Raw genomic sequence first — 57,671 nt, 5'->3', positions numbered from 1 at the left:
ATTGTAAAGCTATATACATCTCTTGAAATTTACGACTGAAGGTCTGCTCAAGAGATAATAGTGCATTTCTAGCAAGTTGCTGAGTGATAGTACTTGCTCCTTCAACCTTAGCCATATGTTTCAAGTCTACCCAGATAGCCCTTAGTATTCCCTTAATATCAAGACCAAAATGTTCATAAAATCTTTCATCTTCTATTGCTACTATAGCATGTTGAAGATCTTTAGGGATTTTAGAAATTGGAACATAGCTTCTATTTTCTTTATATAATTTGGTTAAAACTTTTCCGTTAGAAGCATAAATTACGGTACTTTCACTAGTCTTCCATTGACCATAGTTGGATATGTCAGGGCTTTTTTTGATAATCCAAGTAATTCCTCCAATTCCTGCTCCCATTACTATAGCCATAGCTAATATAACTAATATTATAGATAATTGTTTAATTTTTTGTTTCTTAGTAGACAACTTTCCCCCCCCTTTTTTTAATTGGCAAATATATATAGTATGTTATATAAACATTAATATATCTTTCTCTAAATATTATAACATAAAATATGATATATATATAGTAAATCCCCTTACTTAATAGTTATCATACGGAATTAATGGATTATTTTTACATCGATTGATATTATATTTGTCTTATGATATAATATTAAGAAGATGTGTTCAATAAATCAGAACTCTTTCTATAAAACTAGGAAAGAGTTTTTTAATGAAATTAAATTTACATACTTGATAAATATAATATTACTAAAGAATATTAAGTTTTAATATATAGATAAGTTATAGGGGGAAGGAATATGGAAATTTCAGAACAAATGAAGATAATCAAAAGAGGAATTGATGAAATAATTGGTGAAGAAGAGTTAAAAGAGAAATTAGAGAAATCAGCTAAAGAGAATAAAGCGTTAAAAATAAAGTTAGGATTAGATCCCACAGCTCCAGATATTCATTTAGGACATACTGTAGTGTTACAGAAATTAAAACAATTTCAAGATTTAGGACATGAAATATATTTGTTAATTGGTGATTTTACTGGGAGAATAGGTGATCCAACAGGTAAATCAAAGGCTAGAACCCAACTAACAGAAAAAGAAGTAAAAGAGAATGCTAAGACATATGAGGAACAGATTTTTAAGATATTAGATCCTAAAAAGACTAAAGTGGTATTTAATAGTCAATGGTTTGGAGAAATGGATTTTACTGATGCAATCCAATTATCTTCTAATTATACAGTAGCAAGAATGTTAGAGAGAGAAGATTTTTCTAAACGTTATAATAATAATCAACCAATTAGTATTCATGAATTCTTTTATCCAATTCTACAAGGTTATGATTCGGTAGCTATTGAAGCTGATGTAGAGTTAGGTGGAACAGATCAAAGGTTTAATCTACTAGCTGGACGTAATTTACAAAAAGAATATGGTCAAAAACCACAAGCAGTTATTATGATGCCATTATTAGAAGGTCTAGATGGTGTAGATAAGATGAGTAAGAGTAAGGGCAATTATATAGGAATTGATGAAAGTTCTAGTGAGATGTATGGTAAGGCGATGTCTATGCCAGATGAATTAATAACTCGTTATTTTGAATTATTAACAGATATATCATTAGAAGAGTTGAATGAAATTAAAGAAGGTTTGTCTAACGGAGAGCTACATCCTATGAAGCTAAAGAAGAGATTAGCTAGAGAGATCGTAGCCAAGTATCATAATCAGGAGGCAGCTAAAAAGGCCCAAGTAGAATTTGAAAATGTATTTAAAAAAGGAGATACACCTGACGATATTCCACAAGTAGGTATTAGTAAGGAAGATTTAGAAGAAGGGAAATTATGGATTGTAAAATTGGTTGCAAGCACAGGCTTAGTAGAAAGTAATAGTCAAGCCCGCCGAATGATTAAGCAAGGTGCTGTTAGTATTGATGATAAACGTTATGATAAAATTAATTTAGATATAGAAGTAAAGAATGGAATGATTATTAAAGTTGGTAAAAGAAGATTTGCTGAAATAATTATAAAATAGTTTTAAATTTATTTCAGGGAAATTAGGCACAAAATCACCTCTTATTTAATAAACTATTAAGGGGTGGTTATAGTGCTTTTTTTCTTCAATCGTTTTCTAAAAATTGGTTTAATAGTATTAATAAGTATTTTGATTCTGTCTGTTTTTTTGATTGAAACTACACTACAGCCAATATTAAGAGATGTCTGTAAGACCGATGTAACAGGAATGTTAACAAATATTATCAATAAAGCTGTTAATAATGAGACTAATACTTTTTCCTATAATAAATTAGTTAGTATTAAGACCAATAGGCAAGGGCATATAATCTTAATGCAGCCCAATTTACAAATTGTAAATGATTTGTCTTCAAATATAACTTTAAGTGTTCAACAAGCATTGGAAAATTTAGATGATCGATTGATTAGTATACCTATTTCGCAGATTTTTGGTATAGAAATATTATCTAAATTTAGTCCTAAATTTAGAGCTCATATTGTCCCTTATGGTTCAGTTAAAAGTAATATTATAGATGAGTTTGAATCTGTAGGAATTAATCAGACAAGACATAAAATATATTTGGAAGTTCAAACAAAGGTTAGAGTAGTTGTTCCTTTGACAGGTGCTGATATAGATGTTACTACACAAATCCCTTTAACAGAGGCAGTAATTGTTGGTCAAGTTCCTCAGGTTTATGTAGGAGTAGAAGAAGGGTTATTTAAAAATGGAATAATTAAGAAAAAGGAGTGAGAGTTAAGTTATGATTAAAGAATTCAAAGTAAAAACTCCATTGTATAGTAAATGTATCGAGGTACCTAGTGTAATTCAAAATGCTACTGGTATACATATTTTGAGTCGATTTATAAAGTCAATTATATTTACTACAGATGTTGTAGTAATCAAGAATAACAATGCAGATGCTATAATGGCAGTATATCCTTTTACGCCCCAGCCTATTCTTTCTCATGCTTTAGCAACTGTTGCTAATATGCCATTAATGGTTGGAATAGGTGGAGGAACTACTCAAGGAGATAGAGTAGTAGAGCTAGCTTTGGATGCTGAATTTCAAGGAGTGTTAAGTGTAGTTTTGAATGCTCCAATTGATAATAATACCTTATTAGCAGTAAGGAAGGCTATTGAAATTCCTATTATTGTTTCAGTTGTATCTACTGATAAAATAGAAGAAAGATTAAGAAATGGTGCTGATATTTTGAATGTTTGTGCTGGAAGAGATACGATCAAAGTTATAAAATATATAAGAGATAGATATCCTGATGTACCAATAATAGCAACTGGAGGAGGTAGTGATAAGTTAATAGAAGCTACTATTGATGCAGGTGCTAATGCTATTGTATATACACCGCCTACTACAACACAATTAATGAAGGATTTGATGGCTACTTATCGAACCTGATATTTTTAGCAAGCATAGGCTTGCTTTTTTTATTTGATTTTTAGAAGAGTTTATTTAAATAGTAGGTTGGTTATAATAAACTATAGGTGTATGAATATAATACACAGTTTTTTAGTTTGGGAGGAATACAATGAAGAAAGGACAAAGTTTGATCGGTTTAGGGGTAATAGATTTAGAAAATGGAGAAGAAATAGGAGAGGTAGTAGATGTCTTATTTGATCATCAAGGCAGAAAAATAGAAGGCTTTAGAATTAAGAGAAATAAGGCAAAAGAAGATTATTATATTGCTTATGAAGAACTGTATAGTTTAGGAGAAGATATAATAATGATAAAAGATCGAAATAGTATATCATCTTTAGAAGAAGGTTATCAAAGTATATTAACTGAAGGAGAAGTTATAGGAAATAGGGTTGTTAGTAACCAGGGGGATGAATTAGGAATAGTTCAAGATATTGTTTTAAATGATAATGGAGAATTAATTGCTTATGAGCTAAGTGATGGTTTAGTACAAGATATTTTAGAAGGAAGAGAGATGTTAGCAGTAGATGATACTATTAATTATGGTAAGGATGTAATTATCATAGATAGATTAAAGTAAAAGTAATTAGGAGTGATTAAAGCTGGATAATCAAGAGAAAAGGAGTATTTTACTGCTGATTATAGTAATTACATTATACTTTTTATATCAAGTACGAATGATTTTATTACCCTTTATATTAGCTGTTTTGTTGGCTTATTTAATTAATCCTCTAATTGAAGAGTTGATGGAAAGAGGACAACCACGCTTGGGAGCCTTAATCTTTGTTTTTGGTGTTCTGATTGCTTTGCTATCATTTATATTTATTAAGTTATTTCCAGCAATCATAAATGAATTAGATGTATTAGCTCATAGATTACCAGAATATATTGGAAAAATAAAAAGATTAATATTTGAAATTAATCAAAACTATGAACGTATTGAACTCCCGAAGACACTAACAACTGTATTAGATAAAGTAATAAGAAGATTTGAAGAGATAACATTAGAATTTATCGAAAGAACTAGTAGAGTGATTCTTTCTATCTTATCGAGAGTTTTAAGTTTGATAATGGCACCTATATTGTCCTTTTATATTTTAAAAGATTTGGAAAGTATTAAGTGCAGTCTATGGGAGTTAGTACCTAAGAAGAGAAGAAGAAGTATAAAATTATTATTAGGAAGAATAAATATTGCTCTATTTGGTTTTTTTAAAGGTCAACTAATTATTAGTCTAGCTGTAGGTATATTATCTGTTATAGGATTATATTTTTTAAAGATTAAGTTTTATTTGCTGATTGGAATATTGGTAGGAATATTCAATATTATTCCTTATTTTGGACCTTTATTAGGAGCTTTACCTGCGATGATTATGGCTAGCTTTAGATCAAATAAGTTGGTATTTTTGGTTGTATTATTATTTTTTATTATTCAACAGATAGAAGGAAATATTATAGCTCCTAAGATTATGGGAAAAGAGGTAGGATTACATCCTATCGTAATTATTTTTTCCCTTTTAGCAGGGGGAGAATTATTAGGAATTATAGGAATGTTAATTGCTATTCCCATTGCAGCAATTATAAAAGAGATAATGAAATATATTTTTTACGAGGTTTTGATCTCAGTTGACAATAGATAGCATTTTTAGTATTATATAAGTTAAGTTTGAGTAATAAGATTAATAAATTTGAATCTAATAAAGTCTTACATTTTAGTGGGTCGATTAAAATATCGACCCACTAAAATGTAATAAATAAGAGGTTATTTAGTTAACTATATCAATTAGTATAGTTATCGATAAAAATATTATTTTATAAGTTTTGCTTGGGAGGGTTATAGATGAATAGTAGTGAAATACGTCAAAAGTTTTTAGATTTTTTTGAAAGTAAAGGACACAAAATATTGCCTAGTGCACCGTTAGTGCCACAGAATGATCCAACTTTACTTTGGATTAATGCAGGGATGGCACCTTTTAAAGATTATTTTAATGGGAGTGCAATTCCACCTAAGAGACGGGTTAGTACATCTCAGAAATGTATCAGAACTAATGATATTGAAAATGTAGGTAAGACTGCTAGGCATCATACTTTTTTTGAAATGTTAGGTAATTTTTCTTTCGGTGATTACTTTAAAGAAGATGCTATCAAATGGGCTTATGAATTTTTAGTTGATGTAATTGCTTTAGATCAAGATAAATTTTGGATATCTATTTATAAAGATGATGATCGTGCTTTTGATATTTGGCACAATGAAGTAGGGATTAGTAAAGATAAAATTGTTAGAATGGATAAAGATGAAAACTTTTGGGAGATAGGAACAGGTCCTTGTGGCCCATGTTCTGAGATCCATTATGATAGAGGGGCAGATTATGGTTGTAGTGATGATTGTAAGTTAGGGTGTGACTGTGATCGTTATTTAGAGATTTGGAATTTAGTATTTACCCAATATAATAAGACTGAAGACGGAGAATATTTAGATCTGCCAAATAAGAATATTGATACGGGAATGGGACTAGAAAGAATTGTTTCTTTATTACAGGATGCGCCAAGCAATTTTGAAACAGATTTATTTATGCCAATGATTAATTACATAGCTAAGAGTGCTGGAGTTGAATATGGAGATTCACCAGAGATTGATATGGCTTTAAAAGTAATTGCTGATCATATCCGAAGTATTAGTTTTGCTATTGCTGATGGTGCATTACCTTCTAATGAAGGGCGAGGTTATGTAGTAAGAAGAATATTAAGAAGAGCAGTTCGTTATGCTAAGGTATTAAACTTGGAAGTTCCTTTTCTACATACAATTGTACCAATAGTAGTAGAAGTAATGGGAGGTCATTATTCACAGCTAGTGGATAATGAAGAGCAGATTAAGAAGATCATCAAACAAGAAGAGCTTAGATTTCAAGAAACTTTAGAACAAGGAATTGATATTTTAGAAGAAATTATAGATGAATTAGAAGAAAAAGGTTTAAATAAGATTCCAGGTTCTAAGGTATTTACTCTTTATGATACTTATGGTTTTCCTAAGGAATTAACCGAAGAGATAGCAGCTGAGAGAAATTTTAAAATTGATCATGCTGGATTTGAAGAAGCTATGGATGAACAACGTCAGAGAGCTAGGTCTGCTAGAGAAGATTATGATCAAGGCCATGGTGAATTAGAGCTCTTTAAATCACTTCGTGAAGAGATTGGACAGAGTGAGTTTGTTGGCTATGGAGAATTTGAAGTTGAAACTGAAGTTTTAAGTATTATTAAAGAGCAAGAAGTAGTAGAAGAGATAGCTGTTGGTGATAAGGCTCAGCTTGTTTTAGCTAAGACACCTTTTTACTCTGAAGGTGGTGGACAAGTTGGAGATAAGGGAATTATTATCAATACGACTACTCAATCAAGAGTATTAGATACACGTGAGGTTGCAGAGATGATTGTTCATGAAATTGAAGTAGAAGAAGGGAAACTGAAAGTGGGAGATCAGGTTCAAGCTATAGTTAGTAAAGAGCTAAGAACTGCTACTGCTCGTAATCATACTGCTACTCATTTATTACACAAAGCTTTAAAAGAATTCTTGGGTGATCATGTAAATCAGTCAGGTTCATTGGTTACACCTACTAGAATGCGTTTTGACTTCTCCCACTTTGAAGGGGTTAAAGAAGATGAGTTAGAGAAGATAGAAACTAGAGTAAATGAACAAATCTTAGCTAATTTAAGGGTAGATGCTACAGAAATGTCTATTAACGCTGCTAAAGAGATGGGAGCTATGGCCTTATTCGGTGAGAAATATGGTGAAGAAGTAAGGGTTGTAACTGCTGGAGATTATAGTATTGAATTATGTGGTGGAACCCATGTTAGATCAACAGGAGAGATAGGTTTATTTAAGATTATCAATGAATCAGGAATAGCAGCAGGAGTTAGAAGAATTGAAGCCGTAACTGGCCATGAGGCTTTAGATTATGTGAAAAAACAAGAAGCTACTATTACTAAGATTGCTGATAAGTTAAAGTCTTCTCCTCACGAAGTTGTAAGCAAAGTAGAAAGCTTACAAGGTCATATTAAAGAGTTAGAGAAGGAGATTACAAGCCTTAAAGATAAATTGGCTTCTTCTCAATCAGGAGATTTAATCTCTGAAGCTGAAGAGTTGAATGGTGTTAAAACTATCTTACATAGTATTGACGGAATAGATGCTGATGGGTTGAGAAAGATGGGAGATAGTCTTAAAGAGAAGTTAGACTCAGGTATTGTTGTTTTAGCTTCTAAATCAGAAGATAAAGTAATCTTCATTGCTGTAGTAACTGAGGATTTAGTTAAAGAAGGATATCATGCAGGAAATATTATTCGTGAAGTTGCAAAAGTTGCTGGTGGTGGCGGTGGAGGTCGCCCAGATATGGCACAAGCTGGTGGTAGTCAACCAGATAAAGTTAATGATGCTTTAGAAAAAGCTAAAGAGCTTATATTAGATAAATAAATTTTAGTGAAAATATAAGTAGGGAGCTCCCTGCTTATATTTTCTTTTTAATGGTATAATAACTATATATAGAGGAAAATTAAGATGTATAAAGAATAGCTATAATAGGAAAACTATTAACATGTATTGAGGTGAAAACAATGAATAATTTTGATAAAACTATGATGTTTAGAGTCAATAATGAAGATGATAGTGAGGTTGCTAGAGCTTTAAAAGATGTCTATAAAGCTTTAGAAGAAAAAGGATATAATCCCATTGATCAAATTGTAGGATATATACTTTCTGGTGATCCTGCTTATATTACAAGTCATAAAGAAGCCCGTAGTAAAATGAGAAAATTTGAACGTGATGAAATTATTGAAGAGTTAGTTAAAAGCTATTTGAAGTAATATTGTGGAGTGATTGAATGAAAAAAGTCATTTGTCTATTATCTTTTTTAATTTTCTTATGTTTTATTTCATCAAATGTAGTGGCTAAAGATAGACACTTTGTTTTATTTGTGATGGATGGAGTTGATTTATCGGAAATAAAGAACAGTAGCACTCCTAATTTAGATAAATTAATAAAAAAAGGAGCTATTGCATTAACTAATACTAGAACTTCAGGAGCATTAGAACCTAAAGATGCTTATTTAACTATTGGAGCAGGAGATAGAGCTAGAGCAGGTGTTTCAGCCTATTTAAACTTTAATTTAAATGAAAAGTATAAAGGTATAAGTATTAGTGATTTGTATAATAGAAGAATTAAAAAACTAGATAATAGAGCAATGGTAATTAATATAGAGCTTTCTAGAATAATTTCTACTAATCAAAGTAGTAATTATGATGCAAAAGTTGGAGCTTTAGCAGATGCTTTATATCAATCTAATTCTAGCATAGCTGTATTGGGTAATGCTGATATTTGGCAACAATCACGTAGACATATAGGAATGATTGCTATAAATAAATATGGTTTAATTTTTGAGGGGGATGTTGGTTATAAGATGGCTTTGCGATCTGATCAACATCCCTCTGGCTATATAACTAACCAAGATTATCTCTTGAAAAAATTTAATGAATTACTACCTAAAAATGACCTAATAATTATTGAATCTGGTGATACATCCCGGATGGAAGCTGTTAAAAGTTCATTATTAGCAGATAAATTTAAAGTAGAAAAAGAAAATTCCATTACTAGAGTAGATAAGTTATTAGGTAAAATAGCAGCTAAATTAGATTTTAGAGAGGATTATTTATTCTTTGTAGTTCCTACTACATCTAAGTCTGGTAGATTGAGAGGTCAAAAGTTAACATTATCTATACTAATTGGACCTAAAATCGCTGGTTTATTAAAATCCAATACAACTAAACGTCAGGGAATAATAACTAATCTAGATATTGCGCCAACTATCTATAATTATTTAGGAGGAAGAGAGAAGGAGTTTACTGGTAGTGTAGTAGAAGCAATTCCTTCTAGTAAATCATTAGATTATCTAATTAGTTTAGATAAACAGATACAAAAGACCTTTTCTTGGAGGCCTATCTTAATTAAAGGGTTTATATTATTACAAATTATTACTCTGTTTTTAGTAGGAAGTATTATACTTTATAAAGATTTACCTAGAATTTTAAAAGTAATTTCAAATTATTTATTGATATCTTTATTATGGATACCAGCTTTATTTTTAGTTTCTAGAATTTATATCGGTTTTAATTTAATTTTAGTCATTATAGGAATATTAGTGACTAGTTTTCTTCTAACTTACTATCTGTTAAAGGTTAGTAATAATGAACTTATTCCAATTCTTGTAGTATCTCTAGTTAATTTCATTTTATTAATAATTGATGTGTGGACCAAAACTAAACTAATGAAATTATCTGTATTAGGATATTCTCCAGTAATTGGTGCAAGATATTATGGAATTGGAAATGAATTTATGGGGATAATTATTGGTACTGGTTTAATAAGTTTGACAATTATTAAAGAATTTACAGATAGAATTTCTAATAAGTTATTAGTAGTTTTATTTATTTTTTTAATCTTAACTGTAGGTTACCCTCAGTTAGGAGCAAATTTTGGTGGTCTAATTACAGCTACAGTAGTTTGTAGTGTTGTATATTTCTATTTGCAGGGTTATAATTTAAATATGAGGTTAATATTAAAATTGATAAGTATTTTAATCCTAATAATTATTTCAGTTGTTCTAATAGATACAGTAGTAAATACCAATAACCAAACTCATTTAGGTCGGAGTTTATCAGCAATTAAAAGGGGAGGTTTGTCTGCAGTATTAACTATAATCTATCGTAAATTCAGTATGAACTTAAAATTATTAAGATGGACTATATGGACTAGAGTGGTATTATCATTTGTTATTATTTTAATTATTTTATTCAAAAGACCTAGAGGTGTTATTAAAGCTATAATTGAGACTTATCCTAATTTGAGTGCAGCATTAAGAGGTTTAGTAATTGGAAGTATAGTAACTATGATTGTTAATGATTCAGGTATTGTTGCAGCAGCTACTTTACTTTTATTTCCTATTTTCTCTTTATTGTATTTAGTATTAAAGCGGATAAGATTAAATTAAAATTTAGATAAATTTACAGTTGAAAAAAGGAATTAGCTCCTTAATGGATAATTTTGTAATATCAGGGGGTGTTTTCTATTATAACTTTAGTAAATAAATTATTCAAAAATGATAAAGAAGTTGAAGATAAATATCGAGTTGCTTTAGATATTGGTACAGAATTTGTAAAGGCTATGATAGTTAAATTTGATGGAAGTGATTCAAATATAATAGGTTATGGAAGGATAAAACAAGACTATACTAATATGGAGGGTGGAGCCATATCTAATATAGAGGAAGTAATTAAGACTTGCCATAAAGCAATTGAAAAAGCAGAAAAAATGGCAGAGATAAGTCCTTCTGAAATGGTAATTGGAATTGCAGGAGAGTTTGTTAAAGGGGTCATTACTCCAGTTAATTATGTGCGTCCTTTACCAAAAAAGAGAATAAAAAGAAAAGAAATTGATAATTTAGTTAAAAAAGCACAAAGTATTGCATTAAAATCTGTTCAGGAAGAACTTTGGGAAGATATAGGATTAGAAGATGTGAAAGTTGAACTAGTAAATTCTTCTGTTGTAGAAATGAAAATTGATGGGTATAAGGTTACTAATCCTAAAGAATTTCAGGGTAAAAATTTAGAAATAAGTGTTTTTAATACCTTTGCACCTTTAGTTCATGTAGGTTCTTTAGAAACTGTGGCTACAAGGTTAGGATATAATCTTGTGGGGGTAATAGCTGAACCTTTTTCTATTGCTAAAAGTATTATGAATAATGAAGCTTATGAGTTTGGGGCGATTGTAATAGATATTGGGGGAGGGACAACAGATATTGCCTTGATAAGAAATGGTGGAATAGAAGGGACTAAAATGTTTGGTATAGCCGGAAGAGATTTTACTAAAAGTTTAGCTAGAAGTTTAAATTTAACTTTAGAAGATGCTGAAAATTTAAAATTAGCTTATTCTTTAGAGCATCCAGAGATATCAATAGAGAAAATAAAAGATATTTTAAAGGCAGATCTTGATTTGTTATATGAAGGAATTGAATTGTCCTTAAAATCTTTAGCTAAGTGTGAAGCATTACCACAAAAAATCTATTTATGCGGTGGAGGTAGTGCTTTGAAAGGTTTATTTGATGGAATTATACAAAGAAAGATGTATGAGGATTTACCATTTTTTAAAAAGCCAGAAATTAAGTTGTTAGATGCAAATCAGATAGTAGGCATAGAAGATAATACAAAGTTATTAGTAGGAGCAGAGAATGTAACGCCTAAAAGTTTGGCATTACAATCTACAATGATTGAAGAGGTTAAAGAATGTAATTTATTTTATAAATTAATTAATAATTTGGTTAGTTAAGGAGGCATAAGTATGGAGAAATATATTAAAATATATATAGATCCTGATGAACCATTAAGTTCATTTTTAAAAAAAATAAAATCTGCTAAAGTAGATAAAGTAGTAGTAATTGTACATAGAAATTCTCCAGTTTTTGTAGGGCAGGTAAATGTTGAATTGATTAAAAATTATGCTAAAAAAGCAGGTAAAAATCTGGTTTTTATTACTAAGACTAAGAAGATAAAAAAGGTATTAACTAAAGTAGGATTTGAAGTTTATTCAAAATTAAGTGATTTTGAAAATAATCTAGGTGATGGCGGGATTCAAGAAGAGGAAAGGGAATCATTATTAACCTTAGATGAGTATTCTAATGCGAGGAAGAAATCTAAAAAGAGTCATCGAAATAAAGCCATAATGACAATAGCTCTTTCTTTATTATTAATAGGAGTTTGGATTTATTTTGCTTTCCCAGTAATAACAGTAGAATTAAGACCTACTATCAAAGAAAAGACTCTTATAAGTCAAATTAAGGCTGTAGAAGAGCTAGAAACAGTAGATTGGCATAATTCTTTATTACCTTTGATAAAAAATGAAGTAAATTTAGAGGAAGATATGGTCTTTGAAACAACAGGAAATAAAAAAGTGGGAGTTGATTGGGCAACAGGAGTTTTAACATTGATTAATAGTAATCGTAAAGATGTAACTATTCCTCAAGGAACAATTGTTGCAACTAGAAATAATATAAGGTTTAAGACATCAAAGAAAGTAGTTGTTCCACAGGCTCAAGTAGAGAAATTTATGGATATGGTTGTTGGGGTAAAAGCTGGACAGGCTGAGGTCGATATTATAGCTCTGAATAAAGGTGAATACTCTAATGTGAGTAAGGGCAGAATAGTTGATTTTGTTAATAAAGAATATCCAGTTGATATAGTTAATCCTGAAGCTACTTCAGGTGGGAAGAGTAAATCGGTAAAGGTAGTTGCTCAAAAAGATATAAATCAGGGATTAAAAAATGCTAGAAAGATGATAATAAGTAAAGCAGAAGATAAATTACAAAGCAGGTTTAATTCTGATCTAATATTCTTTAAGGATGACATAAAGTATGATAATCCAACTCTTCAAGCTGAAAACAGTTTAGGAGAAATGACAAATAAGTTAAGAATAAAAGCTAAGGTAAAAATTTCAGGTTTTGCAGTAGAAAAAGAAGGATTAAAAAAATTAATATTTAAATTATATAAAGATAGCTTAAAAGATAGATTTAATCTTAAAACACCTCAAATTACCATTAAAGATATAAATATAGAACAAATCACTGATGATACAATTACTTTTAAGGTTAAGAGTATAGGGCAGGTTGTAGGAAAGATAAACAAGGAAGAAATAATTAATCAAATAGTTGGTAAAAAAGTAACTGAAGCTAGAAAATTATTAGATAATATGCTAGAAGTAAATAGTTATGAAATAAGTCCTGTTAATCAAGTTAATCTACCTCAATTTAAATATGGGATTAATTTGATTATAAATGCAGATGGAGTTTCAGCTGATAGAAGGGAGTAATTTATAATGAAGATCATGGGACTAGATGTTGGAGATAAAAGAACAGGTGTAGCAGTAAGTGATGCTCTAGGATGGACAGCACAGGGAAAAGAAGTAATACAAACAAAGAGTTTAGGGGAAGATATAGCTTATATAGAATCTTTAATAGAAAAGCACGATGTAGAAAAAATTGTAGTTGGCTTGCCTAAAAACATGGATGGATCTCTTGGGCCTAGAGCTAAAAAAGTATTGAATTTTGTAGAGGAATTAAAGAATAAAATAGATCTTCCTGTGATAACTTGGGATGAACGTTTATCTACTGTATCTGCTGAAAGAACATTAATTAATGCAGATTTGAGCAGGAAAAAGAGGAAAAAAGTTATTGATAAGATGGCGGCTGTTATCATTTTGCAGAATTATTTAGATAGCATTAGTTAGTAATTTGAAACTAGTAAATAATAGCTAATAACTAAAATGAGGAGTGATTATTATGGCAGAAAAAGAAGGCAAAATTAAAATTGTGAATGAAGAGGAAGGAATTGTAGTTTTAGAAGAATATAATGGCGAAGAATACAGATATGAAATAGTAACTGTAATTGAGATTGAAGATATTGATTATTTAATATTATTACCAGAAGATAATGAGGGTGATGGAGAAGGTTATGCTCTAAAAGCTACAGATGACGAAAATGGAAAAAGAGTTTATCAACCTGTAATAGATGAAGAAGAGTTGGCTAAATTACAAGAAGAACTGGCTAAAGAAGATTAATATATATAAATATAGGATCCCTCCTATGTTTTTTAGTATAAAATCTGATTTAATTGTCAATACTTATAGTAAGTAATTTAGTAGTTGAAAGAGGGGGGGTTATATGTTATTAACTGAATGTATATTAGATGATAAATATTTTAGAGTAGAGAGCACAACCCATGCTCTTAAGCGGATGGAAGAAAGGGACATTAATCAGAATTTAGTTACTGCAATAATTCTTAGTCTTGATAAAAAGTTATTAGACTATAATGATACAGGAGAAGAGGTTGCAGTAATTGACCAAGAAAACAATTTGGCTGTTATTATCGAAGTTAGAGAATTTAAAGCAGTAGTTATTACAGTAATCGATCGTGCTAATATACATATTAAAGATGGAACTCGGCTTGAAGAAATTGCATAAAAAATAATCGTGCTGTTAACAGCACGATTATTTTTTAATTTATATTAGTTAAATTTCTTCCCATATCTTTTTCTTTTAAGTTTCTAGTTATCATCTTTTCTCTATAATAATTAAAATGTTCTAAGGTTTTTTTAGCCAGAAATTCATTATCTTTAATAGATTCAGCTAGAAAGATTATTTTATTAGCTAGCCTTTCTCTTTCTTTTGGAGTAGCTACTTCATAATCCTCTTTCATTGTTTCTCTAATATCCTCTAAGTTATCTAGGTCATTCATTTCTAACATTTTATTTATTTTTGCTTCTTTTTTTCTATTCTCTGCTATTATTTCTTTGACTTGTTGTCTTAATTTAATGATTTCTTCTTCTTTTTCTTCGTGATTTTTAAAGTTTTGTTTCTCAACAGCTTTTTTAATAGCTTTTTCAAGCTCAGAGTTCTTACTAGATTTGATACTATTATAGATTTCTAAAGCTTTTGATTTAAAATTTTTGGGTCTATTCAATTTATCCTCCTCCTTTATAATAATCAAAAAGCACCTTTAATCTAATATAAGTTACAATAGCTAAGTTATATATAGTGACAATAATTGTAGTAAGATAGTTGCTTAGCAATAGAGTAATATCTTTTTTTGAGTCTATTTTTATGATATAAAAAAGTGTAGCAATAATTTCCGTCTGTATTATATTTTCTATTGTGTTAAAAGGTGAAAATATCTTAGTTTATTAATTTAATTAGACATTTTTGGAAAAAAACCTTTATTGTTTGCTATTTAATTGATAACTTGATTATTAGTGAATATTTCTTTTGTTGATAAATGAAATGAGATTGTTTATAATAGAGTAGGGAAATTAGATTGGATCATTTTTAGCCCGTAGTTTTTAATTGCTAAATATTTATAAGCTAGGAGGATAAGCGATGATAGGAAATAAAGAAGAGATTGAAAACACAGTCAAAAGACGAAGAAAATATCTTATCATAATAGCTATAATATTTATGATGAATTGGGGCTTGTTTAGTTATGTAGATCGATTATTAGGTCCAGTAAATACTTTGAAATCAGAAGATAAGGTTATAGAAGTTGAGCCTGGTTCCTCCGTAGTTAGGGTTAGCAATAAATTATATGAAAATCAGTTGATTCGTAGCCCTATGGCCTTCAAATTTTATATTAAATTAAAGGGATTAGCAACTGAGATACAGGCTGGATATTATAGATTAAATTCTAAAATGCCGGCAACTGAAATTGCAGAGAAGTTAGTTAAAGGACAAGTTGCAACTTATAGTATTACAATTCCAGAAGGAAAAACTATAGAAGAAATTGGACAGGTATTAGCTAAGCATGAATTAGACGAGGAGAAATTTTTGAGTTTAGCTAAAAATAAAGAAGTGGTATTTATAAAATCAAATCCAAAGGTTAAATATAATCTTGAAGGTTTTCTCTTCCCAGAAACCTATCAGATTCCTTATGGTGCTAATGAAGAAGAAATAATTGATATTATGCTAAAAGAATTTGAAAGAAAAATTTCTTTATTAAAAGATGAGATTAAAGAAAGCAAGTATAATTTAGAAGAAATTATAACTATTGCATCTTTAATTCAAGCAGAGTCCAAATTAGATCAAGAGGGTCCACTAGTTGCCAGTGTAATTTATAATAGGTTGAATAAAAATATGAAGCTACAATTAGATGCAACAGTCCAATATTCACTATCAAAACGAAAGAGTAGATTATTGTATAGTGATCTTAAGGTAGATACACCTTATAACACTTATAAAAATTATGGTTTACCGCCAGGTCCTATTAATAATCCAGGTATTGAAGCTATAAAATCAGCTTTAGACCCTAAAGAAACAAATTATTTATATTATGTATTGACAACAGATGGAAAGCATAGATTTACCGAAAGCTATAAAGAGCATTTGCAAGTTCAAAATAGATTAAATAATAAATAGTAATGATATAATAAATTAAAGGGGTGTCTATTAATACACCCCTGTTAAGTTATATTAACTAACTAGGTTATTAGTTGTAAAAGGGGTGCTATAATGAGTAATATTATCCAAGAATGGATTATTAAATATTTACGAGAGAAACAACAAGATAGAGTAGGGAAGTTAAAAGAGGTAGAAGAGAGAGCTAAGTCTAGGGGAGTTCCTATTATTGAGCCAGAGGTTGGTAATTTACTAAATTTATTAGTTAAAATTCATCGACCTAAGAGAATTCTAGAGATAGGAGCAGCTGTAGGATATTCTACTTTATGGTTAGCTAAAGATTTTGACGGTCAAATTACTACTATAGAGTTAAAAGAAGGTGATGCTAAAAGAGCTCAAGATAATTTTGAGGCGATTGGTTATGATAATATCAAATTACTAGTTGGAGATGCTTTAGAAATTTTACCTACTTTGGAAGAAAAATTTGATTTTATATTTATAGATGCAGCTAAAGGACAATATATGAACTTTTTAGAGCAAAGTTTGAGATTGGTCAATGATGGTGGATTAATTGTAGCAGATGATGTATTATTTAAAGGTATGATTGCTGATGATAGATTTTATCATCCACGTTATAATACACTGACTAAGAGATTAAGAGAATATGTAGATACAGTAATGGATCATCCATTACTAGATTCATCAATAGTTCCTTTAGGAGATGGAGTAGCAATTAGTATTAAAAAGGAGGAAGAATAGATGCAATTACCGGAATTATTAGCTCCAGCAGGAGATTTAGAAAAATTAAAGATGGCAGTTTTATATGGTGCAGATGCTGTTTATTTAGGTGGAGAAGCTTATGGACTACGTGAAAAAGCAGGAAACTTTACTATAGAAGAGATGAAGGAAGGATTGGATTTTGCTCATCAACGAGGGGTTAATTTTTATGTAACAGTTAATATCATTGCTCATAATGAAGATTTAGAGGGATTAGCAGAGTATATTAAAGAGTTAGATGAGTTAGGAGTAGATGCTGTAATTGTAGCAGATCCAGGTATCTTATCTATAGTGAAAGAAGTAGCTCCTAATTTAGAAGTACATATTAGTACCCAGGCCAACAATACTAATTGGAGAACGGCAAAATATTGGAAAGATCAGGGTGTGGAGAGAATTGTTGCAGCTAGAGAATTATCTTTTGAGGAGATTAAAGAGATTAAGGATAAAGTTGATATAGATATAGAAGCTTTTGTACATGGAGCAATGTGTATTTCTTACTCAGGCCGTTGTTTATTAAGCAATTATATGAATGGTAGAGATGCTAATCGTGGTGCTTGTGCCCATTCTTGTCGTTGGAAGTATACTCTAATGGAAGAGCAACGTAATGGAGAATATTATCCGATCTATGAGAATGAAAGAGGAACATTTATATTTAATTCTAAAGACCTATGTATGATAGAATATATACCTGAACTAATTGAGACAGGGATAGATAGTTTGAAGCTAGAAGGAAGAATGAAGAGTCTACATTATGTAGCTACAGTTACCAATGTATATCGTCGTGCTTTAAATGAATATGCTAAAGATCCTAAGAATTACAAATTTAAAGAAGAATGGTTAGAAGAGTTAATTAAGATTAGTCATCGTAACTATACAACAGGGTTTTATTTTGAGAAACCTGGTGGAAGTGAGCAGAATTATGATGATTCAGGTTATACTAGAGCCTATGATTTTATGGGAATAGTACGTGATTATTTACCTGCTAGTAATGAAGCTGTGATTGAAGTAAGGAGTAAGTTCTTTACCGGTGATATTATAGAAATCTTTGGAGCTAAGACAGATACATTTATACAAGAAATAGAGTATATTGAGAATGAAGCTGGTGAAAGAGTAGCAGATGCTCCCCATCCTCATCAATTAATAAATGTTAAAGTTGATAATCCTGTTGAAAAGTATGACTTAGTAAGACGAAAAAGAGGCGATGATAATGAATAATCCAGTTCTAATAGGGATTACTGGAGGAACAGGATCAGGTAAGACAACAGTTGCAAAAACAATTATGGAAGAGTTAGATTATAATAATATAGTTATGATTCAACAGGATTCTTATTATAAAGATCAAAGTAATTTAGAGTTTGCAGAGAGGATTAAGACTAATTATGATCATCCCTTTGCTTTTGATACAGAGTTATTGATAGAGCATCTTAATGAGTTATTAGCAGGAAACTCTATTGCAAAACCAGTTTATGATTTTACAAAACATACTAGAAAAGATGAGACTGTAATTATAGAATCTTGTGATGTTATTATTTTAGAAGGTATTCTAGTTTTAGAAGATGAACAGTTAAGAGATATGCTTGATATTAAGATATATGTAGATACTGATAATGATGTTAGATTCATTCGTAGACTACTTAGAGATACAGAAGAACGCGAAAGAACAATGGATTCAGTAGTTAAGCAGTATTTAGAGGTGGTAAGACCGATGCACCAACAATTTATTGAGCCTACTAAGAAATATGCTGATATTATAGTTCCTGAAGGTGGCTATAATAAAGTTGCAATTGATATCTTAGTTACTAAGGTTAAATCTATTCTTGAGGGGTTAGATTAAATATGGATACTATTGGATTTCAGGTACAGGTTGAACAGAGTGAGTTATATTTTGTAGATAATATTTTAAAGTCTTATGAAGGTTTGGCTTTTACTACAGTAGTAGGTGTTGAAGATGGGATTGGTACACTTAATGTAGAGGTTAGCGCAGGAACTAAAGAGGATGTATTAGAGATATTGCATAATTTAGAAAATCAAATTGATTTGGAGATAATTAAAGGATAATAACTTTTGTTAAAGGGCACAAGTGACTATAACATCTAAAGACCTTTTTAGGTGTTAAATGGTCTTTGTGCTTTTTTGTTCAAGTATTAAATTTTAATTACTTTGATATTATACTCAATAATTTATCTTTGTAGATATATTTAATCTTAACTATATAAGTTGAATTAATAATTTTCATAAAAATATAAATAAAAAACTTGTTTTATTATGAATTTAACTAATCTATACGAATAATTTTAAAAATTTAATTATATATAGAAGATAGAAAGAATTTGAATTTACTTAGAAACAAATTGAAACCCAAACCTTTTTTGACGCTGATTAAAATCTGATTAAGTTTTGATCTTATTTATTAGCTAGTAGCCGTTAGCTACTAGCTAATAAATAAAATACCTGCGTAGATCACCCAAGAGTACTTCCTCAGTCATTCTTCTCTGGGTTTGAACAGATAAGACTTTGCAAGATTTTAATTTTTTGAATTTTAGTTCTTAAAAGATTACTAAAATTCAAATTTTAGATATATAATACGAAATTTTTATTAATTGCTATATAAATTAATTCTTCAGTCCTTTATTCGTGTTAATTCGTGGCTAAAAATTATTTTAGTAAGTGCTTATGTTTTAATGAAATTCTTTAATTCAATCTATATGTTATTAAATTTCATCGAGAACTACAACTATTAAGTTTGAATCTTCTGGCTTATCAATAAATTTTTTTCTTGTATTGCCATTAATTAAAAGTTTGGTGATTATAGTTTCATTAGCAGTATCTTTAGTATATTTTACTAAAGCCTTATTACCTTTCTTTCCAATAAAAGAATGTGACCATGGTAAACTTACATTTTCTAAGGTTATTTCCTCTTCATTTGAGCTATAATAGCTAATGTCTATAGTATCTGTTCCTGTTATCTCATATTCAACCTCATATATAAGTTCAATTCCTGTTATATCACTAATAGTTGAAGAAGTGCATCCATTAAGAAATAAGCTTAATGAGCAAATAAGTAAAATAAAAATTATTTTCTTCATTTAAATCCTCCTTTTTGTTTAGATGTTTTCTATAAAAATAAGATATATCCTAAAGAATTATCTTATAAAAACATATTACTACATAAAATCAGAATAACCTTCTTTAAATTTACTCATAAAATAAAATTTTCCACAAGAAGATAATTGCTTGATAATCCTTAATGTTTTTCTATCCCTGGTGACATAACTGTTTTTAATATAGAATATCTTAAAAAATTTCAAGATTTAAGAGATAAAGAGAAGATTGATATATGAAGATTAGTAGCAGAATAATGAAAAATAATATATTAAAAAATTGAATAATTTACAGAATCAAGTTGATTTGGAGATAGTTAAAGCTGAATAAATTTTATGGACAGGCACAATAGGCTAAAGCTCCTCATATAAATATAAATAGAGGTGGAATTTGGGAGGTGATTGGTCTTTGGTGCCTTCTTTTTTAGTTGAGTTATGCTCAAATTTATTGGATGGGCTAATGTTTTTGGTATCATATATTTCTAATGGTAATACCTTTGCTCAGCCTTTGTCTGCCGAGGAAGAAGAGGAATATTTAAATAGATTAGCCCAAGGAGATATTGAAGCTAAAGAGAAGTTGATAGAACATAATATGAGATTGGTAGCTCATATTGTAAAAAAGTTTGAAAATACTAACGTAACAAAGTTACAATATTAGTATAAAAATAAGTTTGATCTATCACCACTTATATACAATTTCTATTAAATTATTTTTACTGCTTACTCTTACTTCCTTTATTATCCGACTAACAGCATTTTTCTTTTTCTGCATTGATATATTATCATCTTTTAAAGTTTTTAGTATATTTTTTAAAGCTGATAAAAATTTATCCTTATCAATATTATTACCTATTAGCTTACTGCTAATAGTTTCTAATTCTTTAATTAATTCCTCTTTTTCCTCATTTAATCTAACCTTATAATTTTGAAGTTGTTCTAGAGTGATTACTCCAGCCTCATAAGCTTTCATTTGTCTTTCAAATTGATCATCAAAGTTGTCTAATTTTACCTTTAGGCGTTCATGTTTTTGCTGTGTGCTACTTTTATTAGTTTTAGATATGTTCAGTCTGTTTATATCTATATGGCCATTTAAAATAGATTCTAAGGCTTGTATAACTTCATCATCAATTTTGCCCATATTATTATAGTTCCCATAACAATTTTTATACTTACCATGATTAGTGCAGCGGGCATACACGTAAGTGGCTATTTTGCCAGAAGCTAATTTTTGTCTTGAAAATTGGCGGTGCATAGTTCCTTCACATTCATAGCACTTTAATAGACCTTGAAGAAGATAAGGATCGTATTTACTGTAACTCCTTCTAGTTCTTCTTTTTTGAGTAAGATCTTGGACTAACTCGAAATTATCTTTAGATATAATTGGAGGGTGATTATTTTCTATTTTTATATCTTGCCATTCAAAAGTTCCTATATAAGCATTGTTCTTTAACATTCTTAATATAGTAAGGTTGTTCCATTTCATTTGTTCCCCAGTACTCTTTTCTAATGAGAATTCTTTAATATTCTTTTGTAGATCCATGGCCAATGATTGAGTACCTTTACCATTTATATATTCTTCAAAGATATATTTTACTATTTTTGATTCCTCTTCTTGGATTTGATATTTACCATCTTCACCAATTATATAACCTAAAGGGGGTTTACCGACAGCTTGACCTAATTTAGCTTTTTCCCTTTGGCCTTTTTCAACTTCACGAGCTAAGTTTTCAGAGTAGAACTCTGCTATTACTTCAAGTATACCTTCAATCATTTTACCGATAGGACCTTCCCCAAAATCCTCTTTAATGGCTATTACATCGACTCCGCAGTCTCGCCTAAGCAAAGACTTATACACTATTGAATCTTCTCTATTACGAGCAAATCTGTCCGTCTTATGAATAAGTACAGCATCGTAATCTTCTGGATTTGATTTAATATCTCTTATCATTTGCTGGAATTGAGGTCTATCAGCTGTTTTGGCACTTTCTCCACGATCTACATACTCGCCAACAACTTCATAACCATTCTCTGAGGCATAGTCACGGAGCTGGCTGGTTTGAGCATCTATTGATAATCCTTCTTCAACTTGTATTTTAGAAGATACACGGGCGTAGATTACAGCTTTTTTCAATGTGATCACTCCTTTCTATCGTTATGCAATAAAATAAAAACCCATCATAAAAAATAATAAAGGTACAATACCGAGTATAAGTGTGCCTTTAGGCAAATCTCTAAAGAATAATTTTCTAATCATAATTAACAGAAAGAATATACCCATCAATATTGTTCCATTTATTAAACTACCTAATCCAACAATTTCTCTAAGAGATATATTAGCTGACAATGACGAGAAACTTACTATATTACCAATAATTAATGCAAAAACCGCAACTACTACTGCTACCATTTGAATAAAATTGCCATAGAAATTTTCGACTTGTTTTTTAGTTTCATTCATTTTATTTTCAAAATCATTTCTAACGCTATAGATGAACTTATCTAAACTATTATCTAAAGAATCTATTTTTTTATCTACCTGAGATAACGAGTTTCTTTTAATAAGTTCTTCCATCAATTTGTTATTTTCATTTATTTTTTCTTTGCTTATTTCGGTAAGATTTCCTATCAAATTTAAAATCTCAAGTAATTGGTCATCTTTTTTTATTTGATTTTTTTCACTCGTTCTTTTAATTTCGTTTTTCAATGTATCTAATTTATCCATATTCAACCTCTTTTCATTATATAAAATTTCAAATAATTCATTAATATCTATAAATAAAAACCTAGCATCAAGCTAAGTTTAACTGTTTATTTAAGGGTTAGGGTAAGGGTTGCCCAAAGGGTTAAATAAAGAGTTTGGCAATGCAGTAACAGTAACAGATAACAGATAACAGATAACAGTATACAGTAATAAAGACATAGTTCGGACTCTGTCACGAACCTCCTCTTAACATTACCCATTATAGTTAAATATTTCCCAAACTAATAAAAAATAAAAACAACTAGCTAAAAAGAGAGTTGTATCTAAAAGAAATTACCATATATTTTTTTACCGTCTCGGCAAGGTATTTTTTTAATACTTAATTTAGTGATCATAGCTTGTCTAGTTACTTTGAAAAATTTAACTAGCTTATCTAAGTCATATTTGCACCTATATGATTCTCGTTTCAAAACTGGAGTAGGAATCAATAATTCACTAGCAAAAATATCAGCTGCTATATCCTCAGGTGACTTTTCTTTAGAAAAAGCAGGAGAAGGATTAGTGAATATTGTATTTCCTACATCCAATATATCATGAGCTATTTCATGTGCTACATTAAATCTTAGTTGCCCTGGAGACTGCCTTTTATCAATTATCATTATTTTTTCTTTATCAGTTCTGATAAACATAGCTTCATCTTCAGTTAATTTTCTATCAACTAAAGTGATTTGTCTTTGTTTTATTATGTGATTTAGATCAACAGGGCAGTTTAAATTATTAGCTGTTAGGTATTGCCTAGCCTTCAACTCGATAATTTTTTCTGTTTTCAATTAAACCACCCCTATAAAGTTGTACCTTTCTCTTTTCCTTCTCTGACTGCTTTAAGCACTCTAATAGCAGTAGCTAAGTCTTCCTTACTAGCTCCTCTTGCTTCTCGCAAATACATTTGTATTTCTTCTTTTTGAAGCAAATCAGCTATAAACCTATTTTCTTCATCACTTAATAATTTTTGGACATCATCTGGTATCTTTGGTGATGAAGGTACTGCTTTTTTTATATCAGTGCGACCCAAGAGGTAGTCTACTGAAACATCGAAGATTTCGGCTAATTTGGTTAAAGTATCATAGCCAGGTTCTTTCCCTTTGGTTTCATACCCTGCGATTGTAGCTCGACCCACTCCTATTTTATCAGCTAGCTGTTGTTGGGTTAATTTATTTTCTTTTCTTAATTGCCTTATCCGTTTTTTGAACATTGTTCAATCACCTCAACTTATATAATAATAATACCTCTAAATGTGCCTATAGTAAACATATAGTATCTAAAAGACACAAAAAATAAAAATAAACTTGACAACGTGTCCTAAAGGAACTATAATATAAGTACAAATGTTCTTTTTAGACACGAGAGAGGAGGGTATCTATGAGAATTCAATTAAAAGAAAAAAGGTTAGAAAAAGGTTTGACCCAAAAGGAATTAGCAAATAAAGTAGGGATTCATCGTGCTTATTATAGCAATATAGAGTTAGGAAATAAAAATCCTTCATTAGCTGTAGCCACAAGGATAAAAAAAGAGTTAGGAACTAAAGAAGATGATATTTTTTTAATTTATAACGTGTCGGAAGGGAACGACCAAACCCAAAAAGCCAGTTAATAGTATCCCCAAGATTGCTAGTTGGTATGTTAGGGGGTGAGAGTGATGAGTGAATTAGAGAAGAAGATCTCAGATTTAGAAAAGAGAGTGGCTGAACTGGAAGGGCGAGTTCCAGAACAGCTAAATGATACAACCAAAATAGCAAAAGAGAGTAAAAAAACTATTAAAGAAATGTATCAAAGAGAAAAGTTAAACTCCTAATAAATCTTTTTTGATTAATTTACTAATTTGCTCCTTTTCTTCATCAGATAATTCAGTTAAATCAATATCTGAATTAATTAAAAGAGCCAGTTTGATGGATAGATTAGAATTAAGCATTGCAAAACTAGAAGTTATTGTTGCTTGAGGATTGTCAGGATTATCTTTTTTAAATTTTTCTATAGCTTCGATAAAACAATCCTTAATTAAAGGTAAAAGAACTTTTTCATACTCTTTGATTTGATTTTCTAATTTTTCTAGATCCAATATAATTACCTCCTTCCTATTACCAATATTCGACAGGAAGAGAGTAGTGACCTGCAAATAGAAAGGAGACAAGATAATGAACAATAGTACCTTAATTAACGGCAGAAAATTAATAAACAAGCAATATGATAACCAGCGAGTAATTATTTTTGAGGACATAGATAGGCTGCATAAAAGATCATCTGGTACTGCTAAAAGAAATTTTAATAAGAACAAAGAGTATCTGATTAAAGGGGAAGATTATTTTATTTTAAAAGAAGAAGCTTTGGACGAATTTCGTACTAACCTCCCAGAAGGGGTAATTAGTAAATTTGCTCCTAGTCTAGTCTTAATTGCTGAATCTGGTTATTTGATGATAGTAAAATCTCTTCAAGATGATCTGGCATGGCAAGTGCAAAGAACTTTAGTTAAAAATTATTTTAGAGTTAAAGATAATATCTCTAAACCAAATAGTACATTAGGAGTTTTAAGAGCTGCATTAGATGAAATTGAAGTAGCCCAAAGAGAAGCCAGAGAAGCTAAACAATTAGCTGCAGCTACCAAAGAAGAAATAACTAACATAAGAGAGACTATTATAGAAACTGATGAAGATTGGCGTAACTGGGTTAATAGTAAGATAAACTCTATTGGGTTTAAGACTAAGAGATATAGAGAGATTAGAAATGACAGTTATGAAGAGTTAGAAAACAGAGGTAAATGCCGATTAAGTGTAAGGTTAAGTAATCTTAGAGATAGATTAAGAGAAAATGGAGCAACTAAGACTGAGATTAAGAAAGCCAATAAGTTGGATGTTATAGAGAACGATATTAGGTTAAAAGAAATCTATGCAGCTATAGTTAAAGAAATGGCCATAAAATATAGCGCTTAGGTTAGTAATAATATCCAGCATAGGACAATCAGAATCACAAATATACTCTAGTGGGAGGGGGTAGAATGGCTTATAAAGTTTTGCATAGATTCGAGCTTGAAGACGGAACAGAGTCAGAGGCATTAGAGAAAGATGAATTTATAGATAAATTCAAAGAGAAATTATTAGATTGGGAAAAAGGATATCAATTTGTTGAAATGGTGGCTGAGTCTGCACTAGAGGAAGGTGCAGGGAGGGTAGCTTGATACCCTCGGGAAGAATTAGGACAATCATGACAAGCTGGCGAGGAACCAGCTAAGAAGTGTTATGTGATTTGGTTTAACTTACTTATATTATAATATAGCCTCCAATGGAAGATAAATAATTATATTCCATGATTACTGGAAATATTGAAGGGAGGTGAGAAGAGTGCATCCGAAATATAAGAAAAGATGGTTAGAGAGTTAGAAAGAATTATCATTGAAGCTTAATAAAGCTGAAAAAGAGGGTAATAAAGACAGAGTAGAGCATTTAGAGAGACTTATCCGTGTAGCGGATAGAAAATTAATTAGTTAGGAGGTAATAAGACTATGTGTGTAGCTAGGGAACTTAGGAATGTTAGAGAATCGCTAGGAATGAATCAGGGAGAATTTGGAGCATTGATCGGATACGGTAGAACTTCAATATCAGACATGGAGAAAGGCGATAAAGAAATACCTGATTTTGTTATAAGTAAAGCTGTCTCAAAGTTTAATGCTTTAGGATTAGCTTTAGAAAAGTGCCAGGAGTGTAGTTGTAATTATTTTGTTCCAGCTAAAGTGGATATAGATTCTAGTCCAGTTGAAGTTTTAGATATACTTATTGAAGAGTTTGAAGAGGGGATTCAAGCAGCTAAGAAAGCTAAGAAAGAATTAAAATTGCATAACAAGAGAAGTAGAGAGTTTTTGAGCGAGGCAGAGTTTAGGAAACTAACAGATTGTACAGAACAGATTTATGATCCAATGACTGGGATTGTGAAATGGCTTGAAGTTTTTCAAGAAAAATATAAAGGAAATGTAAAAGAAACTAAGTCTAAAAATATTACTAAACTTTATGATAATGGTGCAAAAAGAAAAAATTCACCCGTTGCAGCGGATGAACTTAAGCAATACGCTTATTAAATTTAAGTTATTTTTATTATATCAAATTTAGGAGGTAATAGCAATGACTCATTACCAAGCTACATCTAAAAGAATTTATAGGAATTTTGATATAAAAGAATTTAGAGAAATATTTGAGGAGGAAGTTATGAAGCTCAATTTAAGAGGTATCTTGAAAAATATTGGAAAGGGTTACTATAAGATTATACAGGTGTACAAAAATGGAAAAACTCGGGTTCTAGAAAATGATGAGAATCATTTAGAGACTTTCATCAGCAATATTAGCAAAGGTAACCTAAAGGAATATGAAATTATGTCAGATTGTAAGATAAGCTTGAAGTTATCTAATGATTACGTAAGCGATCATTGGGAGGTTATTCCTGTTATGCGGCTTATTCAATATCAAGTGTCGAACTATAGAAGGAGAGTAGTAGATAATGATTTGATAAATAAACAGCTAGGCCTATGTTTGTTGACCAATATAAAGCAAGCTAAAAAGATTCATAGTACCGATATTATTGAGATTATTGATTATGTAGATGAAAATAAGATTGAGTATATATTAAAAGATAAATTTGAGCGACAAATAACTAAAGTGGAGCTTTCTAATAAACTGAGTAGGGTGATATAGATGAAGGTCCAGGTATTATTCAGATATGGCGAAATAGAGGTTAGCATGAGTGATACTGTACTCGTAGAGCAACTAGAAGATTCATTGAACAGAAATCAGGGCTACGATAGAAAATATCCCTGGAGATATCGTAGAAGGAGGGCGAATTAATGGGAAGTGAGGCTTGTGTTGAATGGATTGCGCAAAATAGCTTTGTAAGAGTCGGTTGGGATTGGGTAGTTGATTCAGAAGAAGATTTAAGTTGTACGATATATTATTGCCCTTTTTGTGGCAGCGAACTAAATGGATACGGATGCACTAAATATAAGGAGGCTGAAAAATGAAAGANATTAGGTTANNNAGNTTGAAACTNAAAAATTTCAAAGGGATTAAAGACTTTGAGATTTTAGATTTTTCAAAGAATACTAAAATATTAGGTGATAATGGTACAGGTAAGACTAGTTTGTTTGATGCTTTCAGCTGGCTGTTATTTGATAAGGACAGCCAAGGAAATTCAACTCAGTCATTTGATATAAAGACTTTGGATGAAGAGGGGAATGTAATTCATGGTTTGGAGCACGAGGTTGAGGGTGTACTACAGATCAATGAAAAGAAGTTAACTCTTAGAAAGACATATTATGAAAAGTGGACTAAGCAAAGGGGTTCAGCAGAGAAGAAGTTTACTGGTCACACTACAGATTACTTTTTGAATGAGGTACCAGTTAAGAAGAGTGAATATGATGCCCGAATTAATGAAATAGTAGATGAAGATATTTTCAAATTACTTACTAATCCAGCTCATTTTAACGAGGAATTGCATTGGAAAGAGCAGAGAAAAATATTATTTAAAATCGCTGGTGATGTAGATAGTGAAGAAGTGATTGCAGCTGCTGAGGGGTTAGATGATCTTCAAAGTATATTGGGTGGAAAAAAGATTGAAGATCATAAAAAAATTATTGAAACCAATCGCAAGAAGATTAATAAAGAATTAGATAAGATTCCTGTTCGTATTGATGAAACAAAATTAGGTATGCCAGACATCTCTAATTTAGATAAAAAAGAGATTAATGATGAAATTACAGGATTGAAAATGAGAAAGTCTGCTAAAGAGAAGAAGATCAGCAATATTGAAAATGGAGGTGAGATCGCTAAGAAGAAAAAGGAACTTGCAGAACTCCAATGTGAACTTATGGAGATTAAGAGCAACCATAGAAGTAGTTTTGATGATGAGATCGAACAGAATAGAGCAATTTTAGAAGAGTTAAGGGATAAATATCGTTCTGTTAATTCTGGTATTAAAGATAAAGAGCAAGAGATTAAGACTGGCAAACAGAGAATAGAGAAGATAGATAAAGAAATATCTAAACTTCGTACTAAATGGCATGAGGTTAATAAAAAAGAACTAAAATTTGAGCAAGAAGATGTTTGTCCTACATGTGGGCAAGATGTTCCTCAAGAGCAATTGGAAGAGACTAGAGAGAAAGCAATCAAAGAATTCAATCTAGATAAGTCTAATCAACTAGCAGAAATAAATTCAGATGGCAAGAGCAAGGCTGAATATAAAGAGATTGTAGCAGAAAAGAATGAAAATCTTAAAGCTGATATTAAAGATTTAGAATCTAAAGCTGAAAAGTACCAGGAAGAAGCAGAGAAGATTCAAGCTAAACTTATCGATTTAAAAGCAAAAGCTAAAGCAGTAACTGAATCAGAAGACTATCAATCTAAGCTAGAAGAAAAAGAGAAGCTTGAAGAGGAAATCAAACAGCTCCAGGAAGATAAATCACATTCTATAGATGAAGTTAAAGAGCAGATCTATCTATTAGAAAAAGAGATAGAGGCTAATGAGAGAAAGCTGTCTCAACTAGAACAGCATGAGAAAGGCCAAGCAAGGATTCAAGAGTTAACAGATCAGGAGAAAGAGTTAGCAAAAGAATATAGCAGACTCGAGAGGGAGTTATATCTTGCTGAAGAGTTTATTAAGACTAAAGTTGAACTGATGGAGGATAAAGTCGAAGGCGAATTTGATCATGCTCAATTTAAACTCTTTGAAGAACAGATAAATGGAGGGTTAAAAGAGTGTTGCGAAACCCTTTACCAAGGAGTTCCATATGGGTCTTCACTTAACAATGCTGCAAGAGTCAATGTTGGGTTAGATATTATCAATACTTTGTCAGCTTATTATGGATTTAGAGCTCCAATCTTCGTGGATAATGCTGAGAGTGTAACCAAACTGATTGATGTTAATAGTCAAATGATTCAATTGATTGTAAGTAAGCCAGATAAAGAGTTGAGGGTAGAGTTAGAGCAAAAGGAAATGAAGGAGGCGGTTTAGATTGAGTAAATTTAAGATTGAAATTGAAATTCCAGATAGTAACTTGCCTAATGATAAAATTGACAAACTTTTTCATACTGATAATTGTATCAAGATAGCATTACATGAATTTCAAGAAGACCATGGAGATTTAGAAGGAATTAGAGTTCATGACACTATAATAATTGATTCTTTTGAATCTGAATAATAAATAAACTTAAGGAGGAATTAGATAATGAGTAATAATGAATTAGCAGTAGTAGGTCAAAAGATTGTGGATAAGGTTTCTAGTAGGGTGCAGGACTTGCAACAAAAAGGAGATTTAGTATTACCTAAAGATTATTCAGCAGCTAATGCACTGAGGTCAGCGTGGTTGGAATTGCAGGATACAAAAACCAAAAACAAAAAACCAGTTTTGAGTGCATGTAGTCAAAATAGCATAATGAACACTTTGTTAGAAATGGTTACAAAAGGACTTAATCCGAGCAAAAAGCAATGCAGTTTTGTAGCGTATGGTAATAAATTAACTTGTCAAGTAGAGTACCCAGGTAATATAAGAATGGTTAAATCCATGGCAGGGGCTGATGATGTTAATGCTACAGTTGTTTATAAGGGTGACGAATTAGATTACGAAAAGATAAAAGGGAGAACGGTTATTCATAGCCACAAAACTTCTCTTGAAAACAAAATAAATGGTGAAATAATAGCAGCTTATGCGACTATTGAGTTTCCTGGAGAGAAGCCAGATTATAGTGAAATTATGACCTTACAGCAGATGAAACAGGCTTGGAAGCAAGGAAATATGTACAAAAATGAAAACAGCGACAGTTTTCATAATAAATTTTCTGAGGAAGCTTGTAAAAAGACAGTAACCAACAGAACTTGTAAGACTTATATTCGTAGTAGTGATGATGTTAACTTGCTCATTGCCAAAGCTAATGAAGCTGGGATTAAAATGTCAGAAGATATTCAAGCAGAGCAGGAAGTGCAAGAAGAGATTGAAGAGAATGCTAATAGTCAAGTGATTGATATTGAACTTGAAGAACAGGATCAAGAGGAAAAATCAACTTTAGTTTCTGGTCCTATGAAAAATTTAGATGAAGCAAAGAAAATAAAAGAGAAAGCGGATGAAGAAGTTAAAAATATGCCAGAGGAGCCAGATTTTTAATGATTGATATAACTACACTAGCCTCTGGAAGTAAGGGGAATTGCTACTATATAACTGATGGTAGCACTCCCTTGCTCCTGGAGTGTGGAATATCAATAAAAGAGATAAGAAAGGGTACAGAGTTCAGGCTTGGAGAGGTTGAAGGGTGCTTGATTACTCACGAGCATGGCGATCATATTAAAGCAGCTGTTGATGTCGCTAGAGCTGGAATAGATTGTTATATGTCAAAGGGTACATTTGACAGTTATGGGTTTGGTTCTCATAGGTTTAACATTATTGATAGAGAGGTTTTGACAGATAGATATTTACAATTAATTATAGGTAGTTGGGTTATAAAACCTTTTGCAGTCAATCATGATGCAATTGAACCATTAGGATTTTTATTATTTAGCAAAGAGACAGGAGAGAGATTATTATTTGCTACTGATACTTTTTACTTGAAAGGTGTCTTCCCTGGACTGAATTATATAATGATTGAGTGCAATTATGCTTTAGATATACTCAATGAAAATATCAGATCTGGCAGAGTTCCAGCAGTCCAAAAGAAGCGATTACTTAAGTCCCATTTTAGCTTAGAGAATGTTAAAGAATTTTTGAAAGCTAATGATTTAACTCAAGTTAAAGAGATTCACTTACTGCATTTGAGTGATAGGAATAGTGATGAAGAGAGGTTTAAGAGGGAGATCCAAGAATTGACGGGCAAAATTGTTTATATTGCGTAGAGGAGGGGTATGAATGGATATTAAAAAAGATAGTCAATACCAAGATGGAAGAGGTTATTGAGTCTGGCAAGATAGAGGAATTGATTGAAAATAAAATTGAAAAATCATTAGAAACAGCTATAGAAAAATACTTTGATAGCTGGGGAGATTTCCAAAAGGATTTAAATGAAACACTAAAAGAAAAAATGAAGATTAATTTAAATGATATGGAGATACCGGCTTATAATAAATTAATTTTAGATTTTATAGAAAAGGAAGTAAATAACACATTATCTACAGTAGGTGTAGAAAAGGTTAAAAATAATTTAAAAGAATTATTAGCTTCTGCACCTAAGGAAATAAAATTACAAGAGATTATAGATAAGTATATAGAAGAAAAAGATGATGAGATACACGAGGATTTTATAGAATATATTTATTTTGATTATAAGCATAGCAGCATTAAAGGTTATGTTGATATTATCATCAACTTGCATGAGTTAGGAAAGTATGATAGTCCAGATTTAAATTTTACTTTAAGAGAAATAGAAGAGGATAAGTATGAGATCTTTAGGGTTGATATCAAGGGTGCTAGTCTTAAGGATTTTGATTTTATAGGTAGTTTGTATGGGATAGAAAGATTTATGTTTAATCTGTATGCAGCTGGTTCAGTTGTAGTTAATGATCCAGAAGGATTTGATTATTTGAATACATGCACAGGATTATATTAATTAGTTAGAAAGGAGGGTTTGAGTTGGCCAGACCCAAAAAGAGTTGCCTTGATTATTTTAGTCTTGATGTCACTATGGATGATGAAACAAATTTAATAATAGCTGAATATGGAATGGAAGGTTACGGAATCCTTATATCCATGTTTCAAACAATTTATGGCAACAAAGGCTACTATCATAAGTGGACAGAAAGAGAACAAATACTTTTTAGCAATAGGGTTTCTGCTAGTAAAAACATAGTTATTGATGTAATTAATGATTGTGTAAAGTGGGGAATATTTGACCAAGAAAAGTATTCTGAATATCAGATATTAACCTCTAAGAGGATACAAGAACATTATATAGATGTAACTTACAGGAGAGCAGAAGTCGAAATAGAGCTTGATTATCTAGTCATAGATAAGGTTGATAGAGATAACATTGTGTATACTGGGGTTTCTGATAGCAAAAACTCTCCAAGCGATAAAGTTTCAGATAACAAAAGTACACAAAGTAAAGTAAGTAGTAAAGTAAGTAGTAAAGTAAAAGATGAAGAAGAAGATACGCACACGCATGAAGAGGAAGAAATTTCTCAAAAAAAGAAGGATCCAGTTTTTGATATGTACGAAAAAGTATTTGGAAGATGTTTAAGTGCTTATCAAGCAGAATTATTAGATTCTTATACTGAAGATGGACTAACTGATGAAATTATTATTATGGCCATAGAAGAAGGCGGTAAAAGAGATGTTAATGGATTTAAGTGGCTACAGACTACCCTTAATGATTGGCTAAGCAAAGAGTTAGATGAGCCCTGGAAGATTAAAAAATATCTAAATGAGAGAGATGGACCTAAGAGAGGGGATGGTGTAAATGGAAAGCATAGCTCAAATAATTCAAGAGGATTCCAAAAAGGTAATCAACATAAATCAGAATACGGTAAAGGATGCCTCGAAGATCCAGAACTCCAAGAGGTCGATGTATCAATCGACGACCTCTGATCCAGTAGATAAGATAAAGCAAATCAAATGGAAACAAGCTTGGGAGCTACAGAATGGAAATGCTGATAAAACTCAGTTTAGTTGTCACATTTGCTGTGATAAAAAGATAGTAGTAAAAAAAGAAGGAAATAAATTTACAGCTGATGATTGTAAGTGTTTAGAGCAGAAGAAATTAAAAGAGAGAAAGCAAAAGGAACAAAAGAAGTATGAGAATAGTATTAAGGCTGCTGAGATAAGAGAAGAATTTGAAGGAAAAACTTTTGATGATTTTCAATGGCTAAAGGGCAAGAAAGAAGCTAAGTATGCAGCAATGGACTATGTTGATAATTTTGATTTTTATCAAAGCAAAGGAATTGGATTAACTTTTGTTGGCAAATGTGGAAGAGGTAAAACATTATTAAGCCATATTGTTAGCCAGGAATTACTCAAGAAAGATCATACAGTAGTTAATGTAGTTGCTAAAGAGTTTTATGATGATATTAAAGCTACTTATGATGATCCAGACAAAAAGACATCTGATTTGATAACATCTGCCAAGGAAGTAGATCTTCTAGTTATCGATAATTTAAATGCTCAAAGATTTGGATTTGATGAAATAGATAAATTATTTATTATCATAAATCACAGAATTGAAAACAAGAAGCCTACAATTATCAATTCTACTTGTAGCTTAGATAGTCTAGAAAAGAAATTAGCTCCTGATCATGTAAGCAGGTTGATAGGTAAAAATGGAGATCCAATTCAAATTAGTGGGATCGATATGAGAAAGAAACATGGCGAGGCCATAACTAAATTAAGGCAACAAAATATAGGAAAGTTGAAAAATAAAACAATATAACTTCTATAAGTTATATGAACCAGCATAACTTGTCCGATTTATATTTGCTACCCATATCCCAAGTTCCCCTGAGGACTGGGTGGCAAATATAAATATAAATATAGGTGAGTATGGAATAACAGGTTTGCACATGTGAGTGGCTAGTGTGGTGGCTAGCTGCTCGAACTAAAAAAGGGGCGTGAAAGTATGATAAAGATTATTGTGACATGGTTGTTGTTTAATATATTATTTGTAGTTGTAATGTACCGAAAAAGAAAGAAGAAACAAAAATATGGTTATGTAGATATAATGAAAATCATGCATGAAAAAGGTGAAGAAATTGGAGAAAAATGAATTATACCAAAAGGCAATTGATAAATGGGGTAAAGAAGAGCAGCTGAAAATGGTTGCAGAAGAATGTTTAGAATTAGCACTAGCAATCAGGCATAATTTAAGGGGCAAAACAACTACAGCAGATATAATTGAAGAAGCTGCAGATGTTGAGATTATGTTGGAGCAATTAAGAGAGATAATGAGGGGATACCTTGGAAGTCATGGAGAAGTTCTTATTGATGAAAAGAAAGCAGAGAAACTGGAGAGATTAGAACGACTATTAGAGGAGGAGATATAATATGGCTGATTACATGAAGGATGATGGAGCGATAAAGAAGGTTGCAGATAAAGTGATTAAGGAGGAGTTCCCTAAATTAGCAAATCTTAAAATTGCCTATCAGTTTATCGATAAGGCTAGAAATTCTAAAGGAAGAACAGTAGCTGCTGAACCTAACAAGATACCAGGTAAACTAGAAAATTTTATAGGATATGATTTAGTTATCACAGTAGCAGAAGATATTTGGACGAGTGCTAAAGACCTCAAGATAAGAGAAGCGATAATCGATGATGCACTAAGGACTGTGCATTTGGAAGAAAAAGAAGGCACAGCAGGATTTCCTAGAAGATTAGCAGATGATTACTATATGTTATCAGATGGCAAGAAGGTGAAAGGGCAGAAAGCAGCAGAAGAAGCCCAACAGAATATATCTGACTATGATATTAAGATTTATGGTTATGAGGTCCAAGCTAATCCAGGTAACTTCAAAAAGTATGGAGCATGGAGAAAAGATTTGGAGAAGATGAAGACAACAGTGTTACAACCAAATTTGCCACTTAAGGCAGTAGGTGAATAGTATGGCTATTAATTATGGAGGGAGAGGCCAAGAATTAGAAGAAGAGATCGAATTAACCAATAAAGAATATCTGCGTCGGGGCTTAGCTCTGGTGCAGAAGATTGCAACACCTGTTAAGGTATTAAACATTAATGACCGAACCGGTAGAATCACTAATGGTTTTTACGAGAAAAAGTCTACAGTTGATTACATTGGCGTTTACGATTGTATACCAATAGCTTTTGATGCCAAAGAAACCAAAGTGTCTACTAGGTTTGATCTTAGCAACGTAAAGGAACACCAGTACTTGTATTTGACTAGCTGGGTATCAAATGGAGGAATAGGGTTTTTGATAGTTCAGTTTGTTACTCGTGATGAAACTTATTATCTTCCTTATGAAGTTTTAGATCGATACTGGCAAGGCATGTTGTCAGGAGGAAGAAAATCAATTCCTTATGATGTAGTGGCTAAGGATAAGTATAGAATTGAGCAAGGAAAAGGGATGATATTGCTTGATTATTTGGGAACTTTAAAAAGAAACTTGGTAAGCACTAATGAAATAAAGGGGTGATTCTGTGATACAGAGCATTAATTACAAGAAAGCTCATAGCATGGCTAGTCGTGGTGGATTGACCAAGAAGAATATAAAATTATATGAAGTGTTATTTTCTTGGTGTACAAAAGGTTATAGAACTCCTACTATTCAGGAACTTGCTGAAGAATTAGATTGGACTGAAAGTGCTGTTAGGTATCATTATGATAGATTAAAGTATTATGATATTATCACAGAAAGATAGTGATATTATGATTACCATAAAGGAAGTGGTGAGAAGTGGATTTAAAAACTATAAAGCAGATATGTGAATTGCAAGGTATAGAAATGAAGTTGTTGGCTAGAGTAAAATGTCCTAGATGTGATTGCAAAACATTGCTTATAGACCTAAAGAAAGAATATGGTCATTGCTACAAATGCAGCTACAATGCCAGAGAGGAACATATCAGAACTATAGCAGAAGATGACTTTTTGTACAGGAAGAAAAAATACAACAATATGATGACTAGTTCAAAAGGGATTAGTTATTAAAATAAAAAAAGGACAAGCCACTAGGACCTGCCCTCTCAATTAATTTATTCAGCTAAGTTAATTATAACATATCAAGGGAGGCTGGGTAAAGTGGAACAGGTGGAAAGAGTACTATATAGTTATAGATCGCTTAAGAGGGCAAGCAAAAGATTGAGAAGAAGAGCCTGTACAATTAATGATGGTGTGAAAAGCGGATATAAAGCAGCTGATGTTATACCTGGTCGACTATCTGCAGTAGCTTATGGAGGGGGACAAATAGAGAGAAACGCAATTAGAAATGATGATTTGATTAGGAGAGCTAATAGGGCCGATGAGTTAAGAAAGATAATTCAGGGAGATGTAGATGAACTGAAGAATGAAAATCCAGAGACTGGTGGAGAGATGTCAAAGGTGATTGAACTTAAATATTTAAAGAAATACAAAAATGATAAGATAGAATTTGAGTTAGCAATCAGTGATGCTACTTTACACCGAAGAAGAGTTAAGGCGCTAGATATTTTGGAGAAGAACGGTTTACATCTACTATATGGTGAGATAATGAGTATAATTTAATCATTTGAAGTAAAAGTGAAGTAATATTGAAGTGATGTTGAAGTCAAATTTCTAAAATCTGTGTTATACTATTAATATGAGAGCTATAGAGTTAAGCGTAGGGGTAGAGGAATGAGTTAATAAGCTCATGTTTAATACAAGAGTATAGATGAGAGGGGAAATGAGCACTTGGCGAGAGCTGGGTGTTTTTTATTTTTTGAGTATGGCCAAGAGGTGATAAATCATTCAATTACCCAAAGAATTATTAAAAGCAATTAAAGCCGGTAATGTAAGAAAGTTTTATAAGAGTGCAATTTGGCAAGCGGTTAGGAAACAAGTATTAATTAGGGATAATTATGAGTGCCAAAAGTGTAAGGAGAAAGGAAGATATTCTAAAGCTAATTGTGTTCATCACATCAAGCATTTAAGGGAGTTCCCTTTATTGGCTTTAGTATTGAGTAATTTAATTAGTCTTTGCAATGCTTGTCATAACCAAGAGCATCCAGAGAAGCTTAAGAAGTATAGAGCTGGCCAGAAGGAATATATTACAGAAGAAAGATGGTGATTGGATGGAAAAAGAGAAGCGTTTTGCAACAGTTGAATTCAGTGTTAGAGAGACTGTATTGTTCAATATTTTATTAGATAGATTCAAAACTTTTCTCAAAGATGCTAGGATTGATGAGGAAATAAGAGAAGAACATTACCAAGAACTTTTAGATGAATTTGAAGAATATAAGTTACAGTTTAATGAGTTAAAGAATGAGTTGGAAAAAGAGCTTGTTGAAGGCAAAGGTAATACTGATTTAAAACCAATAGGTTTATTGAATGATACCCCCGGGTCTAAAAAATGAAAATCCCTAGAATATAAGGGGACCGGAGAGGGGGACAAGACAAAAGAAATAAATCAAAAATCTCACATGAGGTGTGGGGGGGTGGGGTGTAGTGTCAAAGAGAGAAGAAATAAAAAAAGATTTGATCGATCAGTTAGATCGTAATGGGGTTCATGGTGAGCATTTTTTAGATTTGATTGAAGATTATATGGCTATGTGGGATATCAAGAATGAGTTAATCAAGGATATCAAAGAAAAAGGCGTTAGTGTTAAATATCAAAATGGTGAAAATCAATTTGGTTATAAAAAGAATGATTCTGTAATGAACCTGCATAAGACCAATAATCAAATGTTGAAAATCCTCAGCGACCTTGGTATCAAGCCTAGCCAACAAGAGAATTCAGAAAATATACCAATGGAAATGTAAAATTAATTTCTTACTGCGGAGGTGGTGAGTGATGTAAATGTACAAATACCACAAATATATTGATGAGTATATTAAGAAAATTAGAAATGGAGAAAGAGTATCTTCCAAAGAAATAAAGTTAGCTATGGATTATATAGAATCTAAATTAGATAATCCAGATGTAATGATCAAAGCTGATATGATAGATAAAGCTGTAGAACTAATAGAAAAATATTTTGAATTCAAGCTCCTAGACTGGGAGCTTTTTATTTTGGCATTGATTCATTGTTATTACAAAAGTGATGATACAGTAGTTTTTGATGAATATTTAATTATGATGGGCAGAGGAAATGGTAAAAATGGTTTTATTTCTCCTGTAATATGGTACCTGACTACTCATTATCATGGAGTTAAGGGGTACAATGTTGATATCATTGCTAACAACGAGGACCAAGCAAAAACTTCTTTCGATGATGTATATAATGTGCTAGAGGATACCTGGGATAAATCAAAGTACTTTTTCTATAAAACCAAACAGAAGATAACTAACTTGAAAACTAGTTCTTATATTAAGTACAACACTTCAAATGCACGAACAAAAGACGGTAAGAGATCTGCTTGTTTACTCTTTGATGAAATTCATGAGTATGAAGATTACGAAACTATAAAAGTTTTTACTTCTGGATTTGGTAAGAGGAAACATTCCAGGACTTTTTATATCACTACTGATGGATATGTCAGGGGTGGAGTTCTTGATGATCAGAAAGAGCTTGCTAAAAAAGTGTTGAGTGGAGAAATTAAAGATCTTGGACTATTACCTTTAATATATAAATTAGATAAAAAAGAAGAAGCCCAGGACATTGAAGCAATGGTTAAAGCTAATCCTTCATTGCCTTATTTCTCAAGTTTGAGAAAAGAGATAGAGAAGGATATGACTAAGATGAAGTACCAACCTCATAAAGCTCAAGATTATCTTACTAAAAGATGTAATTTGCCTGCTCAAGATAACTTTACAGTTGTTGCTCCTTGGGAAAAGATAATGGCTACTAATCAACCAATACCTTTTGAGCAGTTGAAAGGGTTAGAGTGTATTGGGTCAATAGATTATGCTCGTACAACTGACTTTGCCTCTTGTGGACTATTATTTAAGTATCAAGGAAAAAGGTATTATATTGAACATACTTTTGTATGCCATAAAGCATTAGAAATAGAAAGTAGACCTATTAAATTTCCAGTTCAGGAAATGGTAGATCGTGGACTGATTACAATCATAAGAAGGGATGCAATCAGTGCTGAAGATATGGCTAATTGGTTTTTAGAGCAAGCCAAACTATACAATATAAAAAATATAGTCTGTGATAGTTACAGAGCGAGCTTATTAAAGTCTAAGTTTACAGAGTTAGGATTGCCTCTTCAAGAAGTGCGTAGTGGTCCAATAACTCATGCTAAAGTGGCTCCTCTTGTTGAAAATATATTTTCAGAAGAAACTTTAGTATTTGGAGATAATCCAACTATGAGGTGGTATACAAATAACACTTGTATTGAGGTTGATAAAAAAGGTAATACAACTTATTTAAAGATTGAACCAAAGACTAGAAAAACTGATGGTTTCTTTGGTTTTATTCATGCTTTAACTCAAGACGATGATTTGCAAGAACAAAATAATAACTTTATAAGTTTAGATGTTTACACCTACTAATTAGGTGTTATTTTTATTTAAAGGGGGTGAATTATGGCGGTATGGGACTGGTTCTTAGGACTATTCAATAAGGATACTGGAACATTGGGGCTTGATGCTTATGTAGGAGAATTGGCAGGAGAAGTATTCTTTAAGGAATTAGCTGTACAGGCCTGTATTAATTTAATTGCTAATGCAGTGTCCAGAAGTGAGTTCCAAACCTTTGAAAATGGAAAAGAGGTTAAGAAAAACAATTATTATCTTTTTAATGTGGAGCCAAACCCAAACAAATCATCCTCTAAGTTTTGGCGAGATGTAGTATCGAAATTAATTAGAAACAATGAAGCTTTAGTAATACAGCAAGGGTATAACTTTTATGTAGCTGATGATTTTGAAGTTGAACCGTTTGCTTTCAAACCATATGTATATCACGATATAGTGATTGATGATCTTTCTTTAAGAAATTCATATATTGAACCTGATGTTTTTCATTTTGAATTGCATAATGAAAAAATTCAGAATGTGATTGAAGGTTTAAATAGATCGTATTCAAAGTTAATTGAAATCAGTCAAAAGAATTATAAAAAGAATAATTCAAGAAAATTAGGGGTTAAAGTACCGACTAAATATCCCCAGACTGATGAAGCTCAAGCTGATTTGAAAGCTTTATTTGAGAAAAAATTCAAAAAATTCTTTGAAGCTGAGGGAGAAGCTGTTGTTCCACTTACTAATGATATTGAAATAGATGAACTTTCTTCTAATATCGGGGTAAAGGGTGGAGCAGATAATAAGGAGATAAGGTCATTTATCAATGACATATTTGATTTTGTGGCTATAGCTCTTCAAATCCCTCCGCAATTAATTAAAGGGGAAATAGCAGATATTGAAAAGCTAATTGATTACTTTCTTACTTTTTGCATCAATCCTATAGCTGAGCTTATTACTGATGAAATAAATCGTAAGCTATATGGTAGAAAAGATTATCTTAATAGAACATACATGAAGGTTAACACTTCAATGATTAAAGCTGTCAATATTAAGGATATTGCTGGTTCACTAGAGATTTTATTAAGAATTGGAAGTTATACAGTTGATGATTGTTTGAAATCTCTTGGAATGGAACCAATTGGAACTGAGTGGAGTACAAAGAGGTTTATGACTAAGAATTATGAAGAAATCGAACAAAGAATTAAAAATGGAGGTGATTAGATGAAAAAAAGATTGTGGCAATTTAAACAAGCAACAGAGCAACCAGATGTATTAGAACTATACATCTATGATGATATAGAAAGTGATTACATGGATTGGTGGACTTGGAGTGTAGTCGAAAGTGAAACTTCTGCAAAATTCTTTAGAGAAGAATTAGCTAAATATCCAGATGCGAAACAGATTAACCTATATGTCAATAGTTATGGTGGTTCTGTATATGAAGCTATGGCTATTAGAAATCAATTAAAAAGACACCAAGCAACTATCACAGCTTATGTTGATGGGTTTGCGTGTTCAGCAGCTTCTTTCATTTTGACAGCCTGTGATGAAGTTAAGATGTATTCTAATACAATGCAAATGATTCATAATATGTGGGATGTTGTAGCTGGCAATGCTAATCAGCTAAGAAAAGCAGCTGATGACCTAGATAAATTAATGGAAGGTAATAGACAAGCTTACCTTGAGAAATCAGGTGGCAAAATAAGTGAAGAGGAACTTATCGAGTTATTAGATAATGAAACTTGGCTTACTGCCCAAGAGTGCTTGGATTATGGTTTAGCAGATGAAGTAATAGCTGAAGAAGCTGATTTAACAGAAGCTAAACAGTTGTTACAAAAAGCTAATAAGACATTAGAGCAACAGTTAAGTTATAGCAGGGCTTTATCTGCACAAATTAAACAATTAGCCCAGAAGCCAAAAGAGGCAGAACCAAAACCTGATCCTAAGCCTATCCCTAATGATAATAATGACCTAGAACCGCAAGAAAATAAACCAAAAAATTTATTTATGGCGTTATTCGCTAATAAGGAGGAAGATTAATTATGAAAAACATGGATAAAGTTTTGCAACAGAAAGCAGAAATTGCTAACAAGCTAAACCAAGCTATGAAAGATGGTGACGAAGAATCTTTTGCTCAGGCATTTACAGATTATACTGATATTCTCCAAGAAGCAGTTATGGCAGAAGCAAAGGGATTAGTTCAAGCAGCTGACAATCAAGTATTAGCCGGGAGAGGGGTTAGAGCCTTAACTAGCAAAGAAAATAAATTTTATCAAGCCTTTGGTGAGGTAATGGGGTCTTCAAATCCAAAACAAGCTATTACTGATGCTGATATGGATTTAGTGTTGCCTGAAACTGTTATTGAAGCAGTGTTTGATGATTTGACCGAAGAGCATCCTTTATTAGATGCAATTAATTTCATGCCAACAAGTGTACTTGTTAAAATGATTGTCAATGAGCAAGGTAGACAATTAGGTAAATGGGGTAAATTGACATCAGAAATAGTAAAAGAATTAACTGGTGGATTTAAAGAAATGGATTTAAGCCAGAAGAAACTTTCCGCATTTATTCCAGTTTCTAAATCTATGATTGATTTAGGTCCAGAATGGTTAGATAGATATATAAGAACAATTTTATCTGAAGCTATTGCAAACGGACTTGAAGATGGGATTATTAATGGTACAGGTTTAGAAGAACCTGTCGGAATGAGAAAAGACCCTAATTCTGCACTAGATCCAGCAGATGGTTTTCAATTGTTGCCTATCAACCCTCTTAATAAGATCGATACAGTTTCATATGGTAATATTCTTGCTGACTTGTCAAAATCTCCGAATGGATTAAACAGAAAGATTAGTCAGGTATTGTTATTAGTTAATCCGGTTGATTATTTTAGAAAGATTATGCCAGCCACTTCAATGAAAAGGGCAGATGGCACTTATGTTAATAATGTTTTCCCGTTCCCAACAAATCCTGTCCAATCGGTTCATATACCTGAAGGAGAAATTGTAATTGGTATTGGAAATCGTTATTTTATGGCACTAGGAACTTCAAAGGGCGGTAGAATTGAATATTCTGATGAATATCGTTTCTTAGAAGATGAAAGAGTATATTTAACTAAGCTCTATGGTAATGGTAAACCTCTTGACAGCGTATCATTTAAAAGGTTTGATATTTCTAATTTACAGTCTTATATTGATCAAGTGGAAGTAGTTAATATCGGTGATGCAAGATTAGCTGACTTAAACATTGGTAGTTTGGATTTAGATCCAACATTCAATAAGTCTACTCACTACTATACTGCTGCAACTACTGATGCTACTAATACTATTACAGCTACAACTATAGATGGAGAAGCTACAGTTGCAATTGATATAGATGGAACTGCTGTTGATAATGGTTCTGCTGCTACTTGGACTACTGGTGATAATACAGTTACAATTACAGTTACTCTTGGAGCAGAAACTGAAACTTATACTGTAGTTGTTACTAAATCATAATCATAAATAATTAAGGGGCTGGTTGATCCCAGTCTCTTTTAATTTGATTAAAAAGCAGGTGGCAAAATGACAGAGTTAGAGGAAATCAAAGAATACCTTAAGGTAACTTGGGAAGATGAAAATGAGCTAATCCAAGGAATGATAGACAGGAGCAAAGATTGGATTAATGAGCTAATGGGCGTGGAATTAGATTACACCCTAGATAATCAAGCTAAATCATTACTTTTTGATAGAGTCCGGTATGTCTATAATAATGCCTCAGAGTATTTTGAAGAGAACTATCAAAGAGAGTTATTAAGGTTACAACTTAAAACTGGTGTAGATCTGCTGCCAGAGGATGATGCATAATGATTAAATCTAAAAAAGAAGTTATGAAAGATTTAGCTTCTAAGCCACGCAGAAGAATAGTTATTCAAAAGAAAACTTCAAAAGATGAAAACGGTAATCCCATCACAGATAAATGGGGCAACCCAACTGAACAGTGGAGTGACTGGAGAACTATCTGGGCTGAAAGGTTAGAGCTATTTGGTGAGGAATATTATGCTGCTAAATCTCTTGGAGAAGAGCAGACTATCAAATTTAAAATTAGGTATGTAGTATTCCTGGAAGATCTTAATACTGTTGACTTTAGAATTATCTATAAAAACAAAGAGATATTTGACATTAAAGATACAGACCCCCTCAATGATGGTGGTATGTGGTTTATCATAAAGGCCGAGAAGAGTGGTGAATTAGATGGCTCGGACAGTTGATATTGATGATCTAGCAGATGCAATTGTTCAAGAAGTTAAGAATTATACTAATGACGTCTCACAAGGTATAGAAAAAGAAGCTAAAAAAACTGCTAATGAGGCTAAAAATGAGCTAAAGCAGACTTCTCCTCGTAGTGATAACGATGGAGAGCATTATGCTGATGGCTGGAGTAGAAAGAAAACTGGTCGAGGTGATGAAGTAGGTCACACAGTCTACAATAAGGAAAAACCTCAGTTGACACATCTTTTGGAGGGTGGTCACTTGAATAGGGATGGTTCAAGGACGCCAGGGCAAAAGCATATAGAACCTGTAGAGAAAAAATATAGTGAACTATTTGAGAAAAGAGTGGAGGAAATTATTAAGAAGGGTGGGAAATAGATGGAAATTATAATCAAGGATATAAACTTAAACCATGAACGTGTTAGAGATGGGAATAAAGAATATTTAAATTTCAGAACTGCTAATGTTTCATACACAGTAAAAACTAGATTCAACTCGTTTGATGGTAAATTTGAGTATTATGGTTCAGAGGATAATTTAAGTATTCCAACTCTAAAAGAAGAGATAGAAAAAGATTTAAAAAGAGAATTTGTAGGTGATTAAATGACTTACTTAGATTTGATTGATGCTATAAAAACATTAGGCTTACAATGTGCTTATAGAAAATTCAAAGAACCTACTTCTCCACCTTTTGCGGTAGTCCTTGAAAATGAAAGCGATGATCTATATGCAGACAACATCAACTACAAGAAGATAACTGACTGTAGTATAGAGTATTACAATACTATCAAACATCCTCCAACCGAGGAAGCGATAGAAGGCAAGTTAAAGGAATTAGGTTTATCTTATGGTAAGCGAGAAACTGATATTGAAAAAGAGGATATGATTCAAATTGTGTATGAAATTCAATTAATTTAAGGAGGAATAAATTATGAGTCAAAATAAAGTTAAATTTGGTCTTAAAAATGTGCATATAGCCCCAATCGGAGTATCGCAGACGATCAAGATAAAGGTGACTGATCCACCAAGTACAGATGGAGAAATTGGGTTAACAGTAACAGCAGATACTTTGCTAGGGGTTGATTCTCCTGCTGGTGTTGTAGTTCCTCTTGCCTCTGAAACTCACACGAATGTATCGAAGGTAGCATCTGCAATTGTTAACATCTTGAATGATGACGATATAATTTCTGGAACTTTTAGGGCTTGGCATGATGCAGGAAATGTCTATTTGGCTACAAAAGTGGCACAGGCTAATGATACTACGTTAGATGTTACTTTTGCTGATACAGGAACTACCGGAGCGACTATGGGAACTGCTCAAGATGTAGTAGATGGAACAACAGGATATGGAGTTCCTCGAAAAGTACCCGGGGCAGTCAATTTGTCGATGGATCCTGAAGGGGATAAGACAGAATTTTATGCAGACGATACTCGTTACTTTATCTATACTACTAATAACGGTTATTCTGGCGATTTAGAGATGGCCAATATTCCAGATGATATCTTAGTAGAAATACTAGGAATGATGAAAGATAATGATGGAATGTTAGTAGAATCAACTGAAGATGATTATAAAGCTTTCGCATTACTTTTTGAAGTGAGTGGAGATGAGAAAAATAGAAGAATGGTGTTTTATAGATGTGAACCAAGTAGACCAGGGCAAGAGGCTTCAACTAGAGAAGCTAGTGTCGACCCTCAAACTGATAGTATGCCTATTGACATGCTACCGACTGAGGGTGAAAATAGATATGTCAAAGGGGCTTTAGAATTATCAGATACTAATCAAGCTGCATATAATTCATTCTTTGATGCTGTAAAAATGCCGAATGTATCTTAAGGAGAGTGATATTGATGAAAATAGCAAAAATAGGAGAGAAAGAATTAGGGCTAAGGGCTACACCTTTAGCTCTTTTATATTATTCACAAGAGTTTAGTACTCAAGAGAAAAAAGCTAATTTGATTGAAGATCTGACTGATGTAATGGGGTTATTAGATGCCTTTGATGACTTTAATATCAAAAATGCTGATGAAAGCTTATTTGATAAGATTGATTTTATCAAACCGCTACAGATTGCTTGGGCTATGAACAAAGCTGATAACTATGGCAAATCATTCCCGCAGTTTGAAAAATGGCTTTTTGATTTAGGTGATATCTGTTTTGTGGATACAGATTTCTTGATTGAGGTGGTTGAGGAATCCCTCAATGGGTTTCCTGCCTTCAGAAGATCAAAGAAAAAGCAAGGAAAGGACCCAGAAACCGCAGAATGATAGAATAGATTTATTGCTACTCGATAATGGTAAAAAGATAGGACTTTCATTTGAAGAGATGAATGAAATGAGAGTCTGTGATTTGCTAGAGATGATTGAAATTGATATAGGTGGAGGTGTGCAGAACAGAAGTGCTCCTCCAGCGTCTCAGCGTGATATAGATAAATTATTTGCATAACCTTCCGGTTAACTCTGGAGGGTTATTTTTATATGAGGAGGTGAGTACAATAGCTAAAACAATTAGAGGTATTAATGTTAAAATTGGTTCTGATACTTCGGGACTGGGCAAGGCTTTAAAAGATGTTAATAAGAAGTCCAGAGACATTCGTTCAGAGTTAAGAAAGGTTGAAAGGTTACTTAAATTTAACCCTGGTGATACAGAACTATTAGCCCAAAAGCAGCAACTGCTAAACGATAGAGTAGCTAATACTTCTGAAAAATTGAGAAGGCTTAAATCAGTTCAAGAACAAGTTAATCAGCAATTTGAAGCTGGAGAAATCGGCGCTCAACAATATCGAGATTTTCAGAGGGAACTAATAAAGACCAATTCAAAATTAAAAACTTTTAAGCGACAACTTGAAGATTCTTCATCTTCTGGTATCGAATTAGGAAAAAATTTAGATAAATTAGAAAAGAAATTAAATGGTATTGGCAACTCATTATCAACTAAAATTACTGCTCCAGTATTAGGGGCATTTACAGCTCTTACAGAAGGGACTAGAGATTTTAGAAAAGAGTTATCAATATTAGAGAATAATACTGCTTCTGCTGGTGCTAATATAGATAATATGAGTAAGGCAATGGAACAGATGCAGGGCGTAACTGGAGAATTAGATAGCAATATAGAAGGATTGTCTAACTTGCTTGCTTCTGGTTTCAAAGGGGGCAAATTCCAGCAAGTATTAGATGAACTTTCTGGGGCTGCAATTAAATTCAAAGATACTTTGAAGTTTGAAAGTATAGCTGATGGATTGCAGGAAACTCTTGCAACTGGTAATGCAGTTGGACAATTCGGAGAATTACTTGAAAGATCTGGGATTCAATTAGATGTTTTCAATGCTGGTCTTCAAGAAGCAATTACTAATGGAACGGAACAAAATTATATATTACAAGCCTTAGCTGATACTGGGTTATCTCAAGTGTATAAGCAGTATAGAAAGAACAATGAAGAATTAGTCGAAGCTGCAGAGGCTAATTACAGAGTAAAACAGTCTTTTGCTGAAATCGGTCAGGAATTAGAGCCGATCATGACTAATATCAAAGAAGTCGTAGCAGAAACAGTCGGGGAATTCAATGAGCTAGATGAAAGTACAAAAGAATTGATAATCAAAGGCGCGGGAGTATCTGCAGCATTAGGACCAGTTGCTATTGTCCTTGGAGAGATCACAACGGCAGCTTCTATACTTATTCCTGTTATCGCAGGATTATCTGGTGCTTTTGCTCCTTTAGCGGTTGGTGGCGCTGCACTTGCTGGATTTATAGCCCTATGCGATTGGTTAAAGATCACAGAGGAAGAGACTCAAAAAGCTCTTAAAAAGACTAAAGATTTAGTAGGTGAATATGAGGATTTAACCGAAAAAGAGAAGCTGAATCGAGAAGAGAAAGAAAGATTAAGCGTTATAACAGAGAGATTAGCAATGAAATATCCAGAATTCATCGAGGGAATTGACTCAGAAACTGGGGCTCTTAAAGTTAATGTCAAAGAACTTGCAAAAAAAGTCAACCTGGAATGGATGTTGGCAAAAGTAAAGAAAAAGCAGAATGAACTAAAAGAAAAAGAACAGAGACTTGAAAGAAATGCTCCAGCTTTTGAAAGAAATGCAAAAGAATTAGAAAGAGCAATAGATTCTCAGATTAAATATGTAAGAGAACAATTTTCATTAGCTAGTGAAATGATAGGAGAGGAATTCGATAAGAATATATCTTTTGATGAAATATTAGAGAAAGTTAATAGCAAAGATTTTCAAGATAAATTAAAATTAAAACTTGCCGATCGAGGTCAAGCAGAATCTTTTTCTGTTTTCATGGAGAGTATCCAAGAAGTAATAAAAATGAAAGACCAATTAAATGAAGAAAAGATGTTCGAGAACAAAACTATCAAAAGCATTGATGAAACAAAAGATAAATTAAGCGAATTAGATAAGCTTATGAATAGTATGCAAAATGGTCTAATTTCTCCATCAGAAGCAGTTAATAAAATGAATGAAATCATGAAGAAGTCAAAAAATGTAGAAGAAGGAACTTCTGATAGATCAAGTAATGACAAAAAAGTCAAAAATCAAAAAGAAACTCAAAAAAAGTTATTAGCATTAGAAAAAGAATATCAAGACAAAATACTTCTTGAGAAAAAAGAAGGTCAAACCAAGGAACTAGAACAGATAAAACAATCTAGAGAAAAAGCAATTCAAGATGCCAAAGATCAAGCTAAAGAAGAAAAGGCCACAGAAGAAGAACTAAACCGAACTCTTTTAGCAATAAATGAACTTTACGACCTTAAAGAAAAAGAAGTAAAAGAAAAATACCTAAAGGAAGAATTTAAAACTAGAGTAGAACATGACAATAAATTGAGAAAACAGCGTGAGAAAAAGAATTCAGAAAGAATCAAAGCTGAATCTGAAGCATACCAAGCTGAAATTGAAGTAGGACAAAAGGCAGCAGAAAAGAAGAAAAAACTACTTGATAATCGAATGAAATATGATTACAAGCAAAATAAAATCAGTGCTGAAGATTATAAAAAATATCTTCAATCCAGATTATCAGAGTATAAGGAATATTCTGATGAATGGATAAGCACCAGAGAAAAGATAACAGAAATAGAGAAAGGCGAGATCGAGCAACAACAATCAGCTTGGGATGGATTCTTAGACAGATTAGAAGAAGGTAACTTAAGCAAAGCAGATCTAATTCAATCAACCTGGAAAATGGCTATTGATTCTATCAACGAATCATTGAGCACTACTAACGAAGAATTAGACAAGTTGGCTAATGCTGATATATCAAATTTAGTTGATAATTTCCAAAAATTTGGGAAAAGCACTGAAGGGACATGGAAAGCAATCGGATCAGCGGTTGGGACAATTGTTGGAAGTCCTGAGCTTGGCGAATTTGCTGCGGAAACGAATCTCAAAGTTTGGGATGAAATAAGTAGGCTGGGAGACAGAATTTTCGGAGGGGAAACATCTGCCGCTAATTGGAATAAGCAAGTCGGGCTTCTGAAAGAAGAATATCAAGATTTAGCGGGAGATCTAGTCGGTGATTTTGATTTGAATCTCCCAAGCTTAGCGGATTTGGTAGATGATGACATAGAAACTGTTACAAAGAAAATCAAAGATGGAGGATGGTTTCATTCTGACGATTGGGCCGAAGTGCTAAATTTCCCCGAATTCAAAGAAGCTTTCGACGAGCAGATTAAAAAAATCGAGGAAGAAATAGTTCCTAAATTACAGGATATTTTTTCTAATGTAAGTAATGGACTAAATAGTGCTTTTTCAGCTGATAGCTATACATCTTTCCTTAGTAGCTTTGGGAGTTCTCTTAAAGAGACTATCCTTAGCAATCTCAAAGAAGGATTCTTAGAATCACAAGCTATCCAACCGTTAATGAAAAAGTTGACAGGTACAATTTATGAAGCTACAAAAGACCAAGTCCTTGATGATAGCGAGAGAGAAGCAATCAAAACATTGTACGATCAGATAAGCAATGTGGCTGGGGACTTCTATACTGGATTACAGGAAATTGGTAATGATTTGAGTATAGATTTAGGGGTTGGTGATACAAGTAGTAGTTCTGGAGGTTCTCAAATCTCTGAAATTACAGGGTCTACTAGAGATCTCTTCACAGACTTATTAACCCCACTTGCTAATTTCCCAAGTTTGCTTAATATTAATGAAAGAATCTATAATCAACTTGTAGCAATGAGTCAAAATGGATTAGCTATAGCTGGAGCTGGTGGCTATGATGTGAGTGTTAGAATAGAGAATTTGAATGTAGAATCTCAATCTAACAGTAGTCAATCTATAGCAAGTGCTTCTGTAAGCGATATAGAATCAGCTATAGCAACTGCTATTGGCGATGGAAAGAGAGGCAGAGGTCAATGATTAAGTTGATTAATAGCAAGAATGAAGAAATGATACTCAATAGATACTTCTCCTTGAATGAGATCGAGTCAACAAAATCTATCAAGAGTCAAGAATTAGTCAGCAAAGATGGAGAAGAGTATCAAGGGAGCAAATACAATGCTAGGTCATTTGAGATTAAAGGTGCAATGATTAATACTACTGATTCTGAGCTATTAAGAGCAGAGGTTGATGAGTTGTACAATTTCCTTCAACATGAACCAATTAAGGTATATCGTAATAAAGATATAGATAGGTATATATCGGGATATATCAATTCCAATTCTAAGAATTGGCATCCTCTCGACAAATGGGTCAAGTTAGAATTTGAATTTCTAGCAGTTGACCCATTCTTCTATTCATCGGGAGAAACCAGAGGAGAAGCAATCAATAATATACTACACAATTTTCAAGTGGTTAATGATGGTAATATAGCGATTAATCCTACTCTGACTATTAATTTCAATTCTGCTACTACCACAGACCCTATAATCGCGAATTTAGAGAATGGCAATATAATCATTCTTAATGGTAATTTTGGAGCTGGTGATGAAGTTATAATTGATTGCGAGAGAATGATAGTCACCAAGAATGGCAGTAATGCTTTGAGTATAGTTAATGATGAGTTCTTGCTTGATAGTTTCAAGCTAGAAGCAGGAAGAAATGATATAGAATTTAGATGTGAGAATAGTGTTGATATGAGTTTAGTGCTATCTTACAAAAATAAATGGATATAGAGGTGATATTATGGGACAAAATTTTACTGAGACTCTTAACTTAGATGGCGATGGTAGAAGAATGACTACAATTGCTCAAACCAGAGATGGGAAAGAAGAGTTTCTTGGTATTGTGGCAGGTTACGAATATAACAAAAACTCTGGTCTTTGGTATCCTCCAGGAGTCTTGCCCGATGAAGATGTAGGGAAGCCGAGAATGGAAGTGTCGCAAAATGGTCAGATTGAGTCAACAAAGATGGCTAGTCGGAGTGGTGATTTGGCCACTTCGACAGAAGAAATTGTTGCTTCGATAAAAAAAGAAGTAATAGTTCATGATATAACAGCTTATTTTGAAGAAAGTACAACACCTTTGCGTTTTCGTTTAGAGTTCTGGAATGGTGCCACATGGGAACTGTATACTTTTCCATTATCACCAGATTATTTTGGGAGTGAAATAACACCAGGTACTTGTAGTCATAACGGTATATTTGAGCAAGTAGGGACAACGAATTTTATTAAAATGAAGAAAGAAAAATTACAAATAAAAGGAATAAGAATTGTCGCTGGCAATTATACTACTGCAGCTAAAAGACTTGATATTAGTATGCTATATTCGGAGGTGTAAAAGATGGAACAATGGATAAGAGACAACTTTGAAATCATAGAAAATAGTTGGAAAAACAAAGATGATATCCATGAAGATGCTTTTGAAGTTAACGGAAAAACATTAGCGCCAATTAGTTTTTTTATTGATAATTTTTCAGTAGAATTACCTGTAACTTTAGAAAAATTAAAGGCAAAAGATCCTGATGATAAACTAGGTTGGTATAATCACTTCAAAGATTGGCAAGAAAAAGGAATCATATAATGAAGTGGATAAGATTCTTGCCGCTATCACTATTTTTGTGGTTTCTTATCATTTTACTGATTACAAAACTGATATAGCACAATAGAGTAATATTGCGACACTTCTAAAAGGAGTGTTATTTTTATTTGAGGAGGTGAAATAGTGCAACAACTAAGGTTATTAGATAAGGACAGAAATCTACTAGCTATCTTTGATCGCCATGCAGGTTGGAAATTTGAATCAAAGATTAATGAAGCTAGTTCTATGCAGATTAATATTCCTAAGAATGACACAAAGTTAGAATCAGTCAAATTAGCAGAATTAATTAGAATTATCAAAGGTGACCGAGTGATCACAGGAAAGATCACAAAGAAAGAGCAAGGCGACCAGGTTGTCACTCTGAAAGCTATGACTGAGGAAATATTACTAGAAAGCAATATCTGTCCTGCTCAATATGGCCTAGTTTATCAAAATGTAGATTTAGCTGACTTTGCAAGGAATATTCTCAAAGGATGGGAAACTCTAAGAGTCAAATATCAATCAGAGTGGCAGGATGCTATTGAGACTTATCAAGTTGATTTAGATACTCTGCCAGGTAAGGTTATTTTGCAGAAAGATGAGAATGGCCAGTATTATTCAGATGGTTATATTACTCTTAGGTTTGATTCTAATAATATAGAAAACTTTGAGAAATGGGATAGAGCCAGATGGGTAAGTGATAATTCTGACCCTGTATCCAGTACTATTCAATACCGCACTGGTAATGATACATCTAATATGGGTACTTGGTCAGCAGAAGTTGTGGGAGCATTAACAGACCAATTAGGAGTCGCTCTTTCTGGTATAACTGATAGATATGTAGATATAAGAATTAATCTATATACAGATGATACTACAAGCGCCGATAACCAAGGTCAACCCGTAGGAGTCACCCCAATAGCTTTTGCATTAGAAATTATTGCTAGGACTACAGCAGAAGTACAAGAAGGCATTATCCCTATTAGCACTGGAAAGAAAGTTAAGAATATATCTGCTGATAATAGTAATGCATTAGAGCTGTTGGTACCAGCTTGCAATCAAGCAGGCTGGGAGTTTGAGGTAGTTGATGGAAAACTTAATCTAGCAGAAAAACTAGGAGAAGACAGGACTAACGATTTCGTATTACGGAATGGTACTAACATTAATGTAGAATCTCTTGGTGAAGATGATAGCAAGCTATGTAATTTGCTCCATGCATACGGACCAGGGGATGGAATTAATCGACCTTATGTTAAAAGAAAAGACGATACCAGCATAGGTAGATATGGCCATTATCCTAAGACTCTTGAGTTTGATGCAGTGGATAAGCAAGATCTAGAACAAAAAGCTCAAACTTATATCAATGCTCACAAGACTCCGATATCTGAATTCAAAGTACAAGCTATATTTCCGAAAGAGAATGAACCATACTTTGCTATCGGAGATACAGTTAAGGTAGTAGATCCAGAATCACAAATAGTTACTACTGCTAGAATCATGCAAGAAAAAAGAATTTATAACGACAAAGGAATTGAGATAGAGTTGCATCTCAATAATCCTCGTAAGTCTCTCTATGATGCACTTGTAGGAGATGAAGAGAAGTCAGATAGTGATGAGTTGGAATTGACTGTACCTCAAGGGCTTAGAGTTTTGCCTGCTCAACCAGGTCTATTAGTGTATGTCAATCCTTATACTAATAGCCGAGCTACTGGTGTAGAAATTCACATCGGTACTAGTAGTGGGTTTGAAGCAAGTAGCAAGACTTTGATTAGAAAAGGGCAGGGGACTCAATGGTATCTTAATAAATTGACTACTGGTAATAGATATTATATCAAAGCTAGAAGTTATGATGTTGATAAGAATTATAGCGATTTTACAGAAGAAGTTTCGGCTATAGCTGGATTCATTGAAAAACAGCAACTTAATCCAGAATTATCTCAAGATATAGACTATGCTAAGAGTGAAGCTGATGTAGTCCAGGCTAATAAGGATGCTTGGAATTTGGCCAGAGATGAAGTGTTCCCAGAAGGGATAGAGAATACAAGCTCAATTACAGAAAATGAAGAAGAAATATCTAATATGCTATTAACTCTTAATAGTGATAATGATGATCCTGCTCAATTCAGTTCAATCAAGCAGACTGCCGAATCTATCCTTAATATAGTTAGTGTGTTAGAGAGTGATCCAGAAGATGCCAATCAATATTCAGCTATTAAGCAGATGTTAAATCAGATCCAACTAAGAGTAGTGAAAGATGAATTAATATCTCAAATTAACTTATCTCCTGAAAGCGTGAAGATTCAAGGGAATAGAATTGTGATTACAGGGGACACAGTAGTTGAAGATGGTGCATTGAGTACAGAAAAATTGATAGTAGGTCAGCAGATTCCTATGAGAAAGCCAAATGCAGCCCAGTTATTCCACTTTGATAGAAGTTTTCTAAGCACTGATGGAGTACAAGCTCAATTTTCAGATTCTAGCTATCAGCTTATAGAAGGAAAATTTGGGAAAGCTCTAGATTTGCAGACTAGCTCAATGTCTGTTCCTCTTGGATTCACTAATGATTATACAATTGTATTTTATTTCTGGGATGGTTCAGATTGGGTCTATGTAGCCAAGAGGTCAGATGGCAGAGTGTTTAGCTGGAGAATTATTGAGTTATGGAGTGTCTGGGGTATTCCTGGATATCAACAAGAAATTCTGAATGTTGAAATTGATGTTAGTTGGATTAATATAGATGCAAATGGAGACTTGCAGGTTAATGCAGGATATAAGATTGATGAATTAATGATAGTTCCTGAGGTAGTTGATGAAGATTCAATCTATAGCTGGTACAAGTCAGATGCACCTTTTGTGGATTCTCAGAGTGTAATCGGAGCTGGGAAAGGCGATGTGATAATAAGCGAAGAAGGTATCATTGTAAATAATGGGAAATTACAGCTTAACGGTTCTGTTGCTCCAGATGCAGGAGATGTAAGTCAAGCTGCTAAAACTGCTGATTGGCATAATGTTACAGGGACAGGAAAACCTGCTGATAATGCTGATAAAACCTCAGAAAATTACTCAAAAGACCAACATGACTTTAATAATAAGTCAGGAATAGCAGGTCAAGGCGGAGTTATACTTGATGCTAATGGCATAAGAAGTAAAAATGATCAATTTAAAATAGATACCGGGGGTAATGCTTATTTTGGTGGAGAATTAAGAGCGGCAAAAGGGACATTTGAGGGAACATTGAATGCTAACGAATTACAAGTTGATGGGACACTGACTGTGGATGCTAGAGATGGCAGTGGATTAGAAGTTATTAATGGTGATGGCATTCAAACTATCGACGGGACAAAAAAAGCATTGCAAGTAGTAGAAGAAGGAGAAATTACACTTTCGGCAAATAGTGGAGAATTTATTTCTATAGGAGGTTTTTCTGGTTTTAGTTACACTCCTTTATTTGATGTATATGGCGAGATACCAGCTGGTACTAGGTATAATGTTGCAAACCCTTACTACTATGAACTTAACGGGCAAATATATGATACAAAAGAATACACTACAATTTCTCCTGATTTCTTACAGATTAGAAATGAAAATCCTTTCCAAATGAAATATTACTACATTATATACAGTAAGGAAATATTTAAATCGCTTTAGGAGGTGGGATATTTGGAATTAAACGATAGAGTAACCAGACTAGAAAGTGATATGAAGAATGTTCAGGGTGATGTATCTGAAATCAAAGAACACTTGAAAGAAACAGCCACTAAAGAAGATGTCTTTAATCTCAAAGATTACTTTGAGGATAGGGATAGGGATTTCATCAAAAATATGTGGAAAGTTATATTTGGTTTAATAGTGACGATTGTTACTATAGCAATGTCACTTGTAGGTATAGAGAAAATTCCAAAGATATTTTAAGTCACCTTAGGGTGTCTTTTTTTATTTGAGAGGAGGTGAGATTTTGATCAATGATATACAAATAAGCAAAAATTTTAAGTTATCAGAGTTTGAGTGCAAAGATGGTAGCCATCAAGTTGTAATTGATAGTGAATTAGTAGAGAAACTGCAAAAATTAAGAGATAACGTGGGTCAACCTCTTGTGATAAATTCTGCTTATAGAAATGCAGATTATAACCAAAAGGTAGGGGGGAGTCCCAATAGTCAGCATCTATTTGGAAAAGCAGTTGATATATCTCTTAATAATTTACCTTATGATGCAGATGATATGGAAGCTATAGCAGAAGGATTAGGCTTTGATGGTATAGGTAAGTATGATACATTTATTCATTTAGATGTTCGTGGTTATAAAGCAAGATGGGATGAAAGAAGTTAAAAAATAATTATTAGGAGCGTGTTAATATGAGTGTTGAAAATATTATTACATTGTTAGGGGTTTTGAGTGTCGTTATTGTGATTGCCAGAAAGTTTATGCCAGAGATAGATCATTATTTATCTAAATCTATTCCTGTACTAACTGAAGTTGATGATATTATCGATGTAGTTGCTGATAATTTTTCAGAAGTTGAGATCTTGCAGCAAGTTGATGCAATTTCAGAGAAAATCATTAAAGAATTAGAAGAGGCTGGTTATAAAATTGATGATCCTATCAAGAAAAAAGTTGACATTAGATTAAAAGCAAGAGCTAAAAGGGGAGAATTGGGGAAGTAGAAATAACTAGCTTTGATCTAGATACTAATTTAGTAGAAAATTTAGTTAGAGATATTAGGGGAGAACATGGACTAGAAAAGAAAATTGAATTTAAAATCAAAGGTAAGTTTTAAGATAAAGAAGACCTCTTGGGGAATAGATTCCTAGGAGGTCTTTTTATATTTTTTGCATAGAAAAACTGGTAGTATATTTATTGTTATTGATTTTTTCTTTTATAATCATGTAACTAGAGCTACAGCCCCAATCATAAATAAAGGATCAGCTGTATTAGTAAAAGATACTAATCTCTCTCCTTCAGCTTGTGTACATAACCTTTCTCTTCTCAAATTTCCTGTTATCTTAGCACCAATAGGGTAACCAGAAGCAAGGCCCATTGCTAAAGCAAATGCACCAACTCCAGGCACTTTAAATAAAGGTCTCATTAATGGTTCTAATAAAGCACCTATAAAATGAACTACTCCAAGTCCCATTAATATCTCTGCCATGATGAAAAATGGTAGTAGGGCAGGAAAGACAATATCCCACCAAGTATGCAGTCCATCTACTGCAGAGTCGAATGCTTGCTCTGAAAATATAATTATAGAAATAGTAAATAAGATTGCAATAATTGCTTTTATATGTACTAGTTTTTTATCGATATTATTTTTCAAAAGCTTCCCTCCTTTATTGAGTTTCCTTATTTATTAATATTTAAGTTGTAAATATAATATTA

The 57,671-nt window shown here is 32.3% G+C and carries 69 protein-coding genes and 2 pseudogenes (1 of these 71 running past the window's edge); 62 read left to right on the top strand and 9 right to left on the bottom strand.

Annotation, left to right across the window (positions count from 1 at the left end; all coding sequences use genetic code 11):
- A protein-coding gene (locus OREMA_RS0113395; protein ID WP_018249781.1) for a transglycosylase domain-containing protein crosses the window boundary here: on the bottom strand, positions 1-463 show its 5' portion. Its footprint begins 1,916 nt before the window's first position; the window shows 463 of its 2,379 coding nt (coding positions 1-463); its start codon is at positions 461-463; its stop codon lies off the left edge, out of view.
- 338 nt (positions 464-801) lie between these two features.
- Between OREMA_RS0113395 and tyrS the strand changes: the two genes are divergently transcribed.
- The 13 genes from tyrS (at position 802) to OREMA_RS0113330 (ending at position 14,482) form a co-directional block, all read left to right on the top strand.
- Positions 802-2,022: a tyrosine--tRNA ligase gene (tyrS, locus tag OREMA_RS0113390; RefSeq protein ID WP_018249780.1), complete on the top strand. Its 1,221-nt coding sequence runs from the start codon at positions 802-804 to the stop codon at positions 2,020-2,022.
- 72 nt (positions 2,023-2,094) lie between these two features.
- Positions 2,095-2,751, top strand: a complete 657-nt coding sequence (gene yunB / locus OREMA_RS0113385; RefSeq protein ID WP_018249779.1) for a sporulation protein YunB — start codon at positions 2,095-2,097, stop codon at positions 2,749-2,751.
- Positions 2,752-2,761: 10 nt separating this feature from the next.
- Positions 2,762-3,415: a hypothetical protein gene (locus OREMA_RS0113380; RefSeq protein WP_018249778.1), complete on the top strand. Its 654-nt coding sequence runs from the start codon at positions 2,762-2,764 to the stop codon at positions 3,413-3,415.
- A 130-nt stretch (positions 3,416-3,545) separates the two neighbouring features.
- Complete coding sequence (locus OREMA_RS0113375) at positions 3,546-4,013, top strand: PRC-barrel domain-containing protein (protein WP_018249777.1); 468 nt, start codon at positions 3,546-3,548, stop codon at positions 4,011-4,013.
- A gap of 22 nt (positions 4,014-4,035) precedes the next feature.
- Positions 4,036-5,070, top strand: a complete 1,035-nt coding sequence (locus OREMA_RS0113370) for an AI-2E family transporter (RefSeq protein WP_026189011.1) — start codon at positions 4,036-4,038, stop codon at positions 5,068-5,070.
- 200 nt (positions 5,071-5,270) lie between these two features.
- Positions 5,271-7,892 carry an alanine--tRNA ligase gene (alaS, locus tag OREMA_RS0113365; protein ID WP_018249775.1) on the top strand — a complete coding sequence of 874 codons (2,622 nt, stop codon included), beginning with the start codon at positions 5,271-5,273 and terminating at the stop codon, positions 7,890-7,892.
- 140 nt (positions 7,893-8,032) lie between these two features.
- Positions 8,033-8,281, top strand: coding sequence for an IreB family regulatory phosphoprotein (locus OREMA_RS0113360; RefSeq protein WP_018249774.1), 249 nt, complete (start codon positions 8,033-8,035; stop codon positions 8,279-8,281).
- 17 nt (positions 8,282-8,298) lie between these two features.
- Positions 8,299-10,461 (top strand): hypothetical protein, encoded by a 2,163-nt coding sequence (locus tag OREMA_RS0113355; protein WP_018249773.1) that lies wholly within the window; start codon positions 8,299-8,301, stop codon positions 10,459-10,461.
- A 68-nt stretch (positions 10,462-10,529) separates the two neighbouring features.
- Positions 10,530-11,795, top strand: coding sequence for a cell division FtsA domain-containing protein (locus tag OREMA_RS0113350; protein ID WP_018249772.1), 1,266 nt, complete (start codon positions 10,530-10,532; stop codon positions 11,793-11,795).
- Positions 11,796-11,807: 12 nt separating this feature from the next.
- Positions 11,808-13,331: a baseplate J/gp47 family protein gene (locus OREMA_RS0113345; protein WP_018249771.1), complete on the top strand. Its 1,524-nt coding sequence runs from the start codon at positions 11,808-11,810 to the stop codon at positions 13,329-13,331.
- 6 nt (positions 13,332-13,337) lie between these two features.
- On the top strand, positions 13,338-13,748 hold the full coding sequence (gene ruvX, locus OREMA_RS0113340) for a Holliday junction resolvase RuvX (protein ID WP_018249770.1): 411 nt from the start codon (positions 13,338-13,340) through the stop codon (positions 13,746-13,748).
- A 52-nt stretch (positions 13,749-13,800) separates the two neighbouring features.
- Complete coding sequence (locus OREMA_RS0113335) at positions 13,801-14,079, top strand: DUF1292 domain-containing protein (RefSeq protein WP_018249769.1); 279 nt, start codon at positions 13,801-13,803, stop codon at positions 14,077-14,079.
- A 103-nt stretch (positions 14,080-14,182) separates the two neighbouring features.
- Complete coding sequence (locus OREMA_RS0113330; protein ID WP_018249768.1) at positions 14,183-14,482, top strand: DUF4258 domain-containing protein; 300 nt, start codon at positions 14,183-14,185, stop codon at positions 14,480-14,482.
- 34 nt (positions 14,483-14,516) lie between these two features.
- Here the strand turns inward: OREMA_RS0113330 and OREMA_RS0113325 are convergent, their stop codons facing one another.
- Positions 14,517-14,981, bottom strand: coding sequence for a hypothetical protein (locus tag OREMA_RS0113325; protein ID WP_018249767.1), 465 nt, complete (start codon positions 14,979-14,981; stop codon positions 14,517-14,519).
- A 413-nt stretch (positions 14,982-15,394) separates the two neighbouring features.
- Here OREMA_RS0113325 and mltG point away from each other — a divergent pair, with 413 nt between their 5' ends.
- The 5 genes from mltG to OREMA_RS0113300 all read left to right on the top strand — a co-directional run bounded on the left by mltG (position 15,395) and on the right by OREMA_RS0113300 (position 19,240).
- Complete coding sequence (gene mltG, locus OREMA_RS0113320) at positions 15,395-16,426, top strand: endolytic transglycosylase MltG (protein ID WP_018249766.1); 1,032 nt, start codon at positions 15,395-15,397, stop codon at positions 16,424-16,426.
- A 93-nt stretch (positions 16,427-16,519) separates the two neighbouring features.
- Positions 16,520-17,164 (top strand): O-methyltransferase, encoded by a 645-nt coding sequence (locus OREMA_RS0113315; RefSeq protein WP_018249765.1) that lies wholly within the window; start codon positions 16,520-16,522, stop codon positions 17,162-17,164.
- Complete coding sequence (locus OREMA_RS0113310) at positions 17,165-18,397, top strand: peptidase U32 family protein (RefSeq protein ID WP_018249764.1); 1,233 nt, start codon at positions 17,165-17,167, stop codon at positions 18,395-18,397.
- Positions 18,390-19,016, top strand: a complete 627-nt coding sequence (gene udk / locus OREMA_RS0113305) for a uridine kinase (RefSeq protein WP_018249763.1) — start codon at positions 18,390-18,392, stop codon at positions 19,014-19,016. The genes OREMA_RS0113310 and udk overlap by 8 nt, the downstream gene beginning before the upstream one ends.
- A gap of 2 nt (positions 19,017-19,018) precedes the next feature.
- Positions 19,019-19,240, top strand: coding sequence for a DUF4911 domain-containing protein (locus OREMA_RS0113300; RefSeq protein ID WP_018249762.1), 222 nt, complete (start codon positions 19,019-19,021; stop codon positions 19,238-19,240).
- A gap of 653 nt (positions 19,241-19,893) precedes the next feature.
- Here the strand turns inward: OREMA_RS0113300 and OREMA_RS0113295 are convergent.
- Entirely contained in the window at positions 19,894-20,268 is a 375-nt protein-coding gene (locus OREMA_RS0113295) for an MmpS family transport accessory protein (protein ID WP_018249761.1), read from the bottom strand.
- 475 nt (positions 20,269-20,743) lie between these two features.
- Here OREMA_RS0113295 and OREMA_RS0113290 point away from each other — a divergent pair.
- Positions 20,744-20,917, top strand: a pseudogene (locus OREMA_RS0113290) (RNA polymerase subunit sigma-70); the annotation flags it as partial.
- Positions 20,918-20,962: 45 nt separating this feature from the next.
- Here OREMA_RS0113290 and OREMA_RS0113285 read toward each other — a convergent pair.
- From OREMA_RS0113285 to OREMA_RS17850, 4 genes are all read right to left on the bottom strand, one after another.
- Positions 20,963-22,414, bottom strand: coding sequence for a recombinase family protein (locus OREMA_RS0113285; RefSeq protein WP_018249759.1), 1,452 nt, complete (start codon positions 22,412-22,414; stop codon positions 20,963-20,965).
- 21 nt (positions 22,415-22,435) lie between these two features.
- The gene (locus tag OREMA_RS0113280) at positions 22,436-23,005 is read right to left on the bottom strand and encodes a BAR domain-containing protein (protein WP_018249758.1); all 570 of its coding nucleotides are present in this window, start codon (positions 23,003-23,005) and stop codon (positions 22,436-22,438) included.
- Between the two features lie 302 nt (positions 23,006-23,307).
- A complete protein-coding gene (locus tag OREMA_RS0113275) occupies positions 23,308-23,814 on the bottom strand; it encodes an ImmA/IrrE family metallo-endopeptidase (protein ID WP_018249757.1) in 507 nt (168 codons plus the stop codon).
- 11 nt (positions 23,815-23,825) lie between these two features.
- Entirely contained in the window at positions 23,826-24,236 is a 411-nt protein-coding gene (locus tag OREMA_RS17850; protein ID WP_018249756.1) for a helix-turn-helix domain-containing protein, read from the bottom strand.
- A 167-nt stretch (positions 24,237-24,403) separates the two neighbouring features.
- On the opposite strand from OREMA_RS17850, the gene OREMA_RS0113265 reads away from it, so the two are divergent.
- Together OREMA_RS0113265 and OREMA_RS18905 are read left to right on the top strand one after the other, a co-directional pair.
- Complete coding sequence (locus tag OREMA_RS0113265) at positions 24,404-24,634, top strand: helix-turn-helix transcriptional regulator (RefSeq protein ID WP_018249755.1); 231 nt, start codon at positions 24,404-24,406, stop codon at positions 24,632-24,634.
- A 45-nt stretch (positions 24,635-24,679) separates the two neighbouring features.
- A complete protein-coding gene (locus OREMA_RS18905; protein ID WP_018249754.1) occupies positions 24,680-24,835 on the top strand; it encodes a hypothetical protein in 156 nt (51 codons plus the stop codon).
- Here the strand turns inward: OREMA_RS18905 and OREMA_RS0113255 are convergent.
- Positions 24,824-25,099: a hypothetical protein gene (locus tag OREMA_RS0113255; RefSeq protein ID WP_018249753.1), complete on the bottom strand. Its 276-nt coding sequence runs from the start codon at positions 25,097-25,099 to the stop codon at positions 24,824-24,826. The genes OREMA_RS18905 and OREMA_RS0113255 overlap by 12 nt on opposite strands.
- Before the next feature lie 76 nt (positions 25,100-25,175).
- On the opposite strand from OREMA_RS0113255, the gene OREMA_RS18470 reads away from it, so the two are divergent.
- The 41 genes from OREMA_RS18470 to OREMA_RS17815 all read left to right on the top strand — a co-directional run bounded on the left by OREMA_RS18470 (position 25,176) and on the right by OREMA_RS17815 (position 56,959).
- A complete protein-coding gene (locus tag OREMA_RS18470; protein WP_018249752.1) occupies positions 25,176-25,967 on the top strand; it encodes an ORF6N domain-containing protein in 792 nt (263 codons plus the stop codon).
- Between the two features lie 65 nt (positions 25,968-26,032).
- A complete protein-coding gene (locus OREMA_RS0113245; RefSeq protein ID WP_018249751.1) occupies positions 26,033-26,212 on the top strand; it encodes a hypothetical protein in 180 nt (59 codons plus the stop codon).
- A 324-nt stretch (positions 26,213-26,536) separates the two neighbouring features.
- Positions 26,537-27,106, top strand: a complete 570-nt coding sequence (locus tag OREMA_RS17835; RefSeq protein WP_018249749.1) for a helix-turn-helix domain-containing protein — start codon at positions 26,537-26,539, stop codon at positions 27,104-27,106.
- Positions 27,107-27,149: 43 nt separating this feature from the next.
- The gene (locus OREMA_RS0113230) at positions 27,150-27,716 is read left to right on the top strand and encodes a hypothetical protein (RefSeq protein WP_018249748.1); all 567 of its coding nucleotides are present in this window, start codon (positions 27,150-27,152) and stop codon (positions 27,714-27,716) included.
- 149 nt (positions 27,717-27,865) lie between these two features.
- Positions 27,866-28,039 carry a hypothetical protein gene (locus OREMA_RS18900; protein ID WP_018249746.1) on the top strand — a complete coding sequence of 58 codons (174 nt, stop codon included), beginning with the start codon at positions 27,866-27,868 and terminating at the stop codon, positions 28,037-28,039.
- Complete coding sequence (locus tag OREMA_RS0113215) at positions 28,036-30,027, top strand: AAA family ATPase (protein WP_018249745.1); 1,992 nt, start codon at positions 28,036-28,038, stop codon at positions 30,025-30,027. The genes OREMA_RS18900 and OREMA_RS0113215 overlap by 4 nt, the downstream gene beginning before the upstream one ends.
- A 1-nt stretch (position 30,028) precedes the next feature.
- Positions 30,029-30,214, top strand: a complete 186-nt coding sequence (locus tag OREMA_RS0113210; RefSeq protein WP_018249744.1) for a hypothetical protein — start codon at positions 30,029-30,031, stop codon at positions 30,212-30,214.
- Between the two features lie 27 nt (positions 30,215-30,241).
- Positions 30,242-31,174, top strand: a complete 933-nt coding sequence (locus tag OREMA_RS0113205) for a RecT family recombinase (RefSeq protein WP_018249743.1) — start codon at positions 30,242-30,244, stop codon at positions 31,172-31,174.
- Complete coding sequence (locus OREMA_RS0113200; RefSeq protein ID WP_018249742.1) at positions 31,174-31,896, top strand: MBL fold metallo-hydrolase; 723 nt, start codon at positions 31,174-31,176, stop codon at positions 31,894-31,896. Before OREMA_RS0113205 ends, OREMA_RS0113200 begins: the two co-directional genes overlap by 1 nt.
- Positions 31,897-31,940: 44 nt before the next feature.
- Positions 31,941-32,606 (top strand): hypothetical protein, encoded by a 666-nt coding sequence (locus OREMA_RS0113195; RefSeq protein WP_018249741.1) that lies wholly within the window; start codon positions 31,941-31,943, stop codon positions 32,604-32,606.
- Between the two features lie 23 nt (positions 32,607-32,629).
- The gene (locus tag OREMA_RS18465; protein ID WP_018249740.1) at positions 32,630-33,583 is read left to right on the top strand and encodes a Lin1244/Lin1753 domain-containing protein; all 954 of its coding nucleotides are present in this window, start codon (positions 32,630-32,632) and stop codon (positions 33,581-33,583) included.
- Complete coding sequence (locus OREMA_RS19250; protein WP_244871509.1) at positions 33,465-34,421, top strand: ATP-binding protein; 957 nt, start codon at positions 33,465-33,467, stop codon at positions 34,419-34,421. Before OREMA_RS18465 ends, OREMA_RS19250 begins: the two co-directional genes overlap by 119 nt.
- A gap of 186 nt (positions 34,422-34,607) precedes the next feature.
- A complete protein-coding gene (locus OREMA_RS19065) occupies positions 34,608-34,754 on the top strand; it encodes a hypothetical protein (protein WP_018249738.1) in 147 nt (48 codons plus the stop codon).
- On the top strand, positions 34,741-35,031 hold the full coding sequence (locus tag OREMA_RS0113175; RefSeq protein WP_018249737.1) for a nucleoside triphosphate pyrophosphohydrolase family protein: 291 nt from the start codon (positions 34,741-34,743) through the stop codon (positions 35,029-35,031). The genes OREMA_RS19065 and OREMA_RS0113175 overlap by 14 nt, the downstream gene beginning before the upstream one ends.
- A gap of 1 nt (position 35,032) precedes the next feature.
- Positions 35,033-35,587, top strand: coding sequence for a putative metallopeptidase (locus OREMA_RS0113170; RefSeq protein ID WP_018249736.1), 555 nt, complete (start codon positions 35,033-35,035; stop codon positions 35,585-35,587).
- A 1-nt stretch (position 35,588) separates the two neighbouring features.
- Positions 35,589-36,137: a Holliday junction resolvase RecU gene (locus tag OREMA_RS0113165; protein WP_018249735.1), complete on the top strand. Its 549-nt coding sequence runs from the start codon at positions 35,589-35,591 to the stop codon at positions 36,135-36,137.
- Between the two features lie 4 nt (positions 36,138-36,141).
- Positions 36,142-36,363 carry a hypothetical protein gene (locus tag OREMA_RS0113160; protein ID WP_018249734.1) on the top strand — a complete coding sequence of 74 codons (222 nt, stop codon included), beginning with the start codon at positions 36,142-36,144 and terminating at the stop codon, positions 36,361-36,363.
- Positions 36,364-36,740: 377 nt separating this feature from the next.
- On the top strand, positions 36,741-37,202 hold the full coding sequence (locus OREMA_RS0113150; protein ID WP_018249732.1) for a hypothetical protein: 462 nt from the start codon (positions 36,741-36,743) through the stop codon (positions 37,200-37,202).
- 220 nt (positions 37,203-37,422) lie between these two features.
- Positions 37,423-37,746: an HNH endonuclease gene (locus tag OREMA_RS19245; protein ID WP_157280079.1), complete on the top strand. Its 324-nt coding sequence runs from the start codon at positions 37,423-37,425 to the stop codon at positions 37,744-37,746.
- Between the two features lie 4 nt (positions 37,747-37,750).
- The gene (locus OREMA_RS0113140; protein WP_018249730.1) at positions 37,751-38,032 is read left to right on the top strand and encodes a hypothetical protein; all 282 of its coding nucleotides are present in this window, start codon (positions 37,751-37,753) and stop codon (positions 38,030-38,032) included.
- Between the two features lie 91 nt (positions 38,033-38,123).
- A complete protein-coding gene (locus tag OREMA_RS0113135; protein WP_018249729.1) occupies positions 38,124-38,438 on the top strand; it encodes a P27 family phage terminase small subunit in 315 nt (104 codons plus the stop codon).
- Between the two features lie 37 nt (positions 38,439-38,475).
- The gene (locus OREMA_RS0113130; protein ID WP_018249728.1) at positions 38,476-40,116 is read left to right on the top strand and encodes a terminase TerL endonuclease subunit; all 1,641 of its coding nucleotides are present in this window, start codon (positions 38,476-38,478) and stop codon (positions 40,114-40,116) included.
- Between the two features lie 33 nt (positions 40,117-40,149).
- Positions 40,150-41,304 (top strand): phage portal protein, encoded by a 1,155-nt coding sequence (locus OREMA_RS0113125; RefSeq protein WP_018249727.1) that lies wholly within the window; start codon positions 40,150-40,152, stop codon positions 41,302-41,304.
- On the top strand, positions 41,305-42,123 hold the full coding sequence (locus tag OREMA_RS0113120) for a head maturation protease, ClpP-related (RefSeq protein ID WP_018249726.1): 819 nt from the start codon (positions 41,305-41,307) through the stop codon (positions 42,121-42,123). It begins immediately after the preceding gene.
- A 2-nt stretch (positions 42,124-42,125) separates the two neighbouring features.
- Positions 42,126-43,580: a phage major capsid protein gene (locus tag OREMA_RS0113115; protein ID WP_018249725.1), complete on the top strand. Its 1,455-nt coding sequence runs from the start codon at positions 42,126-42,128 to the stop codon at positions 43,578-43,580.
- Positions 43,581-43,646: 66 nt separating this feature from the next.
- Positions 43,647-43,928: a head-tail connector protein gene (locus OREMA_RS0113110; RefSeq protein ID WP_018249724.1), complete on the top strand. Its 282-nt coding sequence runs from the start codon at positions 43,647-43,649 to the stop codon at positions 43,926-43,928.
- Positions 43,928-44,332 (top strand): phage head closure protein, encoded by a 405-nt coding sequence (locus OREMA_RS17825; protein WP_018249723.1) that lies wholly within the window; start codon positions 43,928-43,930, stop codon positions 44,330-44,332. The genes OREMA_RS0113110 and OREMA_RS17825 overlap by 1 nt, the downstream gene beginning before the upstream one ends.
- Entirely contained in the window at positions 44,316-44,711 is a 396-nt protein-coding gene (locus tag OREMA_RS0113100) for an HK97 gp10 family phage protein (protein ID WP_018249722.1), read from the top strand. Before OREMA_RS17825 ends, OREMA_RS0113100 begins: the two co-directional genes overlap by 17 nt.
- Positions 44,712-44,936, top strand: coding sequence for a hypothetical protein (locus tag OREMA_RS0113095; protein WP_018249721.1), 225 nt, complete (start codon positions 44,712-44,714; stop codon positions 44,934-44,936). It abuts the gene before it with no gap.
- Positions 44,937-45,251, top strand: a complete 315-nt coding sequence (locus OREMA_RS0113090; RefSeq protein WP_018249720.1) for a hypothetical protein — start codon at positions 44,937-44,939, stop codon at positions 45,249-45,251.
- Between the two features lie 13 nt (positions 45,252-45,264).
- Entirely contained in the window at positions 45,265-46,170 is a 906-nt protein-coding gene (locus OREMA_RS19130; protein ID WP_018249719.1) for a major tail protein, read from the top strand.
- Between the two features lie 14 nt (positions 46,171-46,184).
- Complete coding sequence (locus OREMA_RS0113080; protein ID WP_018249718.1) at positions 46,185-46,601, top strand: hypothetical protein; 417 nt, start codon at positions 46,185-46,187, stop codon at positions 46,599-46,601.
- Positions 46,537-46,779, top strand: a complete 243-nt coding sequence (locus OREMA_RS18895; RefSeq protein ID WP_157280078.1) for a hypothetical protein — start codon at positions 46,537-46,539, stop codon at positions 46,777-46,779. Before OREMA_RS0113080 ends, OREMA_RS18895 begins: the two co-directional genes overlap by 65 nt.
- 40 nt (positions 46,780-46,819) lie before the next feature.
- Positions 46,820-50,698, top strand: a complete 3,879-nt coding sequence (locus OREMA_RS19060; protein WP_018249716.1) for a hypothetical protein — start codon at positions 46,820-46,822, stop codon at positions 50,696-50,698.
- Positions 50,695-51,453, top strand: a complete 759-nt coding sequence (locus OREMA_RS0113065; protein ID WP_018249715.1) for a phage distal tail protein — start codon at positions 50,695-50,697, stop codon at positions 51,451-51,453. Before OREMA_RS19060 ends, OREMA_RS0113065 begins: the two co-directional genes overlap by 4 nt.
- 10 nt (positions 51,454-51,463) lie before the next feature.
- Entirely contained in the window at positions 51,464-52,057 is a 594-nt protein-coding gene (locus tag OREMA_RS0113060; RefSeq protein WP_018249714.1) for a hypothetical protein, read from the top strand.
- Between the two features lie 3 nt (positions 52,058-52,060).
- Positions 52,061-52,300: a hypothetical protein gene (locus OREMA_RS0113055; protein WP_018249713.1), complete on the top strand. Its 240-nt coding sequence runs from the start codon at positions 52,061-52,063 to the stop codon at positions 52,298-52,300.
- Between the two features lie 141 nt (positions 52,301-52,441).
- Complete coding sequence (locus tag OREMA_RS0113050) at positions 52,442-55,945, top strand: phage tail protein (protein ID WP_018249712.1); 3,504 nt, start codon at positions 52,442-52,444, stop codon at positions 55,943-55,945.
- 12 nt (positions 55,946-55,957) lie between these two features.
- Complete coding sequence (locus OREMA_RS0113045; RefSeq protein ID WP_018249711.1) at positions 55,958-56,209, top strand: hypothetical protein; 252 nt, start codon at positions 55,958-55,960, stop codon at positions 56,207-56,209.
- Between the two features lie 43 nt (positions 56,210-56,252).
- The gene (locus OREMA_RS0113040) at positions 56,253-56,624 is read left to right on the top strand and encodes a YcbK family protein (protein WP_018249710.1); all 372 of its coding nucleotides are present in this window, start codon (positions 56,253-56,255) and stop codon (positions 56,622-56,624) included.
- Positions 56,625-56,650: 26 nt separating this feature from the next.
- A complete protein-coding gene (locus OREMA_RS17815; protein WP_018249709.1) occupies positions 56,651-56,959 on the top strand; it encodes a hypothetical protein in 309 nt (102 codons plus the stop codon).
- A gap of 227 nt (positions 56,960-57,186) precedes the next feature.
- On the opposite strand, the pseudogene OREMA_RS0113030 reads toward OREMA_RS17815, so the two are convergent.
- Positions 57,187-57,576 (bottom strand): annotated as a pseudogene (locus tag OREMA_RS0113030) (nucleoside recognition domain-containing protein); the annotation flags it as partial.
- Positions 57,577-57,671: the final 95 nt, after the last annotated feature.

It is taken from the genome of Orenia marismortui DSM 5156, from assembly GCF_000379025.1.
Taxonomy (GTDB): domain Bacteria; phylum Bacillota; class Halanaerobiia; order Halobacteroidales; family Halobacteroidaceae; genus Orenia; species Orenia marismortui.
The sequence above is the reverse complement of the archived record's forward strand: the minus strand, read 5'-3'. Positions and strand labels throughout refer to the sequence as shown.

Excerpts from the sequence above, each read along its gene's own strand:
- OREMA_RS0113195 (WP_018249741.1), top strand. The coding sequence starts at position 31,941 with ATGGAAGAGGTTATTGAGTCTGGCAAGATAGAGGAATTGATTGAAAAT.
- OREMA_RS0113230 (WP_018249748.1), top strand. The coding sequence starts at position 27,150 with ATGACTCATTACCAAGCTACATCTAAAAGAATTTATAGGAATTTTGAT.
- OREMA_RS18905 (WP_018249754.1), top strand. The coding sequence starts at position 24,680 with ATGAGTGAATTAGAGAAGAAGATCTCAGATTTAGAAAAGAGAGTGGCT.
- mltG (WP_018249766.1), top strand. The coding sequence starts at position 15,395 with ATGATAGGAAATAAAGAAGAGATTGAAAACACAGTCAAAAGACGAAGA.
- OREMA_RS18895 (WP_157280078.1), top strand. The coding sequence starts at position 46,537 with ATGGGTTTCCTGCCTTCAGAAGATCAAAGAAAAAGCAAGGAAAGGACC.
- OREMA_RS0113300 (WP_018249762.1), top strand. The coding sequence starts at position 19,019 with ATGGATACTATTGGATTTCAGGTACAGGTTGAACAGAGTGAGTTATAT.
- OREMA_RS0113090 (WP_018249720.1), top strand. The coding sequence starts at position 44,937 with ATGACTTACTTAGATTTGATTGATGCTATAAAAACATTAGGCTTACAA.
- OREMA_RS0113130 (WP_018249728.1), top strand. The coding sequence starts at position 38,476 with ATGTACAAATACCACAAATATATTGATGAGTATATTAAGAAAATTAGA.
- OREMA_RS19065 (WP_018249738.1), top strand. The coding sequence starts at position 34,608 with ATGATAAAGATTATTGTGACATGGTTGTTGTTTAATATATTATTTGTA.
- OREMA_RS0113345 (WP_018249771.1), top strand. The coding sequence starts at position 11,808 with ATGGAGAAATATATTAAAATATATATAGATCCTGATGAACCATTAAGT.
- OREMA_RS0113170 (WP_018249736.1), top strand. The coding sequence starts at position 35,033 with ATGGCTGATTACATGAAGGATGATGGAGCGATAAAGAAGGTTGCAGAT.
- OREMA_RS0113380 (WP_018249778.1), top strand. The coding sequence starts at position 2,762 with ATGATTAAAGAATTCAAAGTAAAAACTCCATTGTATAGTAAATGTATC.
- OREMA_RS0113295 (WP_018249761.1), bottom strand. The coding sequence starts at position 20,268 with ATGAAGAAAATAATTTTTATTTTACTTATTTGCTCATTAAGCTTATTT.
- tyrS (WP_018249780.1), top strand. The coding sequence starts at position 802 with ATGGAAATTTCAGAACAAATGAAGATAATCAAAAGAGGAATTGATGAA.
- OREMA_RS0113120 (WP_018249726.1), top strand. The coding sequence starts at position 41,305 with ATGAAAAAAAGATTGTGGCAATTTAAACAAGCAACAGAGCAACCAGAT.
- OREMA_RS0113095 (WP_018249721.1), top strand. The coding sequence starts at position 44,712 with ATGGAAATTATAATCAAGGATATAAACTTAAACCATGAACGTGTTAGA.
- OREMA_RS0113315 (WP_018249765.1), top strand. The coding sequence starts at position 16,520 with ATGAGTAATATTATCCAAGAATGGATTATTAAATATTTACGAGAGAAA.
- OREMA_RS0113375 (WP_018249777.1), top strand. The coding sequence starts at position 3,546 with ATGAAGAAAGGACAAAGTTTGATCGGTTTAGGGGTAATAGATTTAGAA.
- OREMA_RS19130 (WP_018249719.1), top strand. The coding sequence starts at position 45,265 with ATGAGTCAAAATAAAGTTAAATTTGGTCTTAAAAATGTGCATATAGCC.
- OREMA_RS0113310 (WP_018249764.1), top strand. The coding sequence starts at position 17,165 with ATGCAATTACCGGAATTATTAGCTCCAGCAGGAGATTTAGAAAAATTA.
- OREMA_RS0113200 (WP_018249742.1), top strand. The coding sequence starts at position 31,174 with ATGATTGATATAACTACACTAGCCTCTGGAAGTAAGGGGAATTGCTAC.
- ruvX (WP_018249770.1), top strand. The coding sequence starts at position 13,338 with ATGAAGATCATGGGACTAGATGTTGGAGATAAAAGAACAGGTGTAGCA.
- OREMA_RS17850 (WP_018249756.1), bottom strand. The coding sequence starts at position 24,236 with ATGTTCAAAAAACGGATAAGGCAATTAAGAAAAGAAAATAAATTAACC.
- OREMA_RS0113115 (WP_018249725.1), top strand. The coding sequence starts at position 42,126 with ATGAAAAACATGGATAAAGTTTTGCAACAGAAAGCAGAAATTGCTAAC.
- OREMA_RS0113165 (WP_018249735.1), top strand. The coding sequence starts at position 35,589 with ATGGCTATTAATTATGGAGGGAGAGGCCAAGAATTAGAAGAAGAGATC.
- OREMA_RS0113055 (WP_018249713.1), top strand. The coding sequence starts at position 52,061 with ATGGAACAATGGATAAGAGACAACTTTGAAATCATAGAAAATAGTTGG.
- OREMA_RS0113265 (WP_018249755.1), top strand. The coding sequence starts at position 24,404 with ATGAGAATTCAATTAAAAGAAAAAAGGTTAGAAAAAGGTTTGACCCAA.
- OREMA_RS17835 (WP_018249749.1), top strand. The coding sequence starts at position 26,537 with ATGTGTGTAGCTAGGGAACTTAGGAATGTTAGAGAATCGCTAGGAATG.
- OREMA_RS0113205 (WP_018249743.1), top strand. The coding sequence starts at position 30,242 with ATGAGTAATAATGAATTAGCAGTAGTAGGTCAAAAGATTGTGGATAAG.
- OREMA_RS17815 (WP_018249709.1), top strand. The coding sequence starts at position 56,651 with ATGAGTGTTGAAAATATTATTACATTGTTAGGGGTTTTGAGTGTCGTT.
- OREMA_RS0113330 (WP_018249768.1), top strand. The coding sequence starts at position 14,183 with ATGTTATTAACTGAATGTATATTAGATGATAAATATTTTAGAGTAGAG.
- OREMA_RS0113280 (WP_018249758.1), bottom strand. The coding sequence starts at position 23,005 with ATGGATAAATTAGATACATTGAAAAACGAAATTAAAAGAACGAGTGAA.
- OREMA_RS0113065 (WP_018249715.1), top strand. The coding sequence starts at position 50,695 with ATGATTAAGTTGATTAATAGCAAGAATGAAGAAATGATACTCAATAGA.
- OREMA_RS0113245 (WP_018249751.1), top strand. The coding sequence starts at position 26,033 with ATGGCTTATAAAGTTTTGCATAGATTCGAGCTTGAAGACGGAACAGAG.
- OREMA_RS0113110 (WP_018249724.1), top strand. The coding sequence starts at position 43,647 with ATGACAGAGTTAGAGGAAATCAAAGAATACCTTAAGGTAACTTGGGAA.
- OREMA_RS0113100 (WP_018249722.1), top strand. The coding sequence starts at position 44,316 with ATGGCTCGGACAGTTGATATTGATGATCTAGCAGATGCAATTGTTCAA.
- OREMA_RS0113125 (WP_018249727.1), top strand. The coding sequence starts at position 40,150 with ATGGCGGTATGGGACTGGTTCTTAGGACTATTCAATAAGGATACTGGA.
- OREMA_RS0113140 (WP_018249730.1), top strand. The coding sequence starts at position 37,751 with ATGGAAAAAGAGAAGCGTTTTGCAACAGTTGAATTCAGTGTTAGAGAG.
- OREMA_RS0113335 (WP_018249769.1), top strand. The coding sequence starts at position 13,801 with ATGGCAGAAAAAGAAGGCAAAATTAAAATTGTGAATGAAGAGGAAGGA.
- OREMA_RS0113355 (WP_018249773.1), top strand. The coding sequence starts at position 8,299 with ATGAAAAAAGTCATTTGTCTATTATCTTTTTTAATTTTCTTATGTTTT.
- OREMA_RS18470 (WP_018249752.1), top strand. The coding sequence starts at position 25,176 with ATGAACAATAGTACCTTAATTAACGGCAGAAAATTAATAAACAAGCAA.
- OREMA_RS0113080 (WP_018249718.1), top strand. The coding sequence starts at position 46,185 with ATGAAAATAGCAAAAATAGGAGAGAAAGAATTAGGGCTAAGGGCTACA.
- OREMA_RS0113360 (WP_018249774.1), top strand. The coding sequence starts at position 8,033 with ATGAATAATTTTGATAAAACTATGATGTTTAGAGTCAATAATGAAGAT.
- OREMA_RS18900 (WP_018249746.1), top strand. The coding sequence starts at position 27,866 with ATGGGAAGTGAGGCTTGTGTTGAATGGATTGCGCAAAATAGCTTTGTA.
- udk (WP_018249763.1), top strand. The coding sequence starts at position 18,390 with ATGAATAATCCAGTTCTAATAGGGATTACTGGAGGAACAGGATCAGGT.
- OREMA_RS17825 (WP_018249723.1), top strand. The coding sequence starts at position 43,928 with ATGATTAAATCTAAAAAAGAAGTTATGAAAGATTTAGCTTCTAAGCCA.
- OREMA_RS0113060 (WP_018249714.1), top strand. The coding sequence starts at position 51,464 with ATGGGACAAAATTTTACTGAGACTCTTAACTTAGATGGCGATGGTAGA.
- alaS (WP_018249775.1), top strand. The coding sequence starts at position 5,271 with ATGAATAGTAGTGAAATACGTCAAAAGTTTTTAGATTTTTTTGAAAGT.